This is a genomic window from Alloscardovia macacae, from assembly GCF_002259705.1.
GTDB classification, from domain to species: domain Bacteria; phylum Actinomycetota; class Actinomycetes; order Actinomycetales; family Bifidobacteriaceae; genus Alloscardovia; species Alloscardovia macacae.
The window spans coordinates 1-57,671 of record NZ_MWWT01000006.1; the positions used below are offsets into that span (position 1 = coordinate 1).

A 57,671-nucleotide genomic window follows, 5' to 3' on the forward strand; every position below is an offset into this window, starting at 1 on the left:
GACTTGCATGTGTTAAGCACGCCGCCAGCGTTCGTCCTGAGCCAGAATCAAACCCTTCANAAAAAAATCGTGAAAGAATCCAATCAAAGACTCTTAAAATAATAAAAAATCAACGAAAAACAACTAAAAAGTCATTCAACGCACAAAAATAGACACTCATTAAACTCTTCCAAGTACCCATATACACGGGCGAGTATCACTGGCATTATCAAAACATAAAAAGTAGTACAAAACACGCTCTTGAGTTCTCAAACCACCACAACACAAACACACACAAACCACAAAAACTAAGAAAAAAGTGATTCATGCCGTATCAGGCAGCGAATAAAAACAATACACCACCACACCCACCCGGCGCAACCCACGGCGTGTCGCAAGCCATCACCTGCAGAAGCACGACACATCCATGCCCCGCTTAACCCTAAAGCTTCTCGGCAAAGAATCCGCGTATCGCCTCCGATGCCTCATCCACGAACGGATACAGGTCATACATGTCGAAGTGGCTCGCTTCTGTCACTTCCACCCACTGCTTAGTCTCACTACGCGCTGCGTCGAAAATCTCACGCGAGGCTGGCTTACTCCACGCATTTTCCGCGTGCACTGTAGTAGTACTGCGCACCCTCCTCGAAGGCCCGCGGCTGGAAGTCAGATACACAGCTGTCCGGCGAGGCGTAGGCCAGGTCGTCGTTCATAACGTTACGTTCTGTATCATGGTATGTCCTTTTTCGTAGGTCAATTCATCCGATAGCTTCTACATTACGACCACGTTGCCGGTCTTTAGAGAAGATGACAGAGGACACACGCGCTTTTCTTCTTCCGCGCGTGGAGGTAGACTATGTAACGTTTGAACATGTGCATATGCACATGGGAGAATAATCGGGCTATAGCGCAGCTTGGTAGCGCGCCTCGTTCGGGACGAGGAAGTCGCGGGTTCAAATCCCGCTAGCCCGACTTTGTGATGTCTCAGGGGATATGTCCGTTTGGAGTGCCCCTATGATATATTTTCTTTTACCAGTACCGGCTCGCCATATTTACGGATATGGTCAGAGCCGGTCGTCGTATCTGCACGAGTATGAACGTAGCTCTTCTTCGACATGCCAAAGATGGGTTTAGCTGTACGCTACAGCGCCAGCTAAACCCATCCTTTCCAGCATCCTATATCAGTTTGAATCATCAAACTTTATAGTGAGCTTATCCCCATCGATAGCATAGCTACCACTGACGTTAATGTACCGCGAATCCTCGCCAGATACCCAGTCATCAGTGAAGAGCTTACGTTCATAGGTCACCTTCGCTTCAGCATATGCTGAGGTGTAGTCTCTGGAGAAAGTACCTGAAGGACCGTTACTATTCAGAGTGATCTCCGGATAATCTACTATACTCCACGAGATATTCCTGTAATCCTCTTCACTCCCGAAGTACGTATACAGACGGAATGGGCAGCCCTCAGGAGCTACCGCCGTAGACTGAGCACAGGAATCCAGCTTCTCATGGATAGCTTTATTTATCTCTTCAAGCACCGTACTCTTCGTTTTTACTTCAAGCACCTGCCCGCGAGCATCGATTTGTGCAGCTATTTCTGTCACAGGCTTCGCCTCAAGGTACTTCGTCTCTGCAAAATCTATAGTGTATTTACCTGGATATACTTTAAGCCTTAGTTCTCCATCAGGTGTGGTGGAGTTCTTTTGACTAACCGGCACCCCGTTTACTGTAATGCCACTCTTTACAGAAGACGTTATGCTCAGTTCTTTCAATTCTGGGACACTAAGAATCCAGTTCTTAAAGAAGAGATACTTATTCCCCTCAGACATCAAGTGCAGATCACTTTCATATGTCTGCCCATCGATGTTAAACGCATAACGGATATCAGCAGTATCACTATTCTCGAAGAACACTTCCTTAATCTGTACATGGGAGATAGTCGTATTCTCGCCTTTTGCAGCCGCATCCGTAAGAAGCACTCGCTTATCCTTATCCACCTGCGGATCTGCGATGGCACTTGCCTCATCATAATGCCCCGCTGAGATAGCAGCCAGATACTTTTCCGCTACCACTCTCGGGCTAAACACTGTATCATTCAGTATTCTTACCGCACCCGCTCCCGCAGCTATAAGTACTAAGAGCACGCATGTAAGAATAATGATGAGCTTCGTCTTTTTACTCATCGTCGTAGCCTTATGAAGGGATTCTTTTACACCTTGTTCGACATGAGCACGCTGTGCTGGGTCTACGACCGCTGGAATAACTACCCTAGCTAGGACTTCTATGGCGAATATCCACAGCATAACGAGGAGGACATGCCACAGTTCCACCCCCGCGCTAACTCCAGACATCATAGGTATAGTCACTTCTATATGCATATAAAGAGCCAGAACGATTATCCAGATAATCCCTCCTGCCACAGGAGCTTTCCAGACCTGAGACCATGCTCGTTCTTCCTCATTTAGTGTATGGCGTAATGCAAGCCTATATGCGAGAGCCAGAGTCAGAATGACCATGCCGAGCACCATCAGCCACATCCACCATGGGCCGTTAAAAGCTGTCAGGTTACCCGAGGCTACACCAAGTCCTGATGCAGTCAAAGAACCACCTGTGGAAAGTGCAAATACCGCTGATGCTAGTACCGGCCACACGAGCAGAAAAGCTACGAAGGAAACTCCCAGACCTATCTGTGTAGCCATCACTATTATCCCCACACCTGATAGAAGCAGAGCGTATGCTCCAGCCGCAAGCGCGAACTCTAGAACAGTGCGTACAAAACTTAAGCTTCCTCCCAGCTTCGCCGTAACCCCAGTAAGGTCAGGCTTCTTCTCGGATGAGTACATAATAGCGAGAAGATGTCCGAGAGACGCTCCGAGCGCAGCAGTAAAGACAGCCATCATAAACGTACGGAAGGTAGCTCCACTCAGCGTAACACTTGCTGAATAGGCAGATACGGATGTACCTGTGCACACAGTGATGAGAACATATACCACACCACTGATAAGTGCAGACAAGCCTATGTTCAGCAACCGGCCCCACTTCATCGTTTCGACATTTTTACGTGCATACTTATATGCCCCATATGCGCAGCCCACCACCAGTGCGATGCCTACGAGAGATAGCGGGAACAGTATGTTTACCTGCATACCTAAATTCTGTCCGAAGACAGATCCTCCTGCCGAAGCAGCATAAGAGCCTGAAATTCCTGCAGTAAAAATAAATCCAAAAACTACGAGAAAAACGGTCTGAGAACTCATACCCGATGCATACGAAAATACAGACGATATTCCAGACGCATTTACTAAACGATTCACAGGATTGCTGCTCTGCGATAAAGTAGCGACCTGAGACATGAGTACTATCACAGTAATGAGTGTGACAGCTAATGCAGCGCCTATGCCGATGCCAGCAGACATCCCCGCCGAGCGCAGATTCTTCTGAAAAGCCGCACTTTCCCATACTTTTTTCACGTCTACAGCTGGTCGAGCTACGCGCTCAGAAGCCATAGGAGGAGCCGTACTTCCTTCATTATTCTGAGGAGCACCCCCCACGAACGTGGATTCCATAACTAGCGGTGTATGACATACCGGACACTCTCGCATGTCCGCAGTCACTTGCGCGCCACAGTGTGAGCACACCATGAGCGTTCCTTTCTCTCTGACGGCATACACGAGCATCCTCACTCTTTTCCGTACTATCCTCATACCCCTCATCAGGTATGCCTCCAGTACAGAAAACGAGCATCAGCATAGACGCTCGGTACACCGTTACCCTGTTTTCTTCCTCACCTCCCAGTGTAGCATTATATGAACTCCTCACCCGCCCATTCCACACAGACTCCAGTAAGCTGTAAATCATCTGATGCATGGCATCTTTTACACCCCGAAAACCGACCATAATGAGATGATTTACAGCCAACGCCTCTCTTCAGCGCCCCACCTTCCCCACACGCGCCTTCCCCGCACGCACCTTCCCCACACGCACCAGCCGCACGAGCACCCCATGCCGAGGAGCGGCCAGCCACGCCAGAGCGAAAATTGACGTCAGAAGGCAGACGATGGTCGCGCCCGTAGGAAGGTCGAGCGCCCAGGACAGGTAGATGCCCACGAAGCTCGCGCCCACCGAAAGCCCGGCCGCCACGGCCATCATAGGAACGAGCCGGTTCACGAGCAGCCGAGCGGTGGCCGCGGGCGTGACGAGGAGGGCGAGAACGAGGACATTGCCCACGGTCTGCACGGCGAGGACCACGGCCAGTGCCACAGACGCGTACAGGATCACGTCCATGAGCAGAACCGGAATGCCCTGCGCGCGCGCCGTCTCGCGGTCCAGCGTCACCGCCACGAGCTCCTTGCGGAAGAAGCTCACCACCCCCACCACGAGCACAGATCCCACGAGCAGATACGGGATATCCTCCGCCGGCACGCCCGTAATAGAGCCAAAGAGGAAGTCCTGGAGCGAGCCCGCGTAGCCGGCAGCACGCGAGATCACCACCACGCCGATGGCGAAGGCGCCCACGAACAGCACGCCGATGATGGAATCTTCCTTCAGCCGACGGTTCTGGGACAGCAGCGCCACAAGCACAGCAGTCAGGATACCTGCCACCGCGCCGCCGAGTACGAGCGAGCCCCCGAAGACGAACGCGACCGCCAGCCCCGGGAAGACCGCGTGCGCCACGGCATCGCCGATGAACGCCATACCGCGTAGCACCACGTGCGTGCCCACCACCGCGCAGACGAGCGCGCTCACCGCGGCGACGAGCAGCGCGCGCGGCAGAAAGGCGAGCGCCGGATTCGTCAGGTCCATGAGAAATTCTGAGAAGCTCAGCATAGTCATTCCTTTTATTCCTTTCCGTCTTTTCCCCGCAGCCCGAGCGCCCCAAGCAGGGGATTCGTCTCGCGGATCTGGAAGGTATCCATCCACACGTCCACACCCACTTCGCGCAGCTCGTCCGGCGTTCCGGCTGCCCGCACGCGTTCGCGGATGAGGTAGAGCCGGTCGCACTGGTCGAGCGCGGAGATGAGGTCGTGCGTGGTCATGAGGACCGCACAGCCTTCACGCGCGAGCCCACGGAAGAGGTCGTTCAGCAGCTCCTGCGTGGGCATGTCGAGCCCGGTAAACGGCTCGTCGAGCAGGAGGATGTCCGGGCGCAGCACGAGTGCGCGCGCCACGAGAACGCGCTGCTTCTGCCCGCCTGAGAGTTCGCCGAGCGGACGGCTCGCCAGATGCGTGACGTCTGCGCGGCGCATGGCTTCTTCCACCGCTTTCTGATGCTCGAGTTTCGCGCGTCGTCCGAATCCGAGTATGCCCGTCAGACCGCTGACCACCGTTTCGCGCACGGTGATGGGAAAATCCCACGCGAATTCGTGGCGCTGCGGCACGTATCCCACGCGCGTGCGAACGGTGCGCGCGTCGAGCGGCACGCCGTACGCGCTCATTCCGGCGGTCGAGTGCGGAATGAGTCCGAGGATAGACCGGATGAGCGTAGTCTTTCCCGCGCCGTTCGGGCCGATGAGCGCGACGAATTCGCCCGCGTGCACATGCAGGCTGACGTCGTCGAGAATGTGCCGTCCGCCGAGCGTGACGTTCAGGCAGCGCACGTCGAGCGCGTGATGCGCATGGCTGTCGTTATGCATGTTCCACTTCCTTTCTGGCCAATTCCTCCTCTTTTTTCATCGCGCGAGCGCGCACTGCTGCGAGCGCGAGTCTCGCCACGATGAAGACTGCACAGATGCCGCCGATGAGGAACGTGGTGATATTCGATGAGGATGTTTCACGTGAAACATGAGTGTCGTGCGCTTCCGGCTTCGACTCGGGCTGAGACTGCGTGGAGGCATCCGCCAGCGACGCCGCCTGCACGCCGAACGCATCCTGCGCTGGCGTGGAGTCTCCCACAGCGAAGCGGAGCGTGGAGCTCGCGCACTGCGTGCCATTCGTTCCGCTTCCATCCGTCGTCTTCGCGCAGAACCGCACTGGAAGGGCGTAGATGCCGGCTGCACTGAACGCCCAGTTCGCATGGACGTGCATGTTCACGTCTACCCAGACGTCCTGCGAGGTCTGCACACCCACGCCCGGTACGAGGAAGCGCGGCGCATCAAATGTCCCTTCCTGCACGAAGAGAGCCATGCGCCCACCTGCGCTCACTGCCGGCCCAGACGCTGCACCGAGAGTCATCGTGGCACCGCGGTCCATCACACTGCTGGCCGCAGGATCCTGCGTATTCCAGCCAAGCCATACGACGTCCGGATTTTGCGTCTGCGGGATGACCCACCAGCGCTCTCCTGCCTGAGCACCGAGCTGCGCATACTCTTCGCCACTTGGCACGTCGAGCTGTGCGGCGTCCTTCACTCGGAAGACCACATCCTCTGCGCGCCTCCAGACAGGCTCAGCACCCGAATCGTCGCGCACATACACGCCCCACCGACCATCTACCACTTTCGGACCGAGGTCAGCGTGGCCCACGTCGAGTACTGTCTTCTCCGCGGAGATCTGCTCACTGGAGCTGACTGTCTGGTCGAGTTCGTCCGCATGAGCGCCCGGTAGCGCGCCACACACGAGCGCCGCTGCCACTACTCCAGCCACCGCGAGCGCACCCCACGCCCACGCCTGCTTCACATTTTTCATCATCGTCGTCATCATTCCTTCCCTTTCTCTCCTGCTTTTCCTGCCAGGCACGTCACCAGCGAGCGCGCATTAAAGCGCATCATGTCCACATAGGTGGGAGCGCGCTCGTCGAGAGTATCTCCATACAGCGGGCACACCGCTACGCCATTTTCCGCCGCCACGGTCTTCAGCACGGACCGCATACGCGCCAGCTGCGGCTCGAGAAAGACTGCGGGGATTTTGAGGTCACGCACGGTGGCAGTCAGCTTTTTGCGGTCTTTGAGCGACGGCTCGGTAGCTGGGTTTGGCGTGACGAATCCGGCCACGCTCAGACCGTACGCGTGTGCGAGGTATCCATATGCGTCGTTCGTCGTGACGAGCTGGCGGCGGCTTTCGGGAATCTTTGCGAGTGTAGAAGAGACCTCTCCATCTAGCTTCTCCAGTTCGCTCAGATACCGTGCAGCATTCGCCCGGTACTCGTCCGCATGAGCAGGGTCGCGCATTACGAGTGTCTCGCGGATGACTTTCACATAGGCCGCTGCATTATGCACGTCATGCCAGAGATGTGGATCTATCTGCCCATGGACGTGCTTTCCCAGCACTGCTTGAGGGAGCATATAGACTTCGGATCCGAGCGATGCGATAAAGCGGTAATTGGCTGACGATGGCACCTGCGTGAGCGTGCGCGCCGGCACATCCACGAGGACGTCGTCGAGCGAAAACGCGGCCATACCGCTCACGGACGCAGCGCCCGGCACTCCAGCAGCAGACACTGGCAGGCTGCCGTCCGCGCGCGTATCCGCCATGAGCGTCAGACGTCGCGCGGCGAGGTCCACGGTCAGGTCGGCGTGCGCTTCAGACAGCATCTGCCGTCCGAGCGAGCGCGCTACCTCAGCCGTATTCACGCCCACCGCGCATACGAGATCGCCCTCGCCCAGCTCCACGGGCCGCGCGTCCGGCGTCACCCGCAGGCGCGCCTTCGCGTGGATGGTATAGACGCCCGGCTTCGTGAACGCCCAGCTCATGTGCTGATGCGCGTCTGCCGGCAGAACGGTCGTATCTTTCGCATACCCGTCCGCCGGCTGGAAGCCGTCCGCGGACGAAAAGCTTACTTCCGGCGCGCCGAACGTGGTCGTCACATATCCGGCGGCCTGGCCAGGGCCCTTCACAGACGTGACCTGCAGATCTATCTGTGAAGAGCGCGTGGCGCCGAGTTCAGCGCCCTGACCTGCCACCCGCATCCCCAGCCACACCGTGTCCAGCGCGCGGTCTTCCACGAGGGGAAGCACCGTAGCGCCCACTTTCGTAGCCTCTTCCGCAAGGGATACGGAGGTCGCGCTCCTCGGCAGATTTGCATCCAGCGCGCGGATGAGCGCATGCTGCTCGAGGAGAAGATAATTCGTAAACGCCACGTCCGCGTACGCCACGTCGCGGATGGCCCGCAGAGACGGCTCCCAGCTATGCGGATCGGCACCGTTCGGGATGAGCTGGCTGACCTTCGCGCGGCTTCCGGCCACGTGCCGCGCGAGGTCCGCGAGGATGCCCGTAGTCGTGACCACGTTCAGCTGACGCGTGCCGTCTGCTTCTGCTCGCGCTTCTGGGCCAATTCCACCGCATCCTGCGAGCGTCACCATCATGCACGCGGCCGTGAGGGCGGCGAGGGCTGGGCGGGCCGCTCGGCGCGTTCGCATCGAACGGTTCGGCAGAGCCGTTCGCGCTGCTCGGCCTGCTCGCCACGAAAGTGCGATGCCGAGCAGGAGCAGAAGCGTCGCTGCGAGCGCGACCGCCCGCACATCCACGCCCGTATCCGCCAGTCCACCTGCACCAGAGCCCGGAAGAGCACACGCAGTGCCATCCGCGCGCTGACCCACAGTCTGCTGAACCATCGGACGGCCACGCTCGCCTTTCGCGCCCGTGAGGGTGAGGCCGGCTGCAGCTGCCGTGGCAACCGTCGAGCGCGCCGAACTACCCGAAAGAGCCCCGAAGCCGCTGCCCTGCAAAGCCACACCCGTAGGCGTCACGCTCATGCGCAAAGTCACGCGGTACGTCCCCGGCTGAGTGAAGACCCAGTTTTGATGGGCATGCGTGTGCGCAGGTAAGACGTACTGCGATCCCGGCCCATCGAAGACATGCGTGCCCACGCCACCTCCGAGAGCCCCGGAAGTAAAGACCGCGAAGCGACCCGGTCCAGAAACTGACTCGAGACTGAAGGTCACGCCGCCGCGCGTACCGGACACTACCTCCGGGCGCTGCGAGTTCATACCGAGCCACGGCACTCCTGCCACCTGCGTGGAGGAAATGGCCCAGACAGTGCTTCCCGGCGAGGCCACGAAACTGAGCGCAGACGGAGCTGTGAGCTGTGCACGGTTTCCGAGCGCGAAGGTCAGTGACTGTGGATCGACCCAGCGGCCGCCTGCGGAGTCATTCTTCACGCGCGCCACGAGAGTGCCGTTTTCTATGGCAGGGCCGAGATCATAGTGACCGTCTGAGGCATTTCCTCGGGCGTTCGGCCCCACGGTGAAGGTGAGCGTCGTGCGCGCGGTATTCGGCGGAGCGCCGGAGCTCGAGCCACCTCCAGAACCTGTCGAAGCGCGTGCGGCGAGCGCGCGAGCTTCCGCTTCCGTGGCTTCGCGTGTGATGGTCACCGGCCGGCATTCGCTCGGATCGGCTATCTGCTGCTGGGACGGCTGCCCCTGCTGGCCTGGCTGAGGCTGTGCCGACTGGCTCTGCTCATCCTTCTGCTTCTCCTCGCTCGGCTGCGGCGTATCCTTCTTTACCGCGTACTTCTGAGCAAACTCCTCGCCGCACGCCTTGCGTATAGCGGCATTCCCCACGGCGTAGTACACGTCGTAGTAATCGTACGCGAAGCTGCGCAGACCTGACTCTGGCGTGTGCGAGACCTCGTAGGAGTAGCTGGCTTTATGGATGCCTGGCTTACTAAAGCTCGTGGCAAGGTGCCGGTGCGTCGGTGAGGAGAAGAAGAGCTGGCGGTCGAAGTTCGCCGTATCGAGCAGCGTGTGCGCGCCGTCGAAGACGTTCGCATCCCACAGCACCATCCGTCCCGGGCCCGCGAAGTCCGAAAGTTCCGCTTTCACGCCCGGCTGGAGGATGCTTTTATAGTCCAATTCTCCCGTATTCATACCAAACCAGACGAGGGATGGATCCTGCACTTCCGGCAGCGTCCACACGCGGCTTCCCTTCTGTCCGAGAGGCTTGAGAGCCGATGGCGAGGAATCGCTCAGTGTGCGCGCTGCGAAGTCTGGTACAGGGATGACGGCCGTGTAGCTCGAATGGTACGTGCGTTCGGAGCCCGAATCATCCGCGAGAGTCATGGAGATGCTGCCGTCGTTCGCCTGTGTGTTTGGCCGCGCCATGAGGTCATAATGGCCTGGCACAAGGCAGGACACGTTCTGCGGAACGTCCGGCTCCTCGGCGTCCTCGTTCTCACCGTCATCTTTCCCGCCGAAGTCTGCGGAATTATCCGCATCTACAAACTGCTCGGCAGGAGTGATTATATCCGAGCTCGGCGTAAACCCGTCCGGCAGCCCCACATCCGAGTCTCGTCCCACGAGCCAGTCCACGTGCGCTTCCTCGGAGTTCAGTGGAGTTCCGTCACGCATCTGCCCGGTGACTACCCACGTCATGGAGTAGCGTCCTGGCTTCGAGAAGGTCCAATTATAGTGTCCGTGACCACCTGCCACGAGATTCATGGACATCTTCTGCGGATCACGCGAGTCGAGATCCTGCGCCACGAAATCACTTCCACTGCGCCACACACTGACCCAGCCTGGCCCCTCCACACGGGTGAGCTTCAAGGTCAGCGAGTAGGGGTTCACATCGGCTGGCATCTTTCCCGCGCCCACGCCTGGCCATACCGGGTGATGTCCCTGGTACCACTGGCCTGGAGCATTCCACAGGATATCTCCTGGCTTGCCGAGGAAGTTCAGCGCTCCGTTCGACGGCAGCTTAATGCGGGAGACTTCTCGCCCATCGCGCTCGTCAGCATCAGGGCCGAGGCGGACAGCCACTTTCTGTGCTGGACGTAGCGTGGAGCCGTCGATGACGCCCACTGCCAGCTTCTGGCTCGCCCTATCCCAGTACGCATGTGCAGCATCGACATGCGTGCGGAAAAGAAGTTCTTTCCCTGTCTGGGGGTCGAGAGGATGCTCTTCGGGAGCTTTCTCGCTCGCTACGTCCCCTGTAAATGGAGCATTCGCGGGAGCGGGCTCGACGGCCGAGTCCGCGGGCTCGGGGTCGCCTCCATCATCAGAGGATGAATTGGAATCAGAAGAAGAAGAAGAAGAGGAGGAAGAAGCAGCAGACGGCGCGGCTGCATGCGCGCGGCCTACGCTCACGCGATACACGTAGTTCCGTGCGGCGGCATATCCTCCGCTCGCGCTGCGAGCCAGCGAACGGACGGCGAGCGTATACTCGCCCGGCTGCGTGAAGCGCCAGTCGAGGTGACGCGACTGCGAGCCGTTCTGCGTCAGCCATGTGCCGGACGCGTCTATCTCGTATCCGGACTCGTCCTCGAGAATACTCTGTGGGTCATTCGAGCCCATGCCAGACGTGGCGTACAGGAAGACGCGCGCGCCTTCCGGCCCCGTCCATGCCACCTTCAGCATGTTCTCCTCGTACTGGCTGCCCGTGGTATCCCACGTGAGGTCCATGCCGGACTTCTGCGTGGAGTAACCGGATGGAATGGCGTCTGATGCAGCCTGAGCCTGGCTCGTTTCCGCGAGCTGGACGAGCGTCTCTTCTGGACTATAGTGCTGTTCTCCTTCCGCCACGTTCAGCGTGAAGGAGTTATCCTCAGTAATGTCCTGAGGACTCGATTGGTTAAAAATGCGGACCTGTCCTGCCTGAATGGTGTGCGTAGGATCCTCAGCAGCGAGCGCGGACACGGGCTGTCCCGTGAGCGCGAGCGCGCATGCCGTTACGAAGGCACAGCTGACAGAGATGATGCGGCCCCTGAGGGTACGCTTTTCGCGCGACCGAGATGGTGCGGTGACCATAGTATTACTTTCTACCGTGTAATATGACTACTACGTCACTAGCCATGCTAGAGGATAGAGCCGACGCTGTCCAGCGCGTCGTGTCGAGATGGCTTTCGCTGAGTTTTCACGGGAAGGAGCGCACATGCGCATAGCAGTTTTCACCGGGGCGGGCATCTCCACGTCTGTGGGTATCCCGGATTTTCGCGGCCCGGACGGCGTCTGGACGAAGCACCCCGAGCAGACGAACGTCTACGATTATGACCTTTTCCTCGCCGACCGCGCGGCGCGCATGTATTCGTGGCGCTGGCAGAAGGAGTCCGCGGTCTGGCGCGCGCAGCCCGGCCCGGCACACGCAGCCCTCGTTTCGCTCGAGAGCGCGGGACTGCTGAGCATTATAGCGACGCAGAACTTTGACGGGCTTCACGAGCGTGCTGGCAATTCTTCCTCTCTCGTGGTGAACCTCCATGGCACCATAGCCACCTCACACTGCCTGTCGTGTGGGGCAGGGTATGAGACGTCTGCCATCATGGATGCTCTGGACGCGGAGCCAGATCCGCACTGCTCGCGCTGTGGTGGGCTGCTGAAGGCGGATGTGACGTACTTTGGTGAGTCACTACCTCATGGGGCCATGGAGCGTGCGGCTACGGGCATCGAGGAGGCCGATGAGCTGTGGGTCATCGGCTCCAGCCTCGAAGTCTATCCTGCAGCCTCTCTCGTACCGTTTGCGTTCCAGCAGGGAAAGCGCATCCGCATTCTGAATGCGCAGCCTACAGGTATGGATGGGTATGCTGCTGCGTCAGATATCCTGCGCTCGCCTATAGAGGAAGCGCTGCCGCAGCTCGTTCAGGAGTATGTGGAGAAGTACGCCTAGCACTCTGGATTTTTCGGCGAAAGTGCCCTGTTTGTAGTCACGAATGACCGTTGACTTTTAAAAGTCAAGACAAGGAATCGCGGAACGATGCCATTTCCTGTTTTTTCTGATGGTCATTCGCGACTACAAAAGGCCAATCTTCACATAACCTTCTTATCCCTATGCCGGCTAGAAACAAAAAATAATCGTCCCCGGAGTTTCCTGCTGAGGACGATTATGCACGTTCTGTGAAAATGGGCAGTTTGTAGTCACGAATGACACACATCACACACTAAAAATGGCGTGATTCTGCCATAGGCTATCTTGAGTTTTAAAAGTCAACGGTCATTCGTGACTACAAAACGACAATCTCGCGAGAAATTTTCTCAGTGCTCTGCACTAGTAGACTCTGTTTATCCTGAAGCCCTTCGCCTGCAGTGCATCCATGACCTGCTGAATGTGGTCTGGCCCATTCGTCTCCACCGTCACTTCCAGCAGTACGGTATTCGTATAGTGCGACTGAGCTTTAAACTGGTCATGGTTCAGCTCGATGACATTCGCGCGCAGGTCTGCGAGAATTTGCGCTATCAGAGCGAGCTGACCCGGTGTATCCGGAAGCTCTACGCCGAACTGCATGATGCGTCCGCGCGTAATCATACCGCGCTGGATCACCGCACCGATGGTCACCGTATCGATATTTCCACCAGACAGTACGGGCACGATGACGCGCTCAGCAGACGTATCCACACCGTTCGAGCCGAACCAGGTAACCTTATCCAGCTCGTTCAGCGCTGCGAGCGAGACAGCACCAGCCGCTTCGACTACGAGCTTATGCTTCTCCAGCATGAGCAGAATCATCTCCGAAATATCGCGCTCAGACACGGTCACAAAGCCGTCGAGATACTTCTCGAGAAATGCGAACGTGAGGTCACCCGGCTGCTTCACCGCCACACCCTCAGCCGCCGTGTGGACAGCATCCGCAGCAAGCACCGTATGCGCTCCTGAGGCGAACGACTGGCCAAAAGCAGGGGACCCTGCCGGGGTCACACCTATAACGCGTACATGCGGCGCGAAAGTCTTCACCGCCATGGCTATGCCAGCTCCGAGGCCGCCGCCACCGAGCGGAACGAGAATATCCGTCACTTCCGGGCAGTCCTCGAGAATTTCCATAGCTATGGTACCCTGACCCGTCAGTACTTCGTAATCGTTAAACGGATGAACAAAAGTGAGCCCCTGCTCGCGCGAAAGCTTCGCAGCGTGCGCGCTCGACTCATCAAACACATCTCCCACGAGTTCCACCTGAGCGCCGAGAGCGCGCGTGGCATCCACCTTAATAGGTGGCGTAATGCGCGGCATGACGATGGTAGCTTTCGCACCGCGCTCACGGGCAGCATAGGCCACACCCTGCGCGTGGTTTCCTGCTGATGCCGTAACGATGCCTCTGTCCAGTTCTTCCTGGCTCAGCGAGGCTATCTTATTATACGCACCGCGCAGCTTAAACGATCCCGTCTTCTGCAGGTTCTCTGGCTTGAGTAGCACGCGCACCCCTGTCTGTTCGGAAAGTATGCGCGATTCCTCTAGCTGCGTATGACGTGCGACACCGCGTAAGCGTTCGGCTGCAGCGTTCAAATCTGCAGCATGGTCACGGTTCAGGTATGCGTTTACTTCATCAGGCGTCATGGTCTGTCTCCTTCAGTCTTCTTCGTCACAGTCTAGACCCCACTCTCGTACAGAATACCCCTACGAAACGCCCAGAGGGGCTGGTAGTTCAGGTTATGAACTACCAGCCCCTCTCATTTTACTGCGACTCCATCATGTTAATCCGATGCCGAAGACACTCTGTACTCACTCGAAGCGCCAGAACTATAAGCTATACGAGTAGTGCACTGCTGGCAATAGTCAAAACTGATGCTTCTCTCTCAATTCTCCTCTGTAACAGTGTTGAAAATTCTGCATATTACACGCTTATTTTTAATGTACCTGTAAAAGAGACACCCTAAAAGAGAAATAATCGCAAACACAATAGCCCTATCCGACAGCATCCGAATAATCAGATAAAAAGGACCCTGCATGTCCGTATGAGAAAGCAAAAAAGGACTGAAAAAACTCAAATGAAGAACATCGTGAATCCAGTCAGTGATTACCAAAGTAAGAATCACTATACAAGTAAAAGCGTGCAAAACCACGATGCTGCTTTTAATAATTCCATTATTATGTTCATCATCCTGAAGAGTTATCCCATATACTCTAAAAGCCACAGGTTTAATGTTTTCCATAAGGTATGTAATAGCCGCAGCAACTGCCGTATAGGCAGCCCAATTTCCTATACTGAGGAGGCATAAGCCAAATATGAAAACGCAAATACCCCGTATCAGTGTTATAGAGATAGTACGCGATACCCAGATCAGTGAGAAGGCTATGATAAGAATTATAGATATTATCTCGAGTATATCTCGTATAGCAGAAACTTGTGAAGACGTGTAGAATCCCTTAACTGAGCACCAGCAGAATAGAAATGTAAAAAATATCCACAACGCGCTACATGCCATTCCTCTAACGAAGAGAAAGTTATTACACTTTTTCCCCCATTCATTCCTATAGTAAATAATAAAAGACTTAAGAGTATACGCGACTAGCACCACGATAGGAACTCCAAAAGATACGATGAATCTTAATGCTTCCCCTTTAATGGGACACGCTATCACAAGAATACTCGACAGAAATATAAATAGAGCAGACAATCCCCAGCTGATAACTTGGAATAGAATATTCCTGCATTTCGGATCTTTTCCCGCACACGTGAAATTTTTCATAACCATTCCTTTCTCATCATCCATTACCATAATAAATTTTCCTTTTATTCAGTTGTTTCCATTGTCGAAAAACATTACAACACAGCTCAAAATGAATATCAAATAGTATACGCACACGCGCACTTGTGAGATATAGTCGAGAGCAGAAGTGAACAGACAGTCAGCTCGTGGCATGCGAGCTAGTCGCAAGCTTTTCGCGATAATGTTCAGGTTTTAGCCCTGAACGCGTTTACCGGGTTTAAAAAGAAGAGCCGGATTACTCCGCTATGATGATTCTCCTCGCAAGCACAGAATCTCGTCCAGTCTTGTAGTCCCGTACGTCTCCCATGAGTATGTCGTACTATAGAACCATAAAAGAACTATAGAGGAGAGACTCAGAGAAGAAAGACGGCGAAACGATGGCGAAGAAACGATGGCGGAAGTTCGGCTCAGCACAGGTATATGACGCGTCCACGTCCCACGCTGCCCACGCTACTCTCGACGCGTCCGCCCTCGTGGATGATGACGCGCAGGCCTTCGACCTCGATACGAGTCTCAGCATGAATCTCAGCTCAGGCCCCGGCTCGGGCGAAAGCTCCTTACAAGACGCCGCCCTCACCCCGAGTACCACGCACCGCACCGCTTACCGCACACACACGCAGGAACTCCTGTCCGGCTCACACCGCCGCCAGTGGTCCACCGCAGCGAAGGGCATTCTGTGCGGAGTGGCAGCTGGCCTGCTCGTCGTCGCTTACCGCGCAGCCATAGCATATGGAAACTCCTGGGCGGTCGGTCTCTACGCTTTCCTCGCCGCTCACCCCCTAGCCATAGCTGGCTGGGTCGTCGCTGCCGTCCTCGCAGCTAGTGTCATCGCGAAGCTCGTCACATGGGAGCCTATGGCGGCCGGATCGGGCATTCCGCAGGTGGAAGGTGTTCTGCTCTGGGGGCTGAAGATGCGTTGGTGGTCCATTCTTCTCGTGCGCTTTAGCGCGGGCATCGTCTGCGGCTTCTTCGGTATGAGTTTGGGCCGCGAAGGGCCCTCCATTCAGATAGGCGCGGCGGCAGCGCAGGGCGTGGCAGATAAGCTGGGACGCTCGAAAGTGGAGCGTGAGAACTTCATAGCGGCAGGCGCGGCCGCTGGTCTTTCTGCGGCCTTCAGCGCGCCACTGTCCGGCATGATGTTCGCTCTGGAAGAGGTGTACCGCAGCTTCAGCCCGGTGGTGCTTTTTACGGCCACCACGGCCGCGCTGACGGCAGACTTCCTCTCGAAGCTCTTCCTCGGGTTTATGCCGGTTCTGAAGTTTACCGCCATCGCGCAGATGGACCTGGCCACGTACGCCTGGCTCGTGCCTCTCGGCGTGGTCAGCGGTCTGACCGGCGCGGCCATGAATAAGCTGCTGCTGGGCATGCAGACGGCGCTCGGCCATCTCAGCGCGTTCTGGCGGATTCTGCTGGCTCTGGCGCTCGCACTTGGCGTGGGTCTCGCGTTTCCGCTGGCTCTCGGCGGCGGTGGCAGCCTGATCCGTTTCGCCGAGCAGGGCGGAGGCACGGTGCTGCTTCTGGCCGCTCTCCTGCTCGTGAAGATGCTCTTTACCGCGACGAGCTTCGGCAGCGGCGTTCCGGGTGGCATTTTTCTGCCAATTCTGACGGTAGGCGCAGTGGCCGGTAGCCTTTTCGCACGCACTATGGAGTTCTCTCTGGACCAGAAGTATGTGTCCACCTTCGCCGTGCTGGCCATGGCAGGAGCTCTCGCCTCCTCGGTGAAGGCACCTATTACCTCCATGCTGCTCGTCATCGAAATGAGTGGATCGCTCGTTCATATGTTCCCTGTGGCAGCCGTCACACTCATCTCACTGCTCGTCTCAGATGCCCTGCACGTAGAGCCTATTTACCATGCTCTGCTAGACAGGTATATGGCGAAGAACCACCCTGAAAAGAGAGAATCCACTGTGGATTCGGGACTCATGGCACTCCCGGTAGAATTGGGCAGTAGTATCCTCGGAAAAGCCATACGCGACGTCGCCTGGCCGGCAGATACCCAGGTGGTTTCCGTGCGCCGAGCGGGCCGCGAATTCGTGCCGAACGCGGATACGGTCATTCACCCGGGCGACGGTCTCGTGGTCCTCTACACGGGCACGAACCAGCGTACGGCACGAGAAGCGCTCAGTGTCCTATGCTCAGCCGCGTACTGACACGAACAGCATAATGCTCAGCAGCATAGTCAGCACAGGCAGACCCACGCTCAGCACAGCATACGTGCAGCACTCACGCCAGTGCCCGCCACGAGCCAGCGTCACGACCTCATTCATGGCCGTGGAGAACGTGGAAAAGCCGCCGAGAAAGCCCGTGGTCACGAGCGTGTAGACCCCAAAAATGGGCAGATTACGTAGGAAAACGAGCGCTGCCGCGAAGCCCAGCGATGCCAGAACGTTTATGACCAGCGTCGAGCGCGGGAAAACGGACGGCCACGCGCGCTTAATGAGCGTATCCAGCACGAAGCGCGCCACCGCGCCCGCGCCGCCACACGCGCTCACCAGAAGAAGCATGGTTACGGACACTGCGGCCTCCCTCCTCACCCTCTCTAAACTGTCGTGCATCTTAAATGCGTACGATGAAAATAATAGTATCCTCACTGTATCGCACATCTATGCGACCTTTAAAAAGCTTCACCATGCTCTGCGCCATGTTCAGGCCTATGCCGAAGCCGCTGCGTGCCGGCTGCGCGGTCTCAGGCGTGGACGTGGTCTGCGCGGACGAGGCAGAAGCGCCGCCAGAAGCTCCGCGCGTGTGCGACTCGTCCTCGCGGTAAAAGCGCTCGAAGAATTGGGAGTAGTCACGTCCCTTCCCCTGCACGTACGTGTTCGCCACTTCGAGGTGCGCGCTGTAACGCCAGTCGCGCGAACGGCGCAGCATCACGGACACCGTGCCATCCTCGTCACAGTATTTATTCGCATTATCCACGATGATATTCACGAGCTCGAAGGCAGACTTACTCTCCGCCTTCACATGAATATCCGGCGCTACAGTGAGCTGGAAGGTCTTCCCGTCGCGGATGACCGAACTCTTAAAGCTCGAGGCCGCACGCTGGACCGTATCCGAAAAATCGATGTCCGTCAGCTGCATATCGGGCTGCTCCTCGAGACGCGCGAGAGCCACCATCTGGTTAATGAGCGCCGTCATGCGCGCCACCTGCTCCTTCGTGGAGGCGCTCCACTCACTCTCACCGTCGAGCATCTCCTGCAGCTCTGTATTCGCAGAAATGATGGCCAGCGGGGTCTTCAGCTCGTGGCCCGCATTTGTGATGAAGCGCTTCTGATTCTCATAGTTCTCGATGAACGGACGGATGGCCCAGCGCGAAAGAATAGTAGCGATGAGGATAAAGAGCAAGAGCCCACCGAAGAAGGAGATAAGCGAGAGATTCCAGAGGCGTGTGCGGCTGGTCAGCTCGGGGTTTATGTTCATGCCCGTCAGACGCGTGCCCTCAGAGTCTGAGCTCATGAGGTAGGAGAAGGACTGGCCGTGGATGACGGTAGTGCCCTCCTGTGTGGTAGTGGAAGCCGCGCGCATGACCGCGAGCGCGGCGGCGGAGATCTGTGCATCCGAGATGTAGTCGAGGTTTGACTTTCTCGTGATGGTTACGGTGTCATCTGTGCCGCGTAGCACGCTAAAGTACTGGTAATGCTGGGCATCCGTGTCAGTAATGCCTAAGGCTGTCAGCTGTGCGAGGTTACTGGGCAGGACGCCATCGTTCTCGTCGATGAGCCGCAATAGTGTGGTGGTCTCGCGGCCATTTTCCCAGTGTGAGGCGTAGTTCAGTGCGGCTGTGGGCAGAATCATGACGATGGCTATGGCCACGGCGGCGATGAGGACGAAACGGATGCGGAAGCGGTTTATCATGCGGCCGCGCCTTCCTCCGAGGCCGCGCCTTCTGCCGAAGCCGCGCCTTGCGTGACAGCAGAAGCATCCGCCGCAGCCACCTCAAGCCCGTACGGCCCGCCTTCCTGCCCCGTAATGCGCACCTGCGCGCCGATGGCTCGCAGCTTATGCTTCAGATACGAGATGTATATCCACACGTAGCCCGCGTCCTTCTCCTCGTTACGCTCGAAGGTATGCGCGTACACGTCCTCCTGCGTCACCGTCTTATCCTGTGCATTCAGGATGAGGTATTCGAGCAGTTTCGACTCGTTCGCGTTCAGCCGCATGGAACTGTGGGCTATGATCTCCTGCTCGCGTACATTCAGCGTGATGTTCGCGAAGCTGAGCTCCTTCTGCGTGAAATTCGTCTCGAAGCGCCGCTCGATGGACCGCAACCGCGCCATGAGCTCCTTCAGCGAGATAGGCTTCGTGAGGTAATCATCCGCCCCAGCGTCCAAGCCCGTAACCCGGTCATCCACTTCTGCCATGGCCGTGAGCATGATGGCATAGGTCTTATTCCCACTCTCCCGAATCTCGCGGAGGGCTTCAAGCCCTGTCTTCACGGGCATCATAATGTCGAGAATCAGGAGGTCGAAAGCGTGCGCGCTGGCCTGGTCCACTGCTTCCTGCCCATTTGCGGCGGCTGTGACCTCATATCCTTGGCGTTCGAGCGCCACCTGGTAGGCGCGGCGCAGGGCTGGTTCGTCTTCTGCTATAAGGATTTTCATCGTTTCGTCCCCGAGTTAGTCCCGTTAATCCCCATTAATGAGATGGCGGATGGTCTGCATGCTCATGTCACATGAGGCGAGCTCGTCCGCGCAGCGCTTCAGCTCCGCGGCTATGCGGTCCTGATTCGCTATCCCTTTTTTATACTTCATCTGGTGTTCGAGCGCCGCCCACGAGTCCATGGCGATGGTGCGCACCTGCACTTCCACGTAGTACGATTCGTCCTCGTTCGGCGCGTCGTGGCCGTTCGGCGCGTCCGGGTCGCGCAGGTCACCCGGGTCGCGCACCGCGAGAATGGCGTGATACGAGCGGTATCCGTTCGGTTTCGCGTTATACACGTAGTCTTTTTCCTCGACTATCTGCACGCCCGGCAGCGCGCGCAGCACCTCGACGACGCGGTGAATATCCTCGATGAAGCCTGTGACCACGCGTATGCCTATGGCGTCGCGAATCTCGCTCAGTGCGCTTTCCGGCGTCGGCTTGAGGCCGCGCCGCGCGCACTTTTCGCGCATGCTATCCTCCGATTTGATGCGCGTGATGACGTGCTCGTACAGCTTCTCGCGCGCGTTCGCCGCCGCGAGCTCCTGCACGACCCGCGCCTGCACGCGTTCCATGGCAGGACGGCGCGTCCCGTAGATAGATTCCACCATAAAGCTCCTTTTTCTTTAGAGCTTAGTGCCTTCTGTGCGTCCTCGCACGGTGAGCGCGCGTATTTTCACGTATTTTTTTCTGCCTTCTGCCAATTCTCCCACCAGCCCACGCGCCGAGAATCGCGCACAGCACCCCCGCGCAGATGGACACGAGGGCATACACCCATCCGAGGCCGTTCGCAGTGATTTCCAGCGCCAGAGTGGACATGGTGGACAGTCCCCCGCACATGCCCATGCCTAGTCCGCGCGAGAGGAGTTCACGGGTGCGTGCAGAGCGAAGATTGACCACAGAAGCCGTCAAAAAAGCATACAGAAAGCAGGCGAGCGCGTTCGCCGCGAACGTCCCCCAGTGGATATCCCACGGCTGCGGCGCGCCGGCGAACGCGGTGCCGAGGCCGTAGCGCGCGGCCGTGCCCACGACACCGCCGGCGAAAACGACCGCGTAAATGGCGAGGTCGGTCAGCGGCGAGCGGGCAGGCTCACGCCGCCCTCTGCCCCTCTGCGCGCCGTGTCTCGCCATCCTCTCGGTCTTTCAGCTAGTCGAGCAGCGAGTGCACCGAAATGATATGGTCGCGCTGCGGACCCGTGCCGATGGCCGAAATCCGGCAGCCGGACAGCTCTTCGAGGCGGCGCACGTAATTCTGCGTGGTCTCCGGAAGCTCCTCAAAGGTATGCACCTGGGAGATGTCCTCCTGCCAGCCTGGCATCTCTTCGTAGATAGGCGTGGCCTTCGCGAACGCATCCTGGTCGGTCGGCATCTCGTCGTAGCGCGTGTGCGAGCCATCCGCGTTCTCCACGTCATACGCTACGCAGATAGGAATGCTCTTCAGGCCCGTGAGCACGTCCAGCTTCGTCAGCACGATGTCTGTGAGGCCATTCGTCTGCACGGCGTAGCGATTCACCACCGAGTCAAACCAGCCGCAGCGACGTGGGCGGCCCGTGGTCACGCCATACTCGTGCCCCTGCGCGCGCAGCCACTCGCCGTCTTCATTCTCCAGCTCCGTAGGGAATGGGCCTTCACCCACGCGCGTCACATACGCCTTCGAGACGCCGATGACGCGGGAAATCTTCGTAGGACCCACGCCCGTACCCGTGCAAGCGCCGCCCGCCGTAGGATTCGAGGAGGTCACGTATGGGTACGTGCCGTGATCCACATCCAGCATGGTGGCCTGGCCACCCTCGAAGAGAACCACTTCACCGCGGTCCAGAGCCTGGTTCAGCACGAGGCCAGTGTTCGCCACATACTTCTGAATCTTCTGGCCGAGCTCGAGCAAGTGCTGTACGGTCTCTTCCACGTCGATGGCACGCTGGTTATACAGCTTCACGAGCATCTGATTCTTCTGATGCAGGGAGGCTTCGACCTTATCGTGGAGGATCTCCGGATTATAGAGGTCATGCACGCGGATGCCCACGCGGTTTATCTTATCCGCATATGCTGGGCCGATGCCGCGGCCCGTGGTGCCTATCTTGCGCTTGCCCGCGTAGCGCTCAGTCACCTTATCGATGACGCGATGGTATGGAGCGATGATGTGTGCCGAGTCCGAGAGAAGCAGACGCGAGCAGTCTACTCCGCGTGCCTCGAGGCCTTCTATCTCTTCGAGTAGGACTTCTGGGTCTACGACCACACCATTCCCGATGACAGGGATGACATTCTTATTCACGATGCCCGATGGCAGCAGATGCAGTGCGTAGGACTCATCTCCTACGACCACTGTGTGACCTGCGTTATTACCACCATTAAAGCGTGCGACGTACTGGACCTGGCCACCGATGAGGTCGGTCGCCTTACCCTTACCTTCGTCGCCCCACTGTGCGCCTACGAGAATAATGCCTGGCATGATGTCCTCCGCTGCCGTAATTTCTGGTACATATAGACCTTACTCCGAGAGGTCTACCGCGGGGGTGTGGGGGCTGGGGTCGGGGCTGGGCGGGCGAGCGGGGGCGAGATGTCCGGTGACGTTATGTGTAAGTCATCTCATTTTTTGCCCTTCGCGGCAGGTGCTAGCAGGGGAAACTGAGATGACTTACACATAACGCGCTCCCTGGGCACTCCATACGTCCCAGACGAGGTCCCCCGAGGCACAGAAAGCTCTAGAGGCCACCTCCGCATAGTAAAATTGAGATAATCCACAGCTTACGCAGCCCGGTATTTATAAAGAAAGGCTCGATCATGCATACCCCGTACGAAAGCGCCATCCTCGCCGACGTCGCTGCAGCACGACGCGGAGAGCTCCCTACGTCACCTCTCGAGGACGTCGTCACACGGCTCGGACTTGATGACGATGATAATGAGAAACCCGAAGGCGCGGAAGCTGCGCAGACGCGTTGTTTGTAAATCGTCTCATTTTTTCCCCAGGCCGGCAGGTTCCAGAGGGGCAAAGTGAGACGATTTACAAACAACGCACTCTCCGGACGCCCACCCCAGCCCAGCCCCGTCCAGCACGCCGAACGCAGCTACCGCAGCGCCTTCCCAGCCGACCCCAGCTGCACGCACGCTTCGACGACGCGCTCGGCCATCGAATCCTCAGCCTCGCGACCCCACGAGCGCGGGTCGTACTCGCCCTTCTCGCCCACTTCGCCGTCTATCTTCAGTACTTTGTCGTAATTGGTCATCATGTGACCGGCGATGGCACGCGTAAAAGCGTACTGCGTATCCGTGTCGATGTTCATCTTCACGACGCCATGACGCACCGCCTCAGCTATCTCCGACGGGCGCGAGCCGGAGCCACCGTGGAAGACGAGGTAGAACGCGTTATCCGTGGCAGCCTGAATCTCGCCGAGCAGCTCCGGTCGCAGCTTCACTACGCCCGGCTTATACGCGCCGTGCACGTTTCCGAAGGTGAACGCCGCCATGTAGCGCGCCACACCGTCCGAACCCGCACCGTCCGCGCCGTCCGCACCCGAGCCCGAGCCCGAAGCGCCCACGCTCGGCCCCAGCTCACGCACCACGCGCAGAGCATCGTCCGGCGTGGAGTACAGTTTCTCGTTAATCTCCGCGCTATGCCCATCTTCTTCGCCGCCCACAGCGCCTATCTCTATCTCGAGCACCGTATGCGCGCGTGCCGACTTCTCCAGCAAGCGCTGCGCTATCTCGAGATTCCTCCCGAGCGGCACCGTGGAACCATCCCACATGTGCGACTGGAACAGCGGTTCCTCGCCGCGGCTCACCTGCTCTATCTCGAGGTCGAGCAGCGGATCGACCCACTCGCCGAGGTACTGCTCCGCGCAGTGGTCAGTATGGAAAGCCACAGTAATGCCTGGATACTGCTTCGCCACTTCGCGCGCGTAGGCCGCGAAAGCGCGCGACCCGACCACGCGGTCTTTCACGCGCTGCCCGCTCAAGTACGCTGCTCCGCCCACAGATACCTGGATAATTCCGTCCGACTCGGCATCGGCGAAGCCCTGCAATGCGGCGTTCAGCGTCTGCGAACTCGTGACGTTAATGGCTGGATACGCGTATCCCCCGTTCCGTGCTGCGGCGAGCATGGCGGAGTATCTCTCTGGAGTGGCTACTGTCATAGTTTAAATCTACTTGCTGAGCGGTACAGTAGGAGGTACATAGTTTTCTGAGAGAGGATTCTCATGCTTACCCCAGATACAGACGCTATGCATGCGCTTATCGACGAGGCATTAGCCGAGGAAACGATCAACCCCGGCGGCATCTCGAGCCTCATCGATCTCATCCATCATGCGTGACTCCGCACCGCCGTCAGCGCCCACACTATAGACACCACGTCGATGGCTTCCTGCCCGAACGCGCCCACCACGGCCGGCACCATGCCGAACGCCGCCGCGAGCATGCCCACGACCGCGAGGCTCAGGCCGAGCAGCACCGCCTGGAGCATGACAGTGCGCGTGCGCTGAGCGATGCGGATGGCGTCCGGCAGCGCGGACAGGTCGTCGTTCATGATGACCAATTGCGCCGTTTCGGACGCTGCCGTGCTCGACCCGTCCGTCAGCGCCACGCCCACGTCCGCGCTGGCGAGCACCGGCGCATCGTTCACGCCGTCGCCCACCATGAGCGTGACGCCGCGCGTGGCCTGCACGATGCGCTGCTTGCCCTCCGGCAGTAGCGCCGCGTGCACGCGCTCGTCCGCGATGCCCACGCTGTGCGCGATAGCGCGTGCGGCATCCGGCCCGTCTCCCGTGAGCATAAAGATCTGCTTTCCCATGCTTTCCAATTCTTCCACTGTCTTCCTCGCCTCATCCCGAGCCGTATCTGCGAGGATAATGCGCCCGAGCAGCTCACCGTCGAGACTCACGTATGCGGCCATGGAGGACGGCTCGAGGTCACGATGATGCTGGCGCTGGTTTCGGCGCAGGCCGGCGCGCGCGAAACCCTCGTCTTCACTGTTCTGGGTCACGAAAGCCTCACGCCCTATGCGGATAGTATGACCATCTATCTGAGCTGAGATGCCGAGACCACTGTGCTCGACCACGTGGGAGATGTGCTCGGGATTCAGCAGCTCGAGTTCTTCGGTGGTAAGCTGCGAGCGCGCCTGCTCGCCTGCTCGCGTGATACCCCGCGCGAGAATGTGGATGGAGTAGGACTCCACCGCGCCTGCGGCGGCGAGGAGAAGAGCGTCAGAAATGGCTGTATGTGCGGCAGTGCGCTCCACACGAATAACGCGTGGCTGCTTTACTGTGAGCGTGCCCGTTTTATCAAAGAATATGTGGGTGACTCGGGTCAACTGCTCGATGACGTCCTGCGTTTTGATGAGGACACCTCGAGCGGAAAGTTGGGATGTGCCGCCCAAATACGCGACCGGAGCTGCGATGAGAAGCGGGCACGGCGTGGCCAGAACGAGGACCTGCGCAAAACGTAGCGGCGTTCCGCTGACGAACCAGGCGATGCCCGCGATGGCAAAAGCGAGAACAGTAAACGGCACAGCGAGCAAATCCGCGGTCTTCACGACCTGCGGACGCGAGCTGCGCGCAGACTCCACGAGCGCGACGATGCGCTGATACTGCGAATCCGCGGCGCGGGCGGTGGCACGCATGGTAAACGCGGCGGCGCCATTGACAGCACCAGAGGGCACGCGCTGAGCTGTCAGAACGGTACGAGGCAGCGGTTCGCCGTTAATCATGGACAGATCCACCACCGCGCGATCGCTCAGCAGCACGCCATCGACCGGAACAGTCTCGCCCGGCAGCACCTGCAGCACGTCCATGACCTGAACGTCTGCCGCGGGAAGGTCTCGCGCGGTGTGGGACTCTGCGGTGTTCGCCTCTGCTGCGTGGGCGCTGACGGCGCTGGTAGTGCTGAGCACGTGCGCGACCTGCGGAACGGCGGCAAGCAGTGTGGTGAGGTTCTGCTGCGCCGAACGCTCAGCATACTCTTCGATGGCCGCGCCCGAGTAAATCATGAGCACCACAGTCCATGACGCCCAGTACTCGCCCACAGCCAGCGTGGATAGGATGGCCACGACGGCGAGGATATCCAGCCCCACATGCCCTTCGCGAATGTCCGCGATCATGCCGCGGAGCGTGTCAGCCACGGTCGCGAGAACGAGGGCAGCGACGAGGAGGATGCGGGTGGACTCTGCAGCAGAATCGTGTCCGGGAAGGATGACTGGCGCGGTGTATGGGACGGTGTAGGGCACGATGTACGGCACGAGAAGGAGCGCTACGAGGACGGCAAGCGTGACGAACAGCATGGGCACGCGGCGAATGGCCGACCATATGGTGTGGAGCTTTGTGTCAAGCTTTGACTGGGTCACAGTGCACCTCTCTGTTCTCTATATCCTGAACCTTTTCACTACTGTACCGCTTGGTATACTGCGAGGTATGACAGATATGGATTTTCTTCCGGATGATTTTGCTGAATACCTCGAGGGGTCGCGCGTTCCGGACACAACACGTGAACTCTTGCGCGAGGTGCTCAGCTGGATGTGCGCCACACATCCGGAGCTCGAGACGCGCATAGCGTGGAATCAGCCTATGTTCACCCATCATGGAACTTTTATCGCGGGATTCTCCGCCTCGAGTAAGCACCTGAGCTTCGCACCGGAAGTGCCTGTACTCGAGCAGCTCCGCTCGGCTTTTAGCGAGCGAGGATATAAATGCTTGAAGAAGACAGTAAATCTGCCACTGAGTCTGTCTCTCCCCTTCGACCTACTCGACGAAGCAGTGGCAGCTCAGATGGAGCTGAAGAAGGATGTGACGAGCTTCTGGCTGCCGAGCGCGAAGTAAGTGGCGAGGGGTGAGTGGCGTCACCCGAGATTAAACAGATAAAAAACTTACGCCGAATATGTAGCCATTTCAGACCCTTGCGGAAGTGAAAAATGGCTACATATTCGGCGTAAGTTTTATCAGTGTCGGGATATACGGTATCGCTCAGCCTAACGCTTCACGCTACGACGTCCCTTCACTGCTAGTGCCATACCTGTGAAGGCTGCCACTGAAGCGACACCGACCATCACCATAACAGCCACGCCCGTGCGGGCCAGACGCGCAGCAGGTTTCTCCTGCTTTCGCGGCTGTGCCGGCTGAGGCTGGGTAGGCACCTGCTTTGGTTCTTCTGGAGTAGAAGGATCCGTAGGAGGGACTACCACTTCTGGCTTTGGCTCAGGCTGAGGCTCTGGTTCAGGAGTCGGAGTCGGGTCCGGTGTCGGAGTAGGATCTGGATCTGGATCTGGCTCAGGGTCCGGCACTGGCTTCTTCGTGGTCAGCAGAGTCAAGCGAATGCCACCATCATTCGTCGAGGCGGTGTACGCATCCGTACCATCTGGCCACTGACGCGCTGTCCAGGCAAAGTCGAATGCTTCGCGGCGCTCGCCTGCAGCTGGCGAGGACGTCGCCGTGGCCACAGCAGCGAATGTACCGTTTACCGTACCCGTCACCGTCAGATACTGACCGGCTGCCAGATCATCAGACACATGAACATCCTGTACTGTGAGGTTCAACCACTCACTCGTGTCATCCACTGCTGCCTTCAGCTTCGCATACGTATCCAGCGATGCTGCATCCTTCACAGTGAAGGTCACCGTGAGAACACGGCGAGAGGAATCCAGCGTGACGGTATCCACAGCGAATGCAGAACCGAAGCCTTCCGCCTGCACTGCTTCCTTATTCAGTCCTTCTGGGAATGTCATTCCCTCAGGAAGGGTAAGCGTGGCAGTGAAACCGACGGAACGGATATCTACACCTATGCTTGTAGGATCCACGGAGTCACCGAAGCGAGATGCTATCGCGCTCATCTGTTCCTTGATATCCGCGGTATGGATACGCCCAGTCAGTGGTACAGTGGCACCCACTTCTACCTCGGCTGGAGCCTTCTCGGTAGAGTCTGTGCCTGTGACCAAGTCACCGGCCAGTGTCTGAGGAGCGGTGCGCGGCACGAGAACGGTAAAGCTGATGGCCTTATTTGCGTCATCGGTAATACCGAAGTCACGTCCTTCAGCTGTCTGCTCGCCAGTCCAGTGGAAGACAAACGCCTTACGCGCTTCGCCCGATGCCGAGGTAGCGATGGACGCAAAGTCACCGTCTATCGTTCCCGTAGCCGTCAGTGTATCGCCCGGCTTCACATCCGCAGACACCTTCACACCCGGAACAGTAATGCGCATCGTATCGCCGAGCGCATCCACAGCAGCCTTCAGCTGAGCATAATTGGATATACCAGACTTCAAGCCCAGCGTCACATCCACGCGACGACCATCTGCCGAAAGCGCCGCACTCGTCACGCTAAACGTATCTGCGAAACCATCCAGCTTCAGAGCAGACGCGAGCGCTTCAGACGACGTCTGCGTGAAGCTCAGGCCTTCCGGAAGCGTGATGCTCGCGCGGAACGTGGACGAGAGCTCGCTCAGCGCGATGCCAGCGAGGTCAGACGGATTCCCGAACTGCTCCTCTATCGCGGCCATCTGCTGCTTAATACGCGTCGTGTCTACAGAACCACTCAGGTCGACGAGCTCATTCGCATAGGCTGGGTAGTACGCGTCATGCTCGGTATTCGTGCCAGAGAGCATGTCTGCAGGAAGCGAGCTCGAGAGCGCTCCCGGAACCACAGCGGTAAAGCGGATGGAGTTATCCTCCGCGCCAGCCGCCGCATCCTTACCCTCAGCAGTCTGCTCACCTGCCCAGCGGAATGCGAAGGCTCGACGCGTGCCGCTCGCCGATGTGGCGATGGAGGCGAAGTCGCCATCTATCGTTCCCGTAGCCGTCAGTGTATCGCCCGGCTTCACATCCGCAGATACCTTCACACCCGGCACGGTAATGCGCATCGTATCGCCGAGAGCATCTACAGCAGCCTTCAGCTGAGCATAATTGGATATACCAGACTTCAAGCCCAGCGTCACATCCACGCGACGACCATCTGCCGAAAGCGCCGCACTCGTCACGCTAAACGTATCCGCGAAACCATCCAGCTTCAGGGCAGACGCGTCCAGCCCAGACGGAAGCTCCATGCCTGCAGGAACAGTCATGCTCGCGCGGAACGTGGACGAAAGGTCACTCAGCGAGATGCCAGCGAGGTCAGACGGATTCCCGAACTGAGACTCTATCTCAGCCATCTGCTGCTTAATGCGCGTGGTATCCACCGCACCGGTCAGGTCGAAGCTCGAGCCAGCGAAGACAGGATACATCTCCGCGTGCTCGGTATTCGTACCGGAGAGCATGTCTGCTGGCAGAGCGCCCGAAAGCACTCCCGGAACCACAGCGGTGAAGCGGATGGAATTATCCTCCGCGCCAGCCGCCGCATCCTTACCCTCAGCAGTCTGCTCACCAGTCCAGCGGAAGGAGTACGCCTTCGTGGTACCCGACTGCGAGGTGGCGAGCGCGCGGAACGTGCCCTGGACGGTGCCGTGCATGGTCAGCTGGGTGCCCGCGGCTGTGCCTTCCGGCACGTGCACGCCTGGTATAGTCACGTACATCCAGCCGGCGCGGGCGCCTTCTCCCGTGCCTGCAGCATTCACCACGGCGCGCAGATCCGCGTATGTATGAATGGCGGACGCGTCCTTCAGACCGAAGGTGACGGTGACAGTACGTGCGTTCGAGCCTGCTTCAGCGCTCGAGTCTGCATCTGCCGCGTCTGCGCCGCCCACGCTCACATCCGTGACCACGAATCCGGAACCGAAGTACTGCGTAGCGGAGTTCAGCGCTTCTGGAGTCAGGCTCGTAGCCGCTGGCAGCTCCATGCCGTCAGGCACAGTAAACTCAGCGGTGAACTTAAAGCCCTTAATGTCCACAGAGATGGTGGAACCATCTGGGTCTCCAAACTGGTGTTCTATCTCACTCATCTGGTCGCGGATACTCTGGACGTTTACAGCGCCCACCATGTCTAGTGTTTTTCCAGCGAAGACTGGATAGACCGCGTCATGCTCGGTATTCAGTGTGGTCTTATCCGCCGCGTCGCTCACAGACAGCATGTCTGCTGGCAGTTTCAGATCCAGCGGAACAGGTGTGGCGAACGTAACCTGGATGGTCTCGAGGTTCGGAGCTACAGAGTCCTTCCCCGCTTCCGTCTGACGTCCAGTCCACAGGAAGGAGAAGTCCTTCTCCGTGCCCGTTCCGTTCGAAGAGGTGGCCACGGCGTCGAATGTGCCCTGAATGGTTCCCTTAACCGTGAGAAGCTTTCCATCTTCCACACTGTCCTGAATGAGAATGCCTGGAATGGTGAGCTTCATGGTATCTGCTACAGCGTTTACAGCATCCTTCAGCTGCGCGTAGTTCGTTATGCCGTCCTTCAGCTTCAGCGTGATGGTGGTGGTGCGCTTATCCTCGGAGAGCTGAACGCCACCTTCAGGAGATACAGCGAAGGTATCCGCGAAACCGCTCAGCTGTATATCCTCAGCCTTCAGATTCGCAGGCAGCTCCATGCCTTCTGGCAGAGTGATCCTCGCTGTAAAGGTGGAGGACATCTCTGAAAGTGCTATGGAGGACAGATCCGCAGGATTCCCGAACTGCTGCTCAATGGCAGACATCTGCTGCTTAATGGATGTGGTGTCTATGGTGCCGGTCACGCTCACGCGCGAGCCCTGCGTCACGCTGAGCGGAGCGCTCGCTGTAGTGTCCTGAGCACCGGATTCCACAGCAGCGAGCATGTCTGCACCGAGCGTGCCTTCGTATGGCTTCTTCACGAGGACGGTAAGAGTCTCCTCATCGGATGCCAGAGTGGAGCGGAACCTCGTCACAGTCGTGCCATCCACAGTCGTGCCATCATCCGCTATCACGCCGAATGAGCCTGTGACAGTACTCGTCACTGGAAGTTCATCACCATTCTGCACACTAGAGCCATCCACAGTAACATCTGGGACGGTGACGGTAAGCGAATCAGCAGATACGGAGGCTGTAGGATCCGCGTCATTCGTATCCTCTGCAGCGCGAAGCATGCTTCGGAATGCAGAACGTACTGGCTCGAGTACCGTCTCTTCTGATGCTGTATCTGTGAGTGCTTTCTTCAAGTCCGCATACGTTCGGTATGTCTTCTTCAGCCCGAGAGTGACCGTAATGGTCTTTCCCTTAGCCTGCGCATCCTTGACTTCGAAGAGCTCGCCCATGCCTTCAGGGTCGAGCTTCACACTCTGTGCGCTCACTTCTGCTGGTGCCTGCACATGGTCTGGAAGCGTGAAGATATACGTGAGCTGAGTCTGCAGGTCTGTCAGAGAAATCTTATCGTCGGCGGTTCCTACATACTGTTCATGGATAGCCAGCATCTTCTTCTTGAGTGCATCGAGCTGACTCGTGCGGCTTATGCTGAAGGTACCGTTCGTCGATACATCCACTTTCAGCGGCTGCGTGCTGTCTTTTTGTCCAATTTCCGAATCTCCAGTGACAGCTCCTGGCACAGAGATGTCCTCCTGTACCGTAGGAACCTTCGGGTCATCCTCCCAGGAAAGGTAATACGTCGCATCTGCGGTGTATGCCGGATCATCTCCCTCGCTGAGGGTAATTCCGAAGAAGGATACTGGCTCGAAACTCACCTTTTTTCCTGTACCCTGCGGATTCGTATACCAGTTCGACGCATCACTGAGTACATACCCTGCACGGCGTATAGCTGCAGCGGTAGGAGTGATATCCTTACGCTCGAAAGCGCCCAGTATCTCACTGAGCTTCTGCTTATACTTCGCACCAGCCTTTACCACAGCCACTTCACCACCGTACAGTGGGTCGGTCTCTATGGTAAAGATATCTGGATGCGTCTTAAAGACACTCGTCTTATCGAAGGTGCCACCGCGCGCGGAGAATGCTACACGATACACGTTATCCGTGAACTGCGCATACACATCGAGCTGAGTTTCCTTCTCGCTGAAAGTGAGTGTATCTCCAGGCTTAAGCTCACCACTCGATGCGCTCGATCCCTTCGTCCACTTGCTAAACGTCTTTCCGGCAGGAGTGAAGCCTTCCACAGCCTTAGCGACATCCTCATAGGACAGTACGGATGCGGAAGTCTCCGAAGCCACCACGCTCTGGATATAATCCACACCAGAACCGTTATGGTAGACGATGGTCTTCGCATCCCACTTCGCATACACATCTGTATCTGCAGTGAACGTCGTGGTCGCGAAGTCAAATGGCTGCTCCGCGCCCTGTGCATCCTTATAATACCAGCCGAGGAACTTCACTCCTGTGGAGTCCACTGGAGTGCCGACTTCAGTATTCCCTTCGACTACACCGAGGTTATATCCACGAATAGTCTGCTCACTCTTCGTACCCTTCGAGCCGTCTGCAAAGGTAGCGTTTCCGTTATTCAGCTTAAAGGACACGTGCGCTGATGGAACCCATACGTGTTTCTTTCCATCTGCAGATGCATTCTTTACTTTATACTCATACGGAGCACCCAGCTTATTTACAGGGCTGAGGACATCCGTAGCAGTGTCTGCGAGGGTGAAGAGGTACAGCTTCTCATTCCCATTCGCTTCACCATTCGTCGGGATAGCCTGTCCAGACTGGTATCCCGGAGCGTACTTGACGAGATGTGAGCCACCCGTCACGATGTACTGACCCGTACCAGCCTGTCCGAGTCCATTATCTGCATCTGCCTTTCCAGGAGTATTTACTACCGAATCTCCGAGGAACTGGATAGAGCCTTTCTGTACACCAAACTGCCCACCTGAGTGCTCAGCACTGTCGAGCGTTCCACCGTTTTCGAAGATGGCAGTACCGTCGTTAATATTCAGGCCACCGTTATTATTATTCCTGAACTTTAAGGTAGCGCCATTATCGACGCGAATCTTATTCCCGTATCCCGTGGTGAGACCTTTAGCGCGCCAGTGGGTATGGAAGTTCTTTATTTCGAGTACGGACTTATTCGTGATGTGGAGTTCGCCCACATTCCATGAATTCTCGAAGTAGAATCCAGTCTGGTAGCGCACTCCTCCCTCGTCCACTGTCATGGTCGAGTTATCCAGCGTCATCGGCCCCTTCACATAGAAAGGTAACCTGTAGAAGTTCAGCTGAGAGTTCTGAGCAGTAAAACCATTAAACTCATACAGCTGCCACTTATCCGAGTCATAGCGCTGGTTCAGCACCATGTTAGTCAGATGCCCTTCCGGGTTATAGCTCTGGAAGTACCCATTCGTGATGTCCATCTTCACAGCACCTTCAGCAGAACCGAGAACGTCCCCTACGAGCCTAAAAGCAGAACCATTCTTCGGGAAGGTGAAGTGATAGTCACCATCAGACAGGACAGCGTTTTTCGCTATATCTATAGCGGTGTTCCCATCCCCTAAGCTCATGCTCAGAGATGCCCCGGCAGCGGACTCCATACGAGATCCTGAGGTGAGCGCTATGGCCGCGCCCGGATTACCCGCCACACTCACTGCACCCTCCACGCGCAGCGTGACGCCCTGAGGCACTTCCACCTTCGTCCAGCCTGTAAAGCTTCCCGTAATGTGGATGGTTTTTATCTCAGCATGTGCCTTCTGCACCTCGAGCGCCTTCGCCATGGTCTTCAGCGCTGTGGACTGGTCAGCACCCGTAGCAGAGTCATCTCCGTTCGTACCATCCACCCACACATCCTGCTGAGCGGCCGATTCCGCGCTAGATTCGCTCGGGGTGCTCGGCGCGCTCGGCTCAGCTGCCTCTGCCCCAGCTGGCTGAGCGACTGCTGGCGTCTCCGCTGGAGCGCTCGGCGCAGCTACCGGCGCTGGCACAGCATCACGCTCGCTCGGCTGATCACCCGGCTGCACATCCGGCGCAGGCTTTTCATCCGCCTCGCTTGGCTTTTCGCCCTCAGCAGGCTTTCCCGTCTCACCAGGCGCTTCAGTGCCCGTCCCCGCAGGAGCCGTAGGAGCAGCAGGCATCGCAGCAGGCGTTCCTCCTGGCGTCCCCTCATCTGCCACAGCTGGCAGCGCTGGCACGAGCATGGCTGCTGTGACCACGAATGCCACGGCAGTGCGCAGGATGGTGTGGCCGAGCCTCCTGCCGAGCCATGCCCCACCAGTAGGGTACAGTTCAGTCCTTCTCTTCTCCGGTTTCATGATTCCCCCGTTAAAAAACGTACGGCATAGTACGCAGGCACCTCCTCCACACCGTGCCTCGTGTGTATGCCCCTCTTCTGTACCCTCTATTTTACTCCTTCCCCTGCCCCACAGACACCCACACACGCTATACTCAATCTATGGTTAATACTGCAGATCTCCGTCAGCTCGTCACTTTCGCGCGCAAGGGTACGCTCTCCGCAGCAGCGCGAGAATTGCACATGTCTCAGCCGTCGCTGACGCGGACCATGCACAGACTCGAGGCGGAATTTAAAGTCTCGCTGTTCGACCGAAATTCCGGCAGCGTCGCGCTGAACGCCACCGGACAGCTCGCCGTGCAGGAAGCCGAGCGCGTCATCGAGCTGCACGACCAGATGCTCGAACGCGTCCGCGCGTTCTACCTCCAGCAGCGTAGCATCTCTATCCTCTCGTGCGCACCGCTGCCGCTGACTATCGTCGAGCGGATCATCGCGAACGCGTACCCGGATCTGACCATCCAGTCCGCGCTCGAGGAGGACGAAGACGTGGTCCTGCAGGCCATCGAGCCGGATGCGGAAGGACCGGCAGGCGCGGCGGGCGCTCACGTGGATCTCACCATCGTGCGCAGACCGCTGTCCGCGGACGAGCAGAAGGCGCGCGGCCTCGTGTGCGTGCCTGTGCTGCGCGAGACGCTGTACCTGTCCGTGCCGAAAGACCATCTGCTGGCACAGCGCGAAAGCCTGCATTTTAGCGATTTTAACGGCTACAGCATCATTTTGCGGCCGGACATCGGCTTCTGGATGGATGTGGTGCGTCAGCATCTGCCGGCCTCGCAGCTTCTCGTGCAGCAGGACGCGAAGGCTTTTCATACCATCGCCGCGCAGAGCGATTTCTTCTACTTCAGCACGAGCGCGTTCCTCGCCATGGCGGACGAGGATAATCCGCTGCAGCTGCCGGGAGAGCACCGCCCGGACCCGAGCCGCGCGTTTATTAAGATTCTGGACGAGGATGCCACGTCGGAGTTTTACTGCGTGTGCCGCGCTGAGCAGCTTCCGGCGCTCGGCGGATTGCTCCGCGAGGTGCAGACGGCCGGAAAGGCGTTCGAGAGGTAGACGCGCTGAGGGCAATTCTTCCGAGTCCTGACGGATGGTGTAAAGATGTGGCATAACCACTACCCAGCGCGGTCTACCAAAGCTTCAAACCCCAGCGTTTAAGCCAAAACGAAATGGAGCGGATGACGGGAGTCGAACCCTAATTTTACGTATTCATAAGTGGTCATAAGTGTTCAAGAGTGGCGGAACTAAAGGCCTTTCACAGTCATAAGTGGTCATAAGTGTTCATAACTATTCAGAAGAATGTTATAGAGATGTTATAGAGACTTCTATAACATCGTTAATACTGTCAGCTACCTTATGCATGTCTTTGTCGAATAAATCCGCGTACGTGTCTAATGTCATGCTCGCGTTCTTATGTCCTAGCATTTTTTGCACGGCCTTAACGTTCGCACCCGAGCTAATGGCTATACTCGCCGCCGTATGCCGTAAATCATGCACAGCCAAGGACGGCACGCCGCTCTCTCGGATAGCCTTCGCGTACCAACCATTATTGTGTCTAGACTGCTCATGCAAGTGTCCGCCATCCCAGCCAGTAAAAACAAGGGCGCTAGGCTTCTTACCTTCGATGTCTTTGGCCAGTTCACGCATAATGAGCCGAGGGACGGGCACTATTCTATTTTCCCACGTCTTCGGAGCGCCCTCGACATGCTCGCGACCAGCACGAACATAGTTCCTATGCACGCTAATAGTGTTCTTATTCGTGTCTATGTCTTCTACTCTGAGCGCGCTCGCTTCACCCCACCTAAGCCCACAGAAACCGAGAACCAAGATAAGTGTTCTATGTTCGCCACTCGCGTTAGCTAGGCTAATGACTTGCTCGGGTGTTAAATAGGTGCGCTGCTTACGCATTTTTCTTGGCAGCGTAATATGTTCGCATGGGCTTACCTTTATAAGTCCGTCACGCATAGCCATCTCATAAATACCCTTAAGACACCCATAGGCGCGTAAAACCACGGTAGCGCTCTTCTCTTGAGCTAGTTCACTCACCCATGCTTGAACGTGGCTAGGCTTGATACTATTCAGCTTCCTACGCCCCCATTTAGGCAGTACATGCACGCGTAGAGCGCTCTCAAGATCACGCATGTATGTAGGCTTACTTACGCCCTTCTTGGCTTCATACCACTGTGGGGCTAATGCTGCTATGGTTGAGTTCGATTTTATCGGGTCTGTGAACGTGCCCGCTTCCATGGCTGTGAGTGTTTCCGCTATCCATTGTTGAGCGTCTCTCTTGCGTCTAAAGCCGCCCTTCGTGTGTTGTTTCCCGTTTTCGTCTCTGTAGGATACATAGAAGCGTTTGCCCGTGCTTGAGCTGTATTCATGAACACTTCCCATTATGCAGCGTCCTTCTTTGGGTCATGGTTATAGTACTTCCCATAATCGTCTTCCCAATATAATGCCTGTATTTGTATTGGGATTGCGTCCATTATGCCATCTCTCACATCTACACCATTTAAGTAGTCTAGAAACTCTTGAGATGTATAGACTTCCGTTATTGTATCGTGCAGCGTTAAACCCGTAGACAAGAGCCATTCTCTAAGTGGCTTCATAGGCTCTTCGAGTAGTTCGGCTGCCTTTGTGTACTCGCCGAACCCTTTTAAGCGCCCTTCTTTGTCGCCTCTTTCGTCATACGCCTTTGCGACTTTAAATAGCTCACCTATGGCATTGTTAAGTTCTCCGAATTGTTTCATTGTGTGATGAACTTCAAGAAGAACGTTCCCGAATTCTTCTACCCCTATGGGCAAGTCATCCCAATAGCGCGACTCTACGCCCGCTATTTCTCTCACTTCAACATGAAAGAATTGAGCTAATGCGATAGCTTCGCCGGCGGTTACTTTTCTCTGCCCGCGTTCTATTCTCGATAAGGTCATGCCGTTCCAGTCGAAGCCGATTGACTGCATGTGCTTAGTTATTTCAGCTTGACTATATCCAGCACTTTCGCGTTCGTTTGCTAGCCCTTTGCCAAAAAGATTATCTAGTGAGTTTGCCATAGCTTCATTATACACATTTGAACACTTATGGATAGTTATAACACGCTAATATCACTTTTGGAGTTGACATAGATAAAAATGATATATACCATCGTTCATAACATATTCCGATAGCCGATATCGGAAAAGTATAGAAACGAGGTTAGAACTCATGCAAGAGTATATGACTCTAGAAGAGTCCGCGGAATACCTCCGCATAAGCCCATCCACACTACGAAGACTCATCCACAAGGGTGAAGCCCCTTACCAGTTCCGCCCAGCCGGCCGAAAAATGGTCTTCCGAAAAATCGATTTAGACATGTGGGCAAACAAGCGAGTACAGGAAGGAAAAAAGAATGACAAGCGCTAAGGCAATCGAAGAGAGAGCAAATAACACAGCCTACACGCTGAACGTTGTCCGCGACTTTATACTATCGGCAGCGTTCGGAGAAGGAGGAGTGAACGCGGCAAGCGCGTACACGTGGCGGACCGCTAACGTGCTCGCCACATACGTGTACCTCGACCATTGCGGTATAGATCATCCGGCCGTAGAGTGCGTAGGAACTAAAGACATGCCCGCGTTCTTCATGACTGTGTTCGCTGCTGCACTCATGGATAAGTCCACTATGCGTGTCGGGGTCCAGGCCGACCCAGCTCAGAGCGTTATACAGATACCTGAAACGCCCCAATATGATGTGAACCGGTATGAGAGTGCTCTCGGCCGCTTCCCCTTCTATCGCGAACTAAACGACCTCATGTACATGTATAGGCGCGTACATGAGAGCGCTCAGAGCAATGTGGATACTATACGCATTCAAAAAGACCCGTTCGACTATTGCATGCGCTTACTTGCCGAACGGGTCAGAGTCGAAACGATTAACTAAACCGCCCAACCCCGAGAAGTAGAAAGGAGACTACACCTATTATGGTACATTTTGATGCGGATATAAACCCGTTTGAAGACGAACGGTATATACGAGAAGACGACGGGTATATAAATCCGTTCGAGAAGTATGTAGACCGTAGCGTGATTAGCAATGTCGATAGTAACGACATTGGGCGCGTGAAGCGGCTTAAGTTCACGCCAGCCAGCGAGGTGAAGACTAGTAAGCAGCACTATATAGACTTCCCGGCCTTTCCGCTCGACATGGTCACGCTCATATCGGGGCGCGCGGGCGTAGGTAAATCCACGTACGCGCTCTACAAGCTCGCGAGAGCCACAGAAGGCAGCCTAGAAGGCGACTATAAGGGCAAGCCTATAAACGTGGCTATTTTTGCTAAGGAAGATACTCAGAGCATGCAAAAAGCGCGCCTACAGGCAGCCGGGGCGAATCTGGAACACGTTTATTTTGGTGACGCTCAGAGCGTTGTGGATGGCGTGGCTGTGGAGAGTGATATAAGCATACCGGACGACCTTCCAGCTATCCGCCAGCTCATCGAAGACTACGACATACGCATGCTATGCATAGACCCACTCAACAGTTATATGAGTGGGGACACGAATCGGAAGGACGATGTACGTAGAGCGTTAGATCCCCTCGCGCGCCTTGCTCAGCAGTGCCACGTGAGTATCCTCGGCATAGTTCACTTTAATAAGGGTGGCGGCTACGCGTCGGATAAGATGAGTGGCTCTCACGCGTTCAGAGACATAGCACGCTCCGTCCTCTTGGTTGCGAAGAATGACGAGACGGGCGAATGCGTCGTAACCCTCGATAAATCACAGTACACGCAATCCGGGCAGAATTGGAAGTTTAATCTCCAAGCCTGTGAGATACGTAGCGATGATGGCGAGCGTATGAGCGTGGCACGCGTGGCTAACGTGGAGGAGACGGACACGACTGTGAACGATGTTATCAATATTAACATTGCTCAAAGTTCCGACGCTGTAGCCGAAGCGCGAGACGAGTCCATGAGTGAAACACTCGAATTCCTTATAGATTTCCTACAAGAAAACGAGGGGCACGCGAGCACGAAGGACATTAAAAAGGCGGGGCGCGAAGCCGGCTACGATTGGAAGCAGCTTACGAACGTGAAGAGTCGTAACCTCGACCGGATTAAGGTTACGCGCACGTCTCAGCGCGGCTATGAGTGGGCGTTAACAAGCATGGTACAGACGTCTTTTGATGGTCTCAATAAAGCCAGTCTAGCTACTCACGAGGATAGTCTAGCTACTCATGCGAAAAACGAGGGGGAGAAGCTAGAACGCGAGCATTCGCAAGGGTTGAGCGACGTTTTTAGCTCTAGCTACTCAGCTACTCAAGAACATGAGAAGCCTCTAGCTACTCACATTCTCACAGACGGTGAGAAGCTAGAAAACTCCAGTATTTCCAACACGTCTAGCTTCTCACAGCCTAAAAGTAGCCAGAATGTCGTGAGTAGCCAGAACGTCGAGGATTTAGACGAGTGGGAGAAGACTCTACCGGCTTACGCTAGTGACCTCGACTACTCGACTCTCACCGTGTCACAGCTCGACCACTTGGCCGCGCATAAGCCGGGACTATGGGCGCAAAAAGCGCGCGACGAGAAGAAGCATCGTAGCCAGTTAGCAACTGTAGAAAACAACTAACCCACCACACTACTTTGTAGGATACACACAAAAGGATTATAGCTATGACGAACATAGTTAACGAGCCGGCCACGAGCAGCCAAGCCACGGCAAACGACGGCGAGCCGCTCGAATTTCATCTAGCGCCCCACGGCACAGCCTTCGCCCTGTGCGGCAAGCTCATCCCGCTAGAAACGACCGTACAGGCCAGTGGGACGGCCGAAGCGATGGACATGGGTACTATATGCCCACTCTGTGAGTTGGAGCGTGACATGCTCGCGAGCGAAGGCCACTACATGGGTCTGACCGTCTCACAGTCGAAGCAGCGGGACATGTTTACCGTCTTCGTGCTCACGTTCGCGAAGGCGAGTATGAACGAGTACGTGCATGCTGTCGAGGATGTTTCTCTCTGCTCGCGTATTTGCGAGGGCAACATAAGTATTAGTGATGTTGAGCGTCTCGCTCAGTATGCTCGCGTGGACACTATGGCACTCATGGCATTGTTCGCGCAAAAGATTTCCACAAACAACAAGGAATAAGGAAGGAAAAAGAAAAATGAAAGCAAAGAACATGCCTAATCTCGGCGACTTCGATACGATGAAGTTTCTCGCTGAGGTTGATGTAGAGGAAGCGCATAAGAAGCTTCTGAAAGCACGCTACATGGTGATGAAGTATGAGCGTGTGGAAGCTCAGTGCCGTCAAGTGCTCGCGAACATTATCGCGGAAGAGTATCGGCGTAGAGAGGAGGAGGAAGCCAAGTATGCAGCCTAACGAACTTACTCACACCGTTTTACCGGCTGACCTCGCTCAGAGTATCCTCGACCGGCTCGAAACTACGCCAGCCGAGCCGGTGAAAAGGAAGCGCAAGCGTCGCCATAAGACAACCGCCCAGCGCATGCGCAAGCTGAAAGAGCGTATAGCAATGCTCGAAGAAACGAACCGCGCTTATGCGCAAGCCTTAGAAAACATAGAAAGGATAGCCCACAATGCCTAACGAGACTATAGCCCCTCAGGACTCCGTAAACGCCCCACAGGCAGACGAAACCACGCCACGCGTGGAAGAAGCCACGGCAGACTCTCACGAGCCTGTAGAAGGCGCAGAACGGTCTAAAGCGAACGAGGAAGCAAAACGCTACCGGCTGAAAGCCAAAGAGCTAAAAAACCAGCTCGCCAACATGCAGACTGCTAGCCGTCTCGCCCTCGACAAAGCCGCGAAGGAGCGCGACCAGATAGCGGAAGAACGAGATCAGGCATACAAGCAAATAGGCGAACTCAGCGAAGCTATGGACGAGCTGAAGTATAGAACGCTCGCCATGCAGATTAAAGCCGTTAATGCGCTCGTGGATAACGGTGTGAGTCTCTCGCCGTCAGGCTTGCCGATGGCCGGGCGGCGCTCATGGGGGTACACAGACAAGGCACACTATAGTATGGAAGTCATCGACCCCGAAGCGTTAGAACAATGGTTAGCAGACCCGAGCAACCTCCGTAAAGTGGAGGTTGACACGAAAACCGGTCTAAGCGTGGACGAACTTCTAGCACTCTCGCCTAAGCGGTTGAACACGCTCATAGCGAAACACCTGTATGCGAATGCTCGCTATATGATGAAGCTTATTCAGCCAAGCAAAGCAAGCGGGCTAACCATACACGAAGCCACGCGCTCGCACGGTCTACAAGCGTCGAACATGGGCTACATGTTTGACCGTATGAAGTCCGGTGAAGCCTACTGGTAGGCCAATCATGCTAAACTAGAGGTTAGAAGACGCGTGATGTGTCTTCTGCCAGCTTAACGCCCGTGGCGTACTGAAGAGTATTAACCCAGTACCCCACGGGCGCTACTTTTTGCCCGTCAACGAAGAGGGTACACACATCTGAAAGGAACACAAAAACATGAGTCTCTCAACACTCATCAACAACGAAGCAGCGTTCAAAAATGCGACTGCTATAGCTCCAGTAGAAGCCATTCCGTCAGCTCTCATCATGACCCACTCGACCGTAATGGCGAACATCGAAGGCGACCAGCCAACCGCGCGCATAGCCTACGTGAGCGTAGACCCAACGGCCGAGATAACCGCGGAAGGCGCTCAGATAAACGAAAGCCAGCCAACCATCAGCGAACTCGTCGTAGGAACACAGAAAGTCGCCGAACTCACCGTAATAACGAACGAAGCGTATAGACATGATTACGTGCCCGAGCTCATCGGCAATAGCCTGAGCAAGGCTATAACCGCCAAGGCGGACACGCTCTTCCTCGGCGCTCCAGCAAGCGAGGATAGCGAAAAGGCTAACCACGTGACCGGCCTAGTAAACTACAAGGGTATCGTAGACGGGGGGACTCTCGATGGGTCTCTCGACGCCATCATAGACACCATGAGCATAATAGCCGCAAACGGGGGAACGCCATCGAACATTGTCATGGGCTTCGACGCGTGGGCGGTCTTGCTCAAGCTCAAGGGTGCAGACAAGCGCGCCATAATCAGCCCGGACGTGGCCAACTCGGCCGAGCCTATGTTGTTCGGTGTGCCTGTGACTCTCTCGAACCGCTGCCCGGCTAAGACTATTCTCATACTCGACTCTAGCGAGATTATTAGCGCCGTCGGCGAAGTACAGGCAGCCACAAGCTCCGAACGCTACTTCGAGAACGATAGTATCGGACTCCGCGCCACATTCCGCTTCGGCTATGGTATCCTCCACCCGAACCGCGTGGCAAAGATAGCCGTAGCATAGAGCTAGTTAACGTGGGGAAGCCACCCCACCCGTTTGGGGTGGCTGTTCACCCGGCGCATAGCGCTGTTTTACCCCCATAGTTTGCTTATCGGGACACCCTGAACGGGTCATAGGCTCACAGCGTTTCCCGGTAACGTTTCGTTATCGAGTTCATGATCCTAAATAATAGTTAGGGTCACATGAGTTCACTATTACTTAACTCATCGCCCTATGTATTCCTTAGCCCGTGATGTAACTAATGGTTACGGCATGCCGTCGGTATTGCCGACCCCACGGGGGTATGCCCGGGTGGGGTGGTGGTCTGCCACCTCGGGCAAAGGGCTTAAATCTCCCCAAAAACAAGCAGTAGCGTAACCATAGGCCGAGGGGGGTAGCGTAACACGACCCCCCTAGAGTGTTACGAGAGATTTTATACCCGTCTCTATTAATCCATTGTTATAAAATGTTATAGAGATGTTATAGAGAAGTGTTATTTTTCTTTTTTCTTCGCTTGAAACCCTAGTGTTTAAGCCACATCTCAGTGGAGCGGATGACGGGAGTCGAACCCGCCTCTAGAGCTTGGGAAGCTCTCATTCTACCGATGAACTACATCCGCGCACGTGCTTCTCAAAAGTGCACACGAAGCACGTGATTAGTGTAACACCTCCTCGGAAAAAACGCGACGCGTGTTTTCCAGTATTTTTCCGTTCTCTAGAATCCCAGTGATGAGAGCGTCCCGCGCTGGCGCTGCACTGCGAGACTTACACGCCACAGCACATAGCCGAGAAGGCACCACGCTACCCCTGAAATGAGCGTCAGGCCGAGAGAACCCACCCACGCATTTGCGTTATTCAGCACGACAGCTCTCGCAGCGTCGGTCACATGCGGTAGAGGAAGAACGCCGAACACGGAGCGAAGCACCCGAGGAAAGACACTCATAGGAGCTATCATTCCGCCTATTATAGGGAGAAATGCAGCGAGGATATTCGGGATAGTATACATATCTCGCGTCAGCAAGCTCACTGCCGCCACGCACACTGCGAAACCACAGGATGCGAGGATGGAGACGATGAGCGTAAGAAGCAGCTCTCCATATTGGAGGCTCAGAAGAGACCGAGCGTCCACAAGCAGCACTGTTACGAAGAAGGTAACGATGCTACTAACCGTAGTAATGCCCACCAGAGCACCTACGCGCCCTAACCATATCATCAGAGACGACTTCGGAGCAAAGATAACGTAAACGAGCGTCCCTTCGAATCTATCCCATGCGAGCGCTTCGGATACAGCCATACTCGTAGAGACTGCACACGCGCCGAATACTGCCGCATACGTCGCCTCCATAAGCTGCTGTCCCGATGCTTGCCCATGCTGCACCGCTAAATCTTCCCACGTGAGCACTCCCGAAAACAGTATGTACAGAAGGGTGGAGAGAAGTGGCTCTACGACCATCCTCATCATGGCCGTCTGCCAGGAACTTAAGCTCGGCATGCCATTCACAGCTATGCGCACTCCTATGCGGAAGCTCGTCCAGATTCGAGATTTTTTTATCATCATTCTCATAGCAGGTTCAGACTCCCCTCCTGAATGGCTTTACGCAGAATAATGTGCATCATGCGCTGCGCTATGATCATGTAAACCACAGTGAGCAGGATGCTGAGCGCAGAAAATCCCACGACTTCTGCAGATAGCGTCGATGCATGCGCTACACGCACAGCGGATGTCAGAGGATGAAAAAGCGCTATACCTCGCACTACCCCTGGCAGACTATCTGTATTCGCTACTATTCCAGACAGCATCCAGATAGGTAAGAGGATGAGTGGCTCATAGACTGTAGCCCTACTAAACAGAACGAAAAGCCCTGCCAGAAGTGCCGCAGATGCCACGCACGCGAGCACTGCCAGACAGTACCCGAACAGCTGTAGCCCTGCGACAGGAACGAAGCGTGCTTTCAGTACACTTTCCGTCACCCAGGAGACCGGCACGCCCACGCATCCGAGCATGGCCGCTGCTGCTACGATCGGGAGAAAAACCTGCGCAGGTGGAACTACACTCGTCGCCAGATACTGTAACGTACCTACGTATCTCTGGTAACCTATGATTCCCACTGCCAGCGTAGTGGATGACCATAAGCCAGCCATCGACGCATCCACCCATGCAGGCGCAGCCACACTCACACCACCAGACTGTGCTCCTCCAGCATCTGCTACAGCTTTCATGAGCAGAAAGCACAGCGGTGTCAGTACGGCGTTCATCATGAAAAACGACGTATGCGCTAAACTCTTAAGCTGGAACGCGCACCCGCGCGTATACCCCCGTATAGGGTCTTTCACTTTCGCTTCCATCAGCGGCTCACCCCATTACTCACCCCATTATGCAGAATGGACAGGTACACTTCTTCAAGGCTGGGCTCTCTCCTTCCGAGAAGCTGAAGCCCATAATCGGAGAGCGTTTTTTCAGCACTGGCCTGAGCGCTCGACGCCGAGAAGCCGCTCCACGCTATAGTCACAGTCCACAGTCCATGCGTTTTCACGGCCTCGTACCACTGCACTCCGTCGAGAGCATAGAGACTATCGCTATCATAGTCTTCTGCGCCATCTACTCCACATAGACCGCCCAGATTTCCACTACTGCATGAGTACACACTCATATGATGAATATTCTGCGAGGTGGCGAGCTCGTCTACCGTTCCGCGAGCGATGATCCTTCCCTCCCGGATTACCGCTACTGTATCAGCGAGCCTTTCCACTTCGCTCATTTCATGCGTAGTCATGAGGATAGCGGTGCCTTCTGCCTGCATACCTTGTATGAGGCTTCTCACATGTCGTGCACTCTCCGGGTCGAGACCCATGGTCGGCTCATCGAGCAGAACAAGCTGTGCATGATTGATGAGCGCTCGAGCTATGTGCAGCCGCTGCCACATGCCTCGCGAGAATGTCTGAACTCGCTGCTGAGCTTTATCAGCGAGATTCACACTCTCGAGTGCATCCTGAATACTCTTTTCACGTCCCACATAGGGCACTCCTGCCAGGTCTGCAAAGTACTGGAGATTATCATATGCACTCACATTCCTGTAGAATCCATTTTCTCCACCCAGTAGCAGAGCCATATGCTCACGCGCTTTACGCGGGTCTTTTACAGCATCTACTCCAGCCACGCCCACACTGCCACTATCCGGAGCTAATAGCGTCCCCGCTATCTTCACCGTCGTCGTTTTCCCCGCGCCATTCGGACCTACGAGGCAGAATATCTCTCCAGCACGTATCTGCATATTCAGATTATGAAGAACAGTATGCTCTATTCGGGATTTTCCACGTCCATGCGTATATGAGCGCGTGATGTTTTTCAGGTCGAGTACTGATATTTCTTTAGAATTCATGAGCTATATCTTTCCCGCTTTCCACCCTCGCGGTTGCTGAAATTCTTTCTGCAGTGCGAAAGCCTGCTAAATCTCCAGCCATATCTTCCATCATCTTTTTTGCTTTATCTTCGTGTCCTTCTTGATCATATGATGCTATGAGTATGTCTCGTAAGGTTCGCATTTGAGTAATTGCTCCCTCTTCCACTGCATACATTAATGCTTCCTCTGCTACCTTTATAGCTCTCTTATAGTCACCTTTAACATACTGAATATAGCTAAGCACTGATAAAGCTTCAGACTTATAGCCCAAATGCATAGACCGTATAATTTCCATATATTTCATGGCAGAGTTTTCAGCTTCATCTAGTTCTTTTCGTATGAGCTGAATCTGAATTCTATTAATAGTAATTTGTTGGAGAATCCTCTGAGCTTCATCACGACCAGTAGCCACTTGCCCATCCAGATTATATATTCTTTTATATGCAGAATCTATAATCTTTTTAGCAGCATCAAACTTTTTGTTCTTCCATAGAGCCAAACCTTTAAGGTTATCTGTAACACTAGAAAGAACCATCGCGTCCGTATCAGAAATCAAAAAACCAGACTGAGCATTTCGTATTATACGAAAATTCTCAGCGAGAGTTTCCATTCCTTCATGGACACGATTCACTCTTTTAATCTGCCATGCAGCTTTGCGAATACGAGAAAGTACAGCTTCCACAGGGCTATCATTGCCTATTTCTTCTAGAAGATAGTCATATACCTCTCCACTATGAACATCGGAAGCACTTAACGTATCCGCCATATATGTAAGAAGTGCAAGATTATGTAACTGAATTTTACCATTCCATAATCCTAGAGACAGCTCTTGAGCCTGTTTCCATTCCCCAGCAAAGTTCACAAGTACATCAAAATGCTGAACCATCTGGTGTTCGGACTGTACCAAGTTCTCAAACTGATTAATGAAGAACTGAGAGGAATATCGATTCTCATAATCCGATAAATCCATCCCTATCTTTCTCATCGATTCTCTAAGAAAAACCTGAGGATCTTCCCTCGAGCGCAATCCTAAATCACTAATATAGTTAGGAGACGAGTAGCTTCTCGATTTTATAGATTCAGGATAAAGGGCAGCAACGTTAGCGCGTAACCACAACGTATGCGGAATCTCTCCTTTTTTAACGACTAGTTTCCTTGCTAAATCCACGAATGGATTATTTTCTGTTATCATAATTCTTATTTGTCCTATAAACAATATAAGAAATACGACTGTACACATTACATTAATATGCACAGTCGTATCGCTATAGGTTTCCGGAGTTCCTAGTTTCGAGGAGCTTCAGGACTCATGTGATTCCATGCACCCAGTACGGCAGCAAACACCTTTTCAGTATCCGCTAGGCGACGTCGCACAGCATCAATAGTTTCTGCATACATAAGAACCTCCTTTCCTATATGCGTAGCTCCTGTTATACACCGAAAAAAATAGAATATTCTCGTTGTCTCACTTAGTGACCACTCATGTTTTCGCACTCCGATTTACGCCACGCACTACCACTGCGTTACACTATGTTCTAAGACCATGAAGCACCGCCGCACTATCATAGGAGATACCATGAGCGAAACACCCGCTACACAAGCACAAGCACCCGTACCATCACCACCACCCCGCGCCCTGCCCACCTCCCGCATCCTCTGGCTTTTCGCCATCGGTCAGCTGGGCTGGTCCATTCTGTCGGGCATCGTGAGCAATTGGCTCGTGTATTACTACCAGCCGAGCGCAGACCTGCTCAGCCGCGGTATGACCACCTTCATCACCCAGGGCGCTCTCGTCTTCGGCCTGACCATGATCGGTCTCATTACCGCCAGCGGTCGCCTCATCGACGCTTTCCTCGACCCGTGGATAGGCGCGAAATCGGACGCTTCGCGCCACCCGAAGGGCCGGCGCATGCCGTTTATGCGCTGGGCCGCCGTTCCGTTCGGCGTAGTGACTACACTCGTCTTCATCTCCCCGGTCAGCCACGAGTCCGCGCTGAATAATGCCGTGCTTTTCCTGCTCGTCCTCGCCTTCTACTTCTGCATGACCTGCTACTGCACGCCGTATAACGCGCTTATTCCAGAGCTCGGCCGCACGCAGGAACTGCGCATTAACGTATCCACCTCCATCTCCGTGACCTTCTTTGTGGGTACGGCTGTGGCTTACCTCGTGCCGAACATCGCCGCGCTTCTTCCGCACAGCTGGGGGTATGCGACGAACTTCCGCGTGACGGTGGGGATACTCAGCGCCGTGGCCATCGCGTGCATGCTCGTGCCGACGTTCACCATCGACGAGAAGCGGTACGCGGATGTAACGCCGTCTACCATCGGCATGTGGGAGAGCCTGAGTAAGACGTTTACGAACCGCGAATTCCAGATCTTCATCAGTTCGGACGTGCTCTACTGGATAGGCCTGACCATGTTCCAGACCGGTATGCCGTTTTACATTACGCAGCTCATGGGCTTCGACGACTCGATGACGTTCGTCTTCTTCGCCGGCATGACCGTCCTGTCCCTCGTTTTCTACCCTGCTGTGAATGTGGCGGCGAAGAAGTACGGAAAGAAGCCGCTCGTGGCGAGCGCGTTCCTGCTGTTCGTCCTCGGCTTCGTGCTGACGAGTCTGTCCGGCCAGTTCGGCATTCCGTCTGAGGTCTGGGCGTGTGTGATGGTCGTTCTCGCTGCCGTCCCGCTGGCAATTCTCGGCATTCTTCCACAGGCCGTCCTCGCCGACATCGCGCAGAGTGACGCGGTGCACACCCAGGAAAATCGCGAAGGTATGTTTTATGCTGCCCGCACATTCAGCATGAAGCTCGGCCAGTCCTTAGCCATGATAGCCTTCACGTCCCTGGCTCTGCTGGGGTCAGCCACTTTCGGATACCGTCTCACCGCCTTCGTCGCGGCGCTGCTGTGCCTGGCCGGCGGACTCATCTTTATGACGTATAACGAAAAGGCGACGCTCGAAAGCATCGCCTCGTAACTCGTTTACTGACCTACTGGTGGTACACAGGAATATCTGGACTCTGGCCCATCTCCCGCGCCATCTGATGCAGCCGCGCTATGCGCTGCTCGGTAGGTGGATGCGTAGAGAACAGTCTGCTCACATCCGCTGCGCGGAATGGACTGGAGATCATCATGGATGCCACATTCTGCGTGCCCGCCGTCTGACGTAGCGGAGCAGCCTGCACTCCCCGCTCTATCTTCTGCAGTGCAGAGGCGAGCGCGAGCGGGTCTCCACTGAGTGTGGAGCCATCCTCATCCGCGTCATACTCGCGCGTTCTGGAGATGGCCATCTGAATAAGAGATGCGGAAATTGGCGCTAAAATGATGGCCAGAACCGCGCCGATGGCCCCGAGCGGACTGCTCTCGCGCTCGTCGCGGCGCGAACCGCCGAAAAACTGCAGCGAATACGCCAGATACGAGATAATCGTGGCTAAAGCAGCCGCGATGGAGGACGTGAGGATGTCGCGGTTATACACGTGCATGAGCTCATGGCCGAGCACGCCGCGGATCTCGCGCTCGTCGAGCAGGTCGAGGATGCCAGCCGTGCAGCACACCGCAGCATGACGCTCGTTACGCCCCGTGGCGAAAGCGTTCGGCGAAAGCGTCGGCGCCACGTAGATGCGCGGCATCGGCTTTTCCGCCTTTCCTGAAAGCTCGCGGACCATCCGGTACAGCTGCGGATACTCCGCCTCACTCACCTCGCGCGCCTGCATGGACGCAAGCGAGAGCGAGTCGGAAAACCAGTAACTGCCGAACGTCATGACCAGCGATATGGCCGCGTAGATGCCCAGCGTGGCGGTGGAGCGGCTCGTGAAGTACCAGACGGCGAAAATGAGCGCCCACATGAGACCGAAAAGCGCGGCCGTTTTCGCGCCGTTCGCATGCCCGTGAATTTTCATATCTTACTCCTGCTTCGGCGCGGACTGCGCGGATGGAGCGGTCTTCTCACCACGCGCGATGGCACGCAGCTCGTCCTCGCTAATCACCTTAATGTGCTCGCGCTGCGCCGCAGCTCCCAGCGCACGCTCGTACGCGTCCACGCGCTGCCAGGCCGCGTAATCGAGCGGCTGCACGCCACGCTCGGCCAGAAGCTCGGCGATGTCCGCGCCCGCGCTGTCAGCGCTGTCCGATGCATTCACGAGCGCAGCCACGCGGCCTTTCTGCTCAGACGCCGCCCAGTCCGCCAGCACGTTCTCGACCGTTTCAAGCGCGTCCGACTTCGTCGAGCCGATAAGCCCCACCGGTCCGCGCTTCGCCCAGCCGGTCGCATACACGAACGGCATACCCGCGATGCGCCCACCCTCGTTATCGAGCGTATATGCGGCCTCGTCATACGGAATACCCGGAATTTCCGCCGGCTTGTAGCCGATGGCATGGTAGACCGCCTGCACCGGCACGTCGCGCACCTCGCCCGTGCCGCGCATAACGCCGCTCGCGTCCGTGACGGTCCGCTCGATGCGTACGGCCTGCACCGCGCCGTCCGCGCCATCTTCCCGCACGATTTCGAGCGGGTTCGCGTTAAAGTGCAGATGGAAGCGACGGCGCGCCGGCTGCCCCTCGAAGTCCACGCGCTCGGCCATCATCTTTTCGCTCATGGCGCGCACGGCGAGCAGTTCGTCCACCATCTGTCTGGTCAATTTATCCTCGCTCGCAGCGGCCATATGCGCGTCCGTGAGCACATCGTCGCTGAAATCTTCTGCGTATGTCACGATCTCCACACCCGGAAGCGCTTCGAGCTCGCGCAGCTCCTGCACACTGAACTTCGCATGCGTCACATCACGGCGCACAAAGACATGCACATCTTCAGCCTTATTCGCAGCCAAGCCGTCATACACATTCTGTGGAATGTCTGTGTGCAGCAAGTCATCTGGGTAGCGCACGAGCAGACGGGAGATATCCATGGCCACATTACCGCCGCCCAGTACTGCCACCTCGCGCGCCTCGAGAGGCCACTGCGCTGGAGCTGTAGGGTAGCCGTCGTACCACTCCACGAAGCGGGCGGCACCGAAGACGTTCGCCGCGTGCGCTCCTTCTGCGCCCTTCGAGCCCTTCGCGCCCTTCGCGCCTGGAATCTCGAGCGGGCGATCGTCCACCGCACCCGTCGCAAAGATGACAGCATCATAGCGCTGCGTCAAATCCTCGAGCTGAATATCGCGGCCAAACTCCACATCGGCCATGAGACGAATCTGCGGATTATTCAGTGTCTTTTCCAGCGCGCCAATGATGAACTTAATGGCCGGATGGTCTGGAGCCACACCATAGCGCACGAGGCCAAACGGCACAGGGAGCTTTTCGAAGAGGTCGATGTGCGCCGTCACATCCTCACCGAGGCCGAGCTCCTCACGCTTCGCCGCTATCTGACGCAGTAAGATGTCCGACACATACACGCCCGCCGGGCCGGCGCCTACCACTGCTACTGTAAAATCTCGCATTTTTCGCTGTTCTTTCTGTTTTTCCGTTCGTAATGTTTCACGTGAAACATGCTTTCGCATACGTCCGTGCACGTCATGGTCTAGCTTCTAGCTTATCGGAAGGGTGGCGCAATGGGAAGGCGGGGTGCGGGAATACACTTTCTAATTTAAAACAGTGCTACCAGCGATTTTACCGTCCCTATAGTCTACCGAATTAAATAAACTTTCCGCCTGGAATAAGGGATTTGCGCCATTTTGCTGCCACAGTAGTCTACCAAATTAAATAAAATCAGTAGTTCCAGGCTCATAGTAATAGAATGGCCTATATCGCGCCGTCCTTTTCGCTCCTCTCGTAGATGGATCCTGCACTATAAGTCCTTTATCTGCAGCCTGAGCTATAAGCTGCGATATCTGCGCAGCTTTATTTTTTGGAAGACCAAAGCGTTCTCTGAGAGAACCATTTGTCAGATACTCATTTTTCTCTGCTCGCAAACAACAATGAAGATACACAGCATTAATCCGCTCTTGTATGCTCATATCTCCGAAGTGGCTCTTTGTTAACCGAACTTCAGTGCTTTTCTCTTTTATGAGAAATTCTGGCGCATTTCTTTTTTCGCTTTCTATGTTTTCGAGTGCACGGTCTATGCCACTTCCGCGCTTCTCACATATCCGCAGAATCCGTAAAACCTCAGCTAAACTCTCATTCCTTTCATACGCCTCATCTACAAATCTATTTGTCGAGATTTCTGGGATGCCAGGGTTAACCACACTAATATAGTCATCTGCTATAGTAACCGCTACATCCCCATTACTGTAAAAATCTTGATGCACACATGCATTCGCTAGAATCTCTCGTATAGCTACATCAGGGAAGTCTTTAATAATATGACGGAGCCCGTCATCAAAAACTTCTCGCGCAGGTATCAGAGCATTAATATAGCTCAAAGCCTCCGCAAAAACGACTGCATAGCCGGCACTAAAATATCGATCACTTATAGCATGAGTAATATCAGAGCCTCTCAATTGAATTACTCGAATCTTACGATACCTCACATCTTGAAACTTATCTAAATCACGAGCCAATACTAATGCTCCGAGACGTCGAATATAAAACTTGTCAGGATCCCTCCATGAGCGTTCTACAAACTTTAACCGTATGAAATCATCAATCTTCGTAGACGTATTCGGAACCGGAACTCCTAGAAGATCATAATATTTTTCTACCGCCAGTAACGTCTGTACTTCATCCCAAGAATACATACCGGGCTCATTTTCATCAAGCCAGTCGGGCACCACCTCATTAAGCAAAACCCGCAGCCTGTCTTGGCTCATCGGCTGCAACGATTCCCCATTCCTCATCCAGTACTGTCCGTTATACATAGTAGGTCTCCCAGGAATAGACCTAGGAATATGCAGAATTAGCACTCTCTTCGATTCCACAACTTTTTCATCAAATACACATCTGATGCCTAGCTCATCATATATACGCTTCTCTGCTCTAGGGTAATCTTCAAAAGCTTGGGTACCCACTATTCTCTTATCGTCAGACACCCCAAAAACTATTTCACCGCCACCTTCGCAACTGAAAGCGCAGCAATACTGAAGGAGCTTAGTGAAGTCAAACTGTTTTGAAGCTGCCTTAAACTCCAAATGCCGAGATTCATTCTCATTAAGATAACGATATAGCTCATCATTAGTTTTTATTCCCATATTCCAGCTGCCTTAAATGCACTCTACCTTGAACTTCAAGGATGCCCTATTTTCTAGATATAGTCTACCAAATTAAATAAACTTTTCCGCATAAAATAAGGGATTCTAAGTATTTTTCCTGTCGTAGTAGCCTACCAAATTAAATAAACTGCATATCCGTACCAGTGCCGCCCCACAGGCTATGTTCGAACACGTTATGTGTAACTCATCTCACCCCAGCATCGATTTTCGGCATTTTGGGGCTTCTTCGCCACACGGAATGAGATGACTTACACAGAACGCACCGCGTTCTCGCTTCAGTGAGCGAGGTATTCTCCCCTCTGAAGTACGTTGGCTGTAAATCGTCTCACTACGACGCCAATTTTTACACATAAGAGACTTCTCAAGAGCACACAGTGAGACGGTTTACAGCTTACGTATCCGCACGCGACGTCTAGAGGCACTATCCTCTCGCATACAGACGGAGTTGTTTGTAAATCGTCTCACTCGAGCATCCATTCTCCTGGTTTTGAGGCCATCCGTCAGAATAAAATGAGACGATTTACAAACAACTCCCCCCATACCTGCCCACACACCCTTCACCGCCCACGCAAAAGGCGCAGAACCTTGTTAGATTCTGCGCCCGCCTGCGCCCGCGACCTACGAGAGGCCATTCATGTAGTTACTAGGTTACTAGTTGCTGCTTCCGCCGAAGAACTGCTCAAATGGGTTCGTGAAACCGTTCGAACCATTTCCCGAGCCATCCGAGCCATTTCCAGAGCCGTCCGAGTCCGACCCGTTTCCGGAGTTCCCGTTATTCGAACCGTTCGAACCGTTATTCGAGCCGTTCGAACCATTCCCCGAGTTCCCGTTCGACCCATTCCCCGAATTCGAACGCGCCGTAGCCGTCGTGGTCTCTTCATGATCCATGGTCACGGTCAGGTCCACTGCCTTACCATCGCGCACCACAGTCAGCGTCACCTTCTCGCCCTTCTGCGTCGCACGCACGTAGCCGAGCAGAGCTTCGTTCGAACCTACTGCATGGCCGTTATACGCCACGATGGTGTCCCCTGTCTGCAGGCCTGCATCCGCACCCGCCGAGCCGGAGTTCACAGAACGCACCTGGGAGCCTGTGCGCGTCACGCCATCAGCAGTGGCGGTAGACGTGGTCACACTGATACCCAGCACCACGTGTGTAGCTTTACCGCTGGAGATAATGGAAGAGCTGACCCACTTGGCCAGATTTGCTGGAATAGCGAAGCCGATGCCGATGGATCCGGAGCTGCCGCTCGTCGAGCCCGCAGACGACCCTGCCGTCGCGATAGACGAATTAATGCCTATCATCTTCCCCTCGGCATTAAAGGTAGGACCACCCGAGTTACCCGAGTTAATGGACGCGTCTATCTGCACCGCGTTCGTCACCACAGCGTTACCGCTGCCGTCTTCGCTCGCCACCGACACTGGGCGGTTCAGCGCGGAGACGATACCCGTCGTCGCTGTGTTTGCGTAGCCGAGTGGGCTACCGATGGCCATCACGGACTCACCTACTGCGAGGTTATCCGAGTTTGCGAAAGTCACTGGAGTCAGGTCGCTCGGAGCGTTCTTCAGCTTAATGACCGCCAGATCCGTGGTCGGGTCCGTACCCACCACGTCTGCTTCGTACATATTTCCGTTCGAGAGCGTTACCTGGAGGTTCGAGGCACCGTTTACCACGTGGTTATTCGTGATAATGTGCCCTTCCGTGTCCAGCACTGCGCCCGATCCGATGACCGTTCCGTTCGAGACGCGCCCCTGAATGGAGACGACCGATGGCGCCACCTTCTTCGCGATGGCCGTCCAGTCTACAGAGCTTCCGGAGACTGCGGTAGTGCCTGCGCCGCCCGTGGAGCTCGTCATGCTGCTGAGATTCGTGGAGCTCGGCACGGTCAGCACGCCTGTGCGGATGCCCGCTACGCCGAGTCCGGCGACGAGTACTGCCGCTGCGACGGCTGAGCCGGCTGCTGCCCAGATGGTCGTGGCGCGGTTTTTCTTCATGATGTCGTCGACGGTGTGCGCGTTCGCCGCGATGCCCGCGGCCGTCACGCTCGCCTGCGTACCGTGCGCGTTCGCTGGGTCCGCGAAAGCGTTCGCATCGCGCTGGACGTAGGCGCGCGTCGTGTGCGCCTGCTCGTTATACAGCGGCGCGCCCGGGATGGTGTTCGGCTGAGGCTGGCCAATTGGCGGCTGGGCCGGCTGCGCTGGCATCTGTACGGTAGGCTGCTGCTGCGTCTGCTGTGCGTATGGATACTGTGGGTACTGACGGGTAGGCTGTGGCTGTTCAGCCTCGTTATTCGTAAACAATTCGTCTGTCATCTTTTTACTCCTTAAGCGCCCCTAAACCTTCCGGCGCTTATCTATGTCCACCTACTAGGAAAACGCACTATTCTGAGAATACCCTGAAAGTCACCTCAAAAGTTACCCTTTTCTTCCCTGAGCACAGAACGTGCACAGAAAAATTGGCAGAAAATGGAATACAGTAGAGGTATGACAGAAACGAAACGCCGTAAGCGTAAAAAGAAGAAGAGCGCGCCGCAGTTCACCTACGTCCAGGTGGACACGCGCGCACCCGAGGGCACGGTGCTGCCGAAGCCGAAGTTCTCGCCGCTGGGCGCGCAGCCGGGCCAGCCAGGCGACCGTAGCGCGTTCGGATTCGAGATCCACACGCGCCTCGACGGCAAGCACGGACGCACAGGCGTCATCCACACGCCGCACGGGGACATCCAGACGCCATGCTTCATCCCAGTGGCCACACAGGCGACCATGAAAGCCGTCACGCGCGAACAGATGGAAGATAACGGCGCGCAGGCCATGCTCGCGAACGCCTTCCACCTGTACGAGCGCCCGGGCGAGGCCGTCATGAATGCCGCGGGCGGACTGAACGAATTCATGAATTGGGATAAGCCTACGTTCACAGACTCGGGCGGATTCCAGGTCATGAGCCTGGGCCAGGGCTTTAAGAAGACGCTCGCCATGGACGTCGAAGGCATGAAGAGCGACGACGTAATCGCGGACGGAAAGGAGCGTCTCGCCTTCGTGGACGAAGACGGCGTGAGCTTCAAATCCCCGCTGAACGGCGGCATGCACCGCTTCAGCGCGGAGATATCCATGCGCGTGCAGCATAACATCGGCGCGGACATTATGTTTGCCTTCGACGAACTGACCACACTCATGAACACGCGACGCTACCAGGAGCAAGCCGTGGAGCGCACGTACCGCTGGGCTCAGCGCTGCATCGCCGAGCATAAGCGTCTGACGGAAGAACGCGTGGGAAAGCCGTACCAAGCACTCTTCGGCGTGGTACAGGGGGCAAACTACGAGGATCTGCGGCGTCTGGCCGCCTCGCAAATAGGCTCGCTGGACTTCGACGGATTCGGCATCGGGGGCGCCATAGAAAAGCGCATTATGGGCGAGATTTGCTCGTGGATCTGTGACGAACTGCCAGAAAACAAGCCGCGCCACGTGCTGGGCATCGCAGCTGTGGATGACATCTTCGCTGGCGTGGAAAACGGCGGAGACACCTTCGACTGCGTGGCGCCGGCACGCACGGCGCGAAACGGGGCTGTCTTCACGAAGGACGGGCGCTGGAACATCAAGCGCGCGGCCTATAAGTTTGACTTCTCTCCTATCGAAGAAGACTGCGACTGCTACACCTGCCGCAACTACACGCGCGCTTACGTGAACCACCTGCTGCGCGCGGGCGAGATGACGGGTGCCACGCTGGCCACCATTCATAACGAGCGCTTCTTTATCCATTTGCTCGAGCAGATTCGCGAGTCTATGGATGGCGGGTACTTCGCCGAGTTCCGCGATGCGTATCTCGCGCGGTTCTATGCGAATGGGTCGCGGGGGTAGGCGGTAAGCTCTAGGCGAGGCGGGCGGGCGCGGCGGAGGCGGTCGAGCGCGGTCGGGGGGCGGTCGAGCGTGCGGGCGCGTGCGGGCGCGGTCGGGCACTGCCGGGCGTAAGACGTCCGAGCCGAGAACGCAGCCGAGCAAGACACGCCCACGACGCGCAGGGATTGCGTGCGCGAGCATCCTGTGTTAGGGTAAAGGATGTCTGCGCACGTGGCGGAATGGTAGACGCGCTGGCTTCAGGTGCCAGTGACCGCTAAGGTCGTGGGGGTTCAACTCCCCCCGTGCGCACCATGGTGAAAATGGCTTAAAACCTCAGGTTTTAAGCCATTTTGCGTATGTGCGTGGGGCGCGGGGCTGGGCTTGGCTAGGTGGGCTGGGCTGGGACTGGTAGCGCGCGGCTTCGGACCGCCCCTACTCACAACGGTGAGAGCAGTAGGCTGTAAATCGTCTCATTGTACGCGCCCACGAAGCTCCTCACAGCCGAAAATGCTGGCTAAAGTGAGACGATTTACACCCTACGTCCTCACGCATCCTGTGCGATTCCTCGTCCGGGCCACCGTGAGGGCACGTTATGTGTAAGTCATCTCACCGCTGCACCTATTTTTCTGGACTTCTCACCCCACGAGCACCGCGCATGAGATGACTTACACATAACGCACCTTTTCACGGCCCTAAGAACGTCATTTCTGGATAAGTTGTTTAAGTTGTTTGTAAATCGTCTCATTCTCACCGCGATTTCCCCGCATTCTGCACCGTCCGACCGCCCTCAGTGAGACGATTTGCAAACAACTCCCACTCGCCCCCTCGCTCCCCCTCGCCACTCTCCTCCCCACCACCGCACCAGCACCACCGCTGCGAGTATCCTAGAAAAAAGAAGAAAAATCACACACGAGAAGGACCCCCATCATGCCACGCATAGGCCTCACCGGCGTCACCGGTCACCTCGGCAGCCTCATAGCACGCGAGCTCCAGCAGTCTATAGCCCAGTCTAAGCGCGCTACGGCACCCGAAGACTTTGATGAGCCCATCATCCGCTACATCGCACGC

At 56.1% G+C, this 57,671-nt stretch carries 42 protein-coding genes, 3 tRNA genes and 1 rRNA gene (1 of these 46 running past the window's edge); 18 read left to right on the top strand and 28 right to left on the bottom strand.

Annotated features, from left to right (window positions below; all coding sequences use genetic code 11):
• Together ALMA_RS05100 and ALMA_RS05105 are read right to left on the bottom strand one after the other, a co-directional pair.
• Positions 1-63 (bottom strand): 16S ribosomal RNA (locus tag ALMA_RS05100); the annotation flags it as partial.
• Between the two features lie 358 nt (positions 64-421).
• Positions 422-619, bottom strand: a complete 198-nt coding sequence (locus ALMA_RS05105) for a hypothetical protein (protein WP_211278340.1) — start codon at positions 617-619, stop codon at positions 422-424.
• Positions 620-877: 258 nt separating this feature from the next.
• Between ALMA_RS05105 and ALMA_RS05110 the strand changes: the two genes are divergently transcribed.
• A tRNA-Pro gene (locus ALMA_RS05110) sits at positions 878-951 on the top strand.
• 209 nt (positions 952-1,160) lie between these two features.
• Here ALMA_RS05110 and ALMA_RS05115 read toward each other — a convergent pair.
• From ALMA_RS05115 to ALMA_RS08200, 5 genes are all read right to left on the bottom strand, one after another.
• Complete coding sequence (locus ALMA_RS05115) at positions 1,161-3,548, bottom strand: zinc ribbon domain-containing protein (protein WP_094726662.1); 2,388 nt, start codon at positions 3,546-3,548, stop codon at positions 1,161-1,163.
• 361 nt (positions 3,549-3,909) lie between these two features.
• A complete protein-coding gene (locus tag ALMA_RS05120; RefSeq protein WP_094726663.1) occupies positions 3,910-4,809 on the bottom strand; it encodes an anchored repeat-type ABC transporter permease subunit in 900 nt (299 codons plus the stop codon).
• 11 nt (positions 4,810-4,820) lie between these two features.
• Complete coding sequence (locus ALMA_RS05125) at positions 4,821-5,615, bottom strand: anchored repeat-type ABC transporter ATP-binding subunit (protein ID WP_094726664.1); 795 nt, start codon at positions 5,613-5,615, stop codon at positions 4,821-4,823.
• Positions 5,608-6,618 (bottom strand): choice-of-anchor M domain-containing protein, encoded by a 1,011-nt coding sequence (locus ALMA_RS05130; protein ID WP_094726665.1) that lies wholly within the window; start codon positions 6,616-6,618, stop codon positions 5,608-5,610. Before ALMA_RS05130 ends, ALMA_RS05125 begins: the two co-directional genes overlap by 8 nt.
• Complete coding sequence (locus ALMA_RS08200) at positions 6,615-11,597, bottom strand: anchored repeat ABC transporter, substrate-binding protein (protein WP_094726666.1); 4,983 nt, start codon at positions 11,595-11,597, stop codon at positions 6,615-6,617. Before ALMA_RS08200 ends, ALMA_RS05130 begins: the two co-directional genes overlap by 4 nt.
• An 88-nt stretch (positions 11,598-11,685) precedes the next feature.
• Here ALMA_RS08200 and ALMA_RS05140 point away from each other — a divergent pair, with 88 nt between their 5' ends.
• Complete coding sequence (locus ALMA_RS05140) at positions 11,686-12,450, top strand: SIR2 family NAD-dependent protein deacylase (protein ID WP_094726667.1); 765 nt, start codon at positions 11,686-11,688, stop codon at positions 12,448-12,450.
• 378 nt (positions 12,451-12,828) lie between these two features.
• Here the strand turns inward: ALMA_RS05140 and ilvA are convergent, their stop codons facing one another.
• Complete coding sequence (ilvA, locus tag ALMA_RS05145) at positions 12,829-14,109, bottom strand: threonine ammonia-lyase (protein WP_094726668.1); 1,281 nt, start codon at positions 14,107-14,109, stop codon at positions 12,829-12,831.
• A 1,531-nt stretch (positions 14,110-15,640) separates the two neighbouring features.
• Between ilvA and ALMA_RS05155 the strand changes: the two genes are divergently transcribed.
• On the top strand, positions 15,641-17,413 hold the full coding sequence (locus tag ALMA_RS05155) for a ClC family H(+)/Cl(-) exchange transporter (RefSeq protein ID WP_094726670.1): 1,773 nt from the start codon (positions 15,641-15,643) through the stop codon (positions 17,411-17,413).
• Here the strand turns inward: ALMA_RS05155 and ALMA_RS05160 are convergent.
• Genes ALMA_RS05160 through ALMA_RS05185 form a run of 6 tightly spaced genes read right to left on the bottom strand, consistent with a single transcriptional unit; the run spans position 17,399 to position 22,350 of the window.
• Entirely contained in the window at positions 17,399-17,779 is a 381-nt protein-coding gene (locus tag ALMA_RS05160; RefSeq protein ID WP_244568883.1) for a fluoride efflux transporter FluC, read from the bottom strand. The genes ALMA_RS05155 and ALMA_RS05160 overlap by 15 nt on opposite strands.
• 40 nt (positions 17,780-17,819) lie before the next feature.
• Positions 17,820-19,118 carry a sensor histidine kinase gene (locus ALMA_RS05165; protein ID WP_094726672.1) on the bottom strand — a complete coding sequence of 433 codons (1,299 nt, stop codon included), beginning with the start codon at positions 19,116-19,118 and terminating at the stop codon, positions 17,820-17,822.
• A complete protein-coding gene (locus ALMA_RS05170) occupies positions 19,115-19,864 on the bottom strand; it encodes a response regulator transcription factor (protein WP_094726673.1) in 750 nt (249 codons plus the stop codon). Before ALMA_RS05170 ends, ALMA_RS05165 begins: the two co-directional genes overlap by 4 nt.
• A 24-nt stretch (positions 19,865-19,888) precedes the next feature.
• Positions 19,889-20,512 carry a GTP pyrophosphokinase gene (locus ALMA_RS05175; RefSeq protein WP_094726674.1) on the bottom strand — a complete coding sequence of 208 codons (624 nt, stop codon included), beginning with the start codon at positions 20,510-20,512 and terminating at the stop codon, positions 19,889-19,891.
• 22 nt (positions 20,513-20,534) lie between these two features.
• Positions 20,535-21,032 carry a fluoride efflux transporter FluC gene (locus ALMA_RS05180; protein WP_094726675.1) on the bottom strand — a complete coding sequence of 166 codons (498 nt, stop codon included), beginning with the start codon at positions 21,030-21,032 and terminating at the stop codon, positions 20,535-20,537.
• 16 nt (positions 21,033-21,048) lie between these two features.
• Entirely contained in the window at positions 21,049-22,350 is a 1,302-nt protein-coding gene (locus ALMA_RS05185) for an adenylosuccinate synthase (protein ID WP_086107201.1), read from the bottom strand.
• A gap of 332 nt (positions 22,351-22,682) precedes the next feature.
• Between ALMA_RS05185 and ALMA_RS08145 the strand changes: the two genes are divergently transcribed.
• Entirely contained in the window at positions 22,683-22,847 is a 165-nt protein-coding gene (locus ALMA_RS08145) for a hypothetical protein (RefSeq protein ID WP_158520660.1), read from the top strand.
• A 119-nt stretch (positions 22,848-22,966) separates the two neighbouring features.
• Here ALMA_RS08145 and ALMA_RS05190 read toward each other — a convergent pair whose 3' ends face one another.
• Positions 22,967-24,031 (bottom strand): class II fructose-bisphosphate aldolase, encoded by a 1,065-nt coding sequence (locus ALMA_RS05190; protein WP_094726676.1) that lies wholly within the window; start codon positions 24,029-24,031, stop codon positions 22,967-22,969.
• A 167-nt stretch (positions 24,032-24,198) separates the two neighbouring features.
• Positions 24,199-26,169 carry a heavy metal translocating P-type ATPase gene (locus ALMA_RS05195; protein ID WP_377866983.1) on the bottom strand — a complete coding sequence of 657 codons (1,971 nt, stop codon included), beginning with the start codon at positions 26,167-26,169 and terminating at the stop codon, positions 24,199-24,201.
• A 130-nt stretch (positions 26,170-26,299) separates the two neighbouring features.
• Here ALMA_RS05195 and ALMA_RS05200 point away from each other — a divergent pair, with 130 nt between their 5' ends.
• Complete coding sequence (locus ALMA_RS05200; protein ID WP_148140266.1) at positions 26,300-26,704, top strand: iron chaperone; 405 nt, start codon at positions 26,300-26,302, stop codon at positions 26,702-26,704.
• A 149-nt stretch (positions 26,705-26,853) separates the two neighbouring features.
• On the opposite strand, the gene ALMA_RS08180 is transcribed toward ALMA_RS05200, so the two are convergent.
• Positions 26,854-33,930: a hypothetical protein gene (locus ALMA_RS08180; RefSeq protein WP_169712317.1), complete on the bottom strand. Its 7,077-nt coding sequence runs from the start codon at positions 33,928-33,930 to the stop codon at positions 26,854-26,856.
• Positions 33,931-34,070: 140 nt separating this feature from the next.
• Between ALMA_RS08180 and ALMA_RS05210 the strand changes: the two genes are divergently transcribed.
• Positions 34,071-35,021, top strand: coding sequence for a LysR family transcriptional regulator (locus ALMA_RS05210; RefSeq protein WP_094726680.1), 951 nt, complete (start codon positions 34,071-34,073; stop codon positions 35,019-35,021).
• 246 nt (positions 35,022-35,267) lie between these two features.
• Here the strand turns inward: ALMA_RS05210 and ALMA_RS05215 are convergent, their stop codons facing one another.
• On the bottom strand, positions 35,268-36,356 hold the full coding sequence (locus ALMA_RS05215; RefSeq protein WP_094726681.1) for a site-specific integrase: 1,089 nt from the start codon (positions 36,354-36,356) through the stop codon (positions 35,268-35,270).
• Complete coding sequence (locus tag ALMA_RS05220; protein ID WP_094726682.1) at positions 36,356-37,012, bottom strand: helix-turn-helix domain-containing protein; 657 nt, start codon at positions 37,010-37,012, stop codon at positions 36,356-36,358. The genes ALMA_RS05215 and ALMA_RS05220 overlap by 1 nt, the downstream gene beginning before the upstream one ends.
• A gap of 163 nt (positions 37,013-37,175) precedes the next feature.
• Here ALMA_RS05220 and ALMA_RS08365 point away from each other — a divergent pair, with 163 nt between their 5' ends.
• From ALMA_RS08365 to ALMA_RS05260, 8 genes are all read left to right on the top strand, one after another.
• A complete protein-coding gene (locus tag ALMA_RS08365) occupies positions 37,176-37,361 on the top strand; it encodes a helix-turn-helix transcriptional regulator (protein ID WP_158520661.1) in 186 nt (61 codons plus the stop codon).
• A complete protein-coding gene (locus tag ALMA_RS05230; RefSeq protein ID WP_094726684.1) occupies positions 37,348-37,875 on the top strand; it encodes a hypothetical protein in 528 nt (175 codons plus the stop codon). The genes ALMA_RS08365 and ALMA_RS05230 overlap by 14 nt, the downstream gene beginning before the upstream one ends.
• A 41-nt stretch (positions 37,876-37,916) precedes the next feature.
• A complete protein-coding gene (locus ALMA_RS05235; protein ID WP_094726685.1) occupies positions 37,917-39,557 on the top strand; it encodes an AAA family ATPase in 1,641 nt (546 codons plus the stop codon).
• A gap of 44 nt (positions 39,558-39,601) precedes the next feature.
• The gene (locus tag ALMA_RS05240; RefSeq protein WP_094726686.1) at positions 39,602-40,075 is read left to right on the top strand and encodes a hypothetical protein; all 474 of its coding nucleotides are present in this window, start codon (positions 39,602-39,604) and stop codon (positions 40,073-40,075) included.
• A 16-nt stretch (positions 40,076-40,091) separates the two neighbouring features.
• Positions 40,092-40,307 carry a hypothetical protein gene (locus tag ALMA_RS05245; protein WP_094726687.1) on the top strand — a complete coding sequence of 72 codons (216 nt, stop codon included), beginning with the start codon at positions 40,092-40,094 and terminating at the stop codon, positions 40,305-40,307.
• Positions 40,297-40,530 carry a hypothetical protein gene (locus ALMA_RS05250; RefSeq protein ID WP_094726688.1) on the top strand — a complete coding sequence of 78 codons (234 nt, stop codon included), beginning with the start codon at positions 40,297-40,299 and terminating at the stop codon, positions 40,528-40,530. The genes ALMA_RS05245 and ALMA_RS05250 overlap by 11 nt, the downstream gene beginning before the upstream one ends.
• Positions 40,523-41,266, top strand: coding sequence for a hypothetical protein (locus tag ALMA_RS05255; RefSeq protein ID WP_094726689.1), 744 nt, complete (start codon positions 40,523-40,525; stop codon positions 41,264-41,266). Before ALMA_RS05250 ends, ALMA_RS05255 begins: the two co-directional genes overlap by 8 nt.
• 157 nt (positions 41,267-41,423) lie before the next feature.
• A complete protein-coding gene (locus ALMA_RS05260; RefSeq protein ID WP_094726690.1) occupies positions 41,424-42,260 on the top strand; it encodes a phage major capsid protein in 837 nt (278 codons plus the stop codon).
• A 521-nt stretch (positions 42,261-42,781) separates the two neighbouring features.
• Here the strand turns inward: ALMA_RS05260 and ALMA_RS05265 are convergent.
• From ALMA_RS05265 to ALMA_RS05285, 5 genes are all read right to left on the bottom strand, one after another.
• Positions 42,782-42,855 (bottom strand) — tRNA-Gly (locus ALMA_RS05265).
• Positions 42,856-42,950: 95 nt separating this feature from the next.
• A complete protein-coding gene (locus tag ALMA_RS05270) occupies positions 42,951-43,799 on the bottom strand; it encodes an ABC transporter permease (protein ID WP_094726691.1) in 849 nt (282 codons plus the stop codon).
• Positions 43,796-44,494, bottom strand: a complete 699-nt coding sequence (locus tag ALMA_RS05275) for an ABC transporter permease (RefSeq protein WP_244568884.1) — start codon at positions 44,492-44,494, stop codon at positions 43,796-43,798. Before ALMA_RS05275 ends, ALMA_RS05270 begins: the two co-directional genes overlap by 4 nt.
• Positions 44,495-44,580: 86 nt before the next feature.
• The gene (locus tag ALMA_RS05280; RefSeq protein ID WP_094726693.1) at positions 44,581-45,615 is read right to left on the bottom strand and encodes an ABC transporter ATP-binding protein; all 1,035 of its coding nucleotides are present in this window, start codon (positions 45,613-45,615) and stop codon (positions 44,581-44,583) included.
• Positions 45,605-46,876, bottom strand: coding sequence for a hypothetical protein (locus ALMA_RS05285; protein WP_158520662.1), 1,272 nt, complete (start codon positions 46,874-46,876; stop codon positions 45,605-45,607). The genes ALMA_RS05280 and ALMA_RS05285 overlap by 11 nt, the downstream gene beginning before the upstream one ends.
• A 336-nt stretch (positions 46,877-47,212) precedes the next feature.
• Between ALMA_RS05285 and ALMA_RS05290 the strand changes: the two genes are divergently transcribed.
• Positions 47,213-48,610, top strand: a complete 1,398-nt coding sequence (locus tag ALMA_RS05290) for an MFS transporter (RefSeq protein ID WP_094726695.1) — start codon at positions 47,213-47,215, stop codon at positions 48,608-48,610.
• 13 nt (positions 48,611-48,623) lie between these two features.
• Here the strand turns inward: ALMA_RS05290 and htpX are convergent, their stop codons facing one another.
• From htpX to ALMA_RS05310, 4 genes are all read right to left on the bottom strand, one after another.
• Positions 48,624-49,532, bottom strand: a complete 909-nt coding sequence (htpX, locus tag ALMA_RS05295) for a zinc metalloprotease HtpX (protein WP_094726696.1) — start codon at positions 49,530-49,532, stop codon at positions 48,624-48,626.
• Positions 49,533-49,535: 3 nt separating this feature from the next.
• Positions 49,536-51,065, bottom strand: a complete 1,530-nt coding sequence (locus ALMA_RS05300; protein ID WP_094726697.1) for an FAD-dependent oxidoreductase — start codon at positions 51,063-51,065, stop codon at positions 49,536-49,538.
• A gap of 258 nt (positions 51,066-51,323) precedes the next feature.
• A complete protein-coding gene (locus tag ALMA_RS05305; protein ID WP_094726698.1) occupies positions 51,324-52,754 on the bottom strand; it encodes an RNA-binding domain-containing protein in 1,431 nt (476 codons plus the stop codon).
• Between the two features lie 672 nt (positions 52,755-53,426).
• Entirely contained in the window at positions 53,427-55,085 is a 1,659-nt protein-coding gene (locus ALMA_RS05310) for a S1C family serine protease (RefSeq protein ID WP_094726699.1), read from the bottom strand.
• A 171-nt stretch (positions 55,086-55,256) separates the two neighbouring features.
• Here ALMA_RS05310 and tgt point away from each other — a divergent pair, with 171 nt between their 5' ends.
• The 3 genes from tgt to ALMA_RS05325 form a co-directional block, all read left to right on the top strand.
• A complete protein-coding gene (gene tgt / locus ALMA_RS05315) occupies positions 55,257-56,624 on the top strand; it encodes a tRNA guanosine(34) transglycosylase Tgt (RefSeq protein ID WP_244568885.1) in 1,368 nt (455 codons plus the stop codon).
• 204 nt (positions 56,625-56,828) lie between these two features.
• A tRNA-Leu gene (locus tag ALMA_RS05320) sits at positions 56,829-56,915 on the top strand.
• Between the two features lie 615 nt (positions 56,916-57,530).
• Positions 57,531-57,671, top strand: partial view of an SDR family oxidoreductase gene (locus ALMA_RS05325; protein ID WP_094726700.1) — the 5' portion only. The gene runs 834 nt beyond the window's last position; the window shows 141 of its 975 coding nt (coding positions 1-141); the start codon lies at positions 57,531-57,533; its stop codon lies beyond the right edge, outside the window.

Bases quoted from the DNA above. Each gene is read 5' to 3' on its own strand.
- ALMA_RS05245 (WP_094726687.1), top strand. From the start codon at position 40,092: ATGAAAGCAAAGAACATGCCTAATCTCGGCGACTTCGATACGATGAAG.
- ALMA_RS05255 (WP_094726689.1), top strand. From the start codon at position 40,523: ATGCCTAACGAGACTATAGCCCCTCAGGACTCCGTAAACGCCCCACAG.
- ALMA_RS05285 (WP_158520662.1), bottom strand. From the start codon at position 46,876: ATGTGTACAGTCGTATTTCTTATATTGTTTATAGGACAAATAAGAATT.
- ALMA_RS05170 (WP_094726673.1), bottom strand. From the start codon at position 19,864: ATGAAAATCCTTATAGCAGAAGACGAACCAGCCCTGCGCCGCGCCTAC.
- ALMA_RS05270 (WP_094726691.1), bottom strand. From the start codon at position 43,799: ATGAGAATGATGATAAAAAAATCTCGAATCTGGACGAGCTTCCGCATA.
- ALMA_RS05165 (WP_094726672.1), bottom strand. From the start codon at position 19,118: ATGATAAACCGCTTCCGCATCCGTTTCGTCCTCATCGCCGCCGTGGCC.
- ALMA_RS05195 (WP_377866983.1), bottom strand. From the start codon at position 26,169: ATGCTGTTCGTCACGCTTGCCGTCCTCGTAGCGCTCCTTCTCGTGCCG.
- ALMA_RS05175 (WP_094726674.1), bottom strand. From the start codon at position 20,512: ATGGTGGAATCTATCTACGGGACGCGCCGTCCTGCCATGGAACGCGTG.
- ALMA_RS05140 (WP_094726667.1), top strand. From the start codon at position 11,686: ATGGCTTTCGCTGAGTTTTCACGGGAAGGAGCGCACATGCGCATAGCA.
- ilvA (WP_094726668.1), bottom strand. From the start codon at position 14,109: ATGACGCCTGATGAAGTAAACGCATACCTGAACCGTGACCATGCTGCA.
- ALMA_RS05290 (WP_094726695.1), top strand. From the start codon at position 47,213: ATGAGCGAAACACCCGCTACACAAGCACAAGCACCCGTACCATCACCA.
- htpX (WP_094726696.1), bottom strand. From the start codon at position 49,532: ATGAAAATTCACGGGCATGCGAACGGCGCGAAAACGGCCGCGCTTTTC.
- ALMA_RS08180 (WP_169712317.1), bottom strand. From the start codon at position 33,930: ATGAAACCGGAGAAGAGAAGGACTGAACTGTACCCTACTGGTGGGGCA.
- ALMA_RS05240 (WP_094726686.1), top strand. From the start codon at position 39,602: ATGACGAACATAGTTAACGAGCCGGCCACGAGCAGCCAAGCCACGGCA.
- ALMA_RS05310 (WP_094726699.1), bottom strand. From the start codon at position 55,085: ATGACAGACGAATTGTTTACGAATAACGAGGCTGAACAGCCACAGCCT.
- ALMA_RS05280 (WP_094726693.1), bottom strand. From the start codon at position 45,615: ATGAATTCTAAAGAAATATCAGTACTCGACCTGAAAAACATCACGCGC.
- tgt (WP_244568885.1), top strand. From the start codon at position 55,257: ATGACAGAAACGAAACGCCGTAAGCGTAAAAAGAAGAAGAGCGCGCCG.
- ALMA_RS05155 (WP_094726670.1), top strand. From the start codon at position 15,641: ATGGCGAAGAAACGATGGCGGAAGTTCGGCTCAGCACAGGTATATGAC.
- ALMA_RS05185 (WP_086107201.1), bottom strand. From the start codon at position 22,350: ATGCCAGGCATTATTCTCGTAGGCGCACAGTGGGGCGACGAAGGTAAG.
- ALMA_RS05120 (WP_094726663.1), bottom strand. From the start codon at position 4,809: ATGCTGAGCTTCTCAGAATTTCTCATGGACCTGACGAATCCGGCGCTC.
- ALMA_RS05200 (WP_148140266.1), top strand. From the start codon at position 26,300: ATGACAGATATGGATTTTCTTCCGGATGATTTTGCTGAATACCTCGAG.
- ALMA_RS05210 (WP_094726680.1), top strand. From the start codon at position 34,071: ATGGTTAATACTGCAGATCTCCGTCAGCTCGTCACTTTCGCGCGCAAG.
- ALMA_RS05180 (WP_094726675.1), bottom strand. From the start codon at position 21,032: ATGGCGAGACACGGCGCGCAGAGGGGCAGAGGGCGGCGTGAGCCTGCC.
- ALMA_RS05260 (WP_094726690.1), top strand. From the start codon at position 41,424: ATGAGTCTCTCAACACTCATCAACAACGAAGCAGCGTTCAAAAATGCG.
- ALMA_RS05305 (WP_094726698.1), bottom strand. From the start codon at position 52,754: ATGGGAATAAAAACTAATGATGAGCTATATCGTTATCTTAATGAGAAT.
- ALMA_RS05250 (WP_094726688.1), top strand. From the start codon at position 40,297: ATGCAGCCTAACGAACTTACTCACACCGTTTTACCGGCTGACCTCGCT.
- ALMA_RS08200 (WP_094726666.1), bottom strand. From the start codon at position 11,597: ATGGTCACCGCACCATCTCGGTCGCGCGAAAAGCGTACCCTCAGGGGC.
- ALMA_RS05115 (WP_094726662.1), bottom strand. From the start codon at position 3,548: ATGGAATCCACGTTCGTGGGGGGTGCTCCTCAGAATAATGAAGGAAGT.
- ALMA_RS08365 (WP_158520661.1), top strand. From the start codon at position 37,176: ATGACTCTAGAAGAGTCCGCGGAATACCTCCGCATAAGCCCATCCACA.
- ALMA_RS05190 (WP_094726676.1), bottom strand. From the start codon at position 24,031: ATGACAGTAGCCACTCCAGAGAGATACTCCGCCATGCTCGCCGCAGCA.
- ALMA_RS05125 (WP_094726664.1), bottom strand. From the start codon at position 5,615: ATGCATAACGACAGCCATGCGCATCACGCGCTCGACGTGCGCTGCCTG.
- ALMA_RS05275 (WP_244568884.1), bottom strand. From the start codon at position 44,494: ATGATGAACGCCGTACTGACACCGCTGTGCTTTCTGCTCATGAAAGCT.
- ALMA_RS05230 (WP_094726684.1), top strand. From the start codon at position 37,348: ATGACAAGCGCTAAGGCAATCGAAGAGAGAGCAAATAACACAGCCTAC.
- ALMA_RS05215 (WP_094726681.1), bottom strand. From the start codon at position 36,356: ATGGGAAGTGTTCATGAATACAGCTCAAGCACGGGCAAACGCTTCTAT.
- ALMA_RS05130 (WP_094726665.1), bottom strand. From the start codon at position 6,618: ATGATGACGACGATGATGAAAAATGTGAAGCAGGCGTGGGCGTGGGGT.
- ALMA_RS05235 (WP_094726685.1), top strand. From the start codon at position 37,917: ATGGTACATTTTGATGCGGATATAAACCCGTTTGAAGACGAACGGTAT.
- ALMA_RS05300 (WP_094726697.1), bottom strand. From the start codon at position 51,065: ATGCGAGATTTTACAGTAGCAGTGGTAGGCGCCGGCCCGGCGGGCGTG.
- ALMA_RS08145 (WP_158520660.1), top strand. From the start codon at position 22,683: ATGCATACCCCGTACGAAAGCGCCATCCTCGCCGACGTCGCTGCAGCA.
- ALMA_RS05220 (WP_094726682.1), bottom strand. From the start codon at position 37,012: ATGGCAAACTCACTAGATAATCTTTTTGGCAAAGGGCTAGCAAACGAA.